The organism is Amycolatopsis arida (genome assembly GCF_900115565.1).
GTDB classification, from domain to species: Bacteria; Actinomycetota; Actinomycetes; order Mycobacteriales; family Pseudonocardiaceae; genus Yuhushiella; species Yuhushiella arida.
In genome coordinates this window covers 54,878-112,548 of record NZ_FOWW01000010.1, presented here as the reverse complement: position 1 = coordinate 112,548, position 57,671 = coordinate 54,878, and the positions used below count along the sequence as shown (strand labels likewise).

Here is a 57,671-nt window from a genome sequence, read left to right as displayed (position 1 = left end):
CGATCGCGACGGCGCTGGCCACCTCCCCATGTGGTTGGCCACCGATGCCGTCGGCGACGGCGAGCAGCCGGACGCTGCCGTAGGCGGAGTCCTCGTTGCGGGTCAGGCGCCGGCCGGGGTCGGCCAGCACGGCCGGGGAGAACCCCAGCGCGGGTGAAGGAAGGTCGTGTGTCATGCCAGCAGTAAACCAGCTGTTTATCGAGTTCACAATCAAGGCGGCTGTGATCGCGTGTGTTATTGCCTTATTGTGTTCCATATGGACGTCGACTCCGTCGAATCCACCGTCAGCGCGGGCGACATCGCCAGGCTGGTCGACGTCGGGCGCGCGGCGGTCAGCAACTGGCGGCGGCGCTACGCCGACTTCCCGCGCCCGGTCGGTGGCACCGCCTCGAGCCCGCTGTTCTCGCTGGCCGAGGTCGAGGAGTGGCTGCGCCGCAACGGCAAGCGCTACGAGCTGTCGGCGGCGGAGCGGGCCTGGCAGCGGCTCCGCGCCACCGGCGGTGACCTGCGGCTGGGCGAGCTCGTGCTGCGGGCGGGGGAGGCGCTGCTCGCCGGCGTCGGCACCGCGGACTGGCCCGACCCCGAGCTGCCGCGGCTGCTCGACGAGCTGGCCGCCGAGCGCGGACCCGCCGACGGCTTCGAGTTCCTCTACCAGCGCTACGCCGAGAGCCACCCGCGGCGGCTCGGCGCCACCGACCCGGCCGTCGCCGATATCATGGCCGGCCTGGTCTGCTCGCCCGGCGCCACCGTCCTCGACCCCGCGTGCGGCACCGGCACGCTGCTGCTGCGCGCCCCGGCAGGGCGGGTGCTGGGCCAGGAGGTGGACGGTGTCGCCGCCGGAATCGCCACGGTGCGGCTGCGGCTGCGCGAGCGGGACGCCGACATCGTCGCCGCCGACTCGCTGCGCGCCGACGCCTTCGCCGACGTCGAGGTCGACACCGTGGTGTGCGACCCGCCGTTCCACGAGCGGGGCTGGGGCTTCGCCGAGCTGACCTCCGACCCGCGGTGGGTCCACGGCGTGCCCCCGCGCGGTGAGCCGGAACTGGCGTGGGCGCAGCACTGCCTGGCGCACGTCCGCCCGGGTGGACTGGTCGCGATCCTGATGCCACCGGTGGCGGCGAGCCGCCGCTCCGGCCGGCGGATCCGCGGCAACCTGCTGCGGGCCGGCGCGCTGCGGGCCGTGGTGACCCTCGGCGCGGCGGGTCCCGACCTCTGGGTGCTGCGCCGGCCCGCACCCGGCGACCCGCCGCCAGCGCACCTGCTCCTGCTCGACGCCGCCGACGACCCGGCCGCGGTGCTCCCGGCCTGGCGAGCCCACCTGGCCGAGCCGGCGGCCGAGCCGGCGTTGCGCATCGTCGACCTGCTCGACGACCACATCGACGTGAGCCCGGCGCGGCACCGCCGGCGCGGCGGCCCCGCGGTGGCCGACGAGTACCACGCGGCGGCCCGCCGGCTGCGCGGCACCGCGCTGGTGGCACCGGACCTCGGGGTGGCCGAACCGGCCGGCGACGTCCCCGGCATCACGGTCGGGGAACTCGCCAAGGCGGGGCTGCTGACGATCCGGCACGCCCCGGCCCGGGTCGGCACCGGCGGGGGCCCGCACCCGGTGCTGACCGCCGACGACCTCGCCGCGGGGCGCCCGCCCGGCGAGCGCGCCGCGGACGCCACCGGGCTGGTCGAGGTGCGTCCCGGTGACGTGGTGGCGTCGCCGGCCGGGCTGGCCAGGGTGGCCACCGCGCCGGCGTTCCTCGGGCCGGGGCTGATCCGGGTGCGCGTCGACCCCGCCCGGCTCGACCCGGACTTCCTCGCCGGCGTGCTGCGCACCGCCCCGCGGCCGCACACCGCGTCCACCCGGATCGACGTGCGGCGCACCCGACTGCCCCGGCTCGGCCTTGCCGAGCAACGGCGGTACGGCAGGGCGTTCCGCGAGCTGGTCGTGCTGTCGGACGGCCTGCAGGAGGCGGCCGAGCTGGGCGAGCGGGTGGTGCGGCTAGGCTTCGACGGGCTGATCACCGGCGCCCTGCGGCCACGGTGAGACGTCCACGGTGGGGCACGGTGCGGAACGGTGGGGCCGGGCACGCACCCGGGGAGGGAGGCCGGATGCTCATCGCCGACCGGTACGAGCTCGAGGAGCTTCCCCTGGGACGGGGCGGGATGGGGGCGGTGCACCGCGGGCACGACCAGCACCTCGGCCGCCGGGTCGCGGTGAAGTTCCTCCAGCTGCCCGGCGGTCCCGACGACGAGTTGACCCGTCGGTTCGTGCGGGAGGCGCACATTCTCGCCAGGCTGGAGCATCCGGGCGCGCCGGTGCTGTACGACTTCGGCACCGTCGACCAGCGGCTGTTCCAGGTGATGCAGTTCATCGACGGGCTCACCGTGGCCGACCTGGTGAGCGAGCACGGGCCACTGCCGGTGCGTGGGCCGCCGCGATCACCGCGCAGGCGTGTGCCGTGCTCGCCGCGGCGCACCAGCTCGGGATCTGCCACCGCGACCTCAAGCCGACGAACCTGATGCTGTGCCCCGACGGCAGCGTGAAGGTGCTCGACTTCGGGCTGGCGATGCTGCGGGAGTCCGATGTCGCGCGGTTCACCAGGGCCGGGCAGATCCTGGGCACGCCGGCGTACATGGCGCCGGAGCAGATCCGGCGCGGCGTGGCCGAGCCGCGCAGCGACCTGTACGCGCTCGGCTGCGTGCTGCACGAGATGCTGACCGGGCGGCAGCTGTTCAGCGGCCCCACGGCGTACGCCATCTTCGAGCGGCAGGTGAACGAGGAGCCCCCGCCGGTGCCCGGGGTGTCGGCCGAGCTGGCCGAGCTGATCCGGGCGCTGCTCGCGAAGGACCCCGAGCGGCGGCCGGGCAGCGCCGCCGAGCTGTACGAGCGGTTGCGCCCGCTGGCGGTGGGGCTGCCGATGTTGCCCGGGTTCCTCGCGCCACCGTCGCCACCGAGCCCCGGCCTGATGTACGCGCACATGGCGGGCCGGCTGCTCGACGCGTGACCACGGTTGTCCCCGGCGGTCAGCGGCGGGCCAGCCGGCGGACCACGGCGCCCGCGGCGGTGATGACCACCAGGACGGTGAGTCCGTCGCCGGAGCCGTCCCGGTGCATCTCATCCACCGTCGCCGGCCGGGGTTTCGCCCCGCTCGACCAGGCGCTGACCGGCGAAGAGCTCGCGCATCGCGGCGAACAGCTGCTCGCCGTCGTCGTCCCGCGGATCGGTCAGCCGGAGCAGGCTGAAACCCAGGTGCAGGGCCACGAACGCGCGGGCGTGCCGGGGGTCGCCGCCGGCGTCGAGCGCGTCGAGCGCCGCCTGCGCCGCGTGCCGGTAGCTGTCCAGCGCGACCCGGCGGGACTCGGCGAGCTCCGGCGAGCGGGCCGATCGGACCACCATCTCGAAGAACGCCAACCGCTGCAGCTCGGGCACGTCCACGAAGCGGTCCCTGGCCCAGGCCGCCACCGCCTCCGGGCTCGCCGGGTCGTCCCCCTCGGCGCGGGCCGGTGGGGCGAGCTCCCGGGCCCGCTCCTCGGCGAACAGGCGCAGTGCCTCGGTGATCAGCTCGCCGATCGAGTCGAAGTAGTAGCTCGCGGTGGCCAGCGGCACGCCGGCGCGCTCGGTGACCGCGCGGTGGGTCGTGCCGGCGACCCCGTGCTCGGCGATCACCTCGACCGCGGCCCGCAGCAACGCGTCGCGTCGGGGCCGGGAGCGGGACCGGGGGGTGAGCGAACGTGACATGCCGCCCACCGTACCCGCCGACCGGCGTCAATACTGTACAAGTTCCCTGGAAGATCTTCTTGTAGGTACGTCTACCGACCAGTAGGTTGCGGGGCACCTCGGCCACGGTGGTGGCCGAACGACACGCCCCGGAGGCTTCCCATGCGTTTCCGTCTACGCGCAGTTCCGCTGGTGGTGGCGCTGTCCGCCACCCTGCTCACCGGTGCCGCGGCGGCCCCGCTGGCCACCGCCCAGACCGCCGGTCCGGCTCCGGTCGAGCCCGGCGCGGTCCGGGCCGACGAGGTGCCGCCGGCGATCGAGTCCCCGGCTCCACTGGGCGCCAACGACTGGCGGTGCAAGCCCACCACCCGGCACCCGCGGCCGGTGATCCTGCTGCACGGCTTCAGCGCGCCCTCCGCGGGGCACTGGAGCGCGTTCGCGCCCTACCTCAAGACACAGGGCTACTGCGTCTTCACCATCACCTACGGCGCCATCCGGCTGCCCGTGGTCGACCTCGTCGGCGGGTTCCAACCGATGGAGTACTCGGCACAGCAGCTGGCGATGTTCGTCGACAAGGTGCGGGCGGCCACCGGGGTCTCCCAGGTGGACCTCGTCGGGCACTCCGAGGGCGGCATCATGCCGCGCTACTACCTGAAGAACCTCGGCGGCGCGGCCAAGGTGCACAACTTCGTGGCCTGGGCGCCGCCGAACCACGGCACCTCGCTGTCCGGGTTGTACACCCTGGCCAAGCAGATCCCGGGCTTCGACGAGGTCCTGCTGCCGACCGTGTGCAAGGTGTGCACCCAGCTGGTCACCGACTCGCCGTTCATCAAGGAGCTGAACTCGCCGACCGAGACCGTGCCGGGCGTCCACTACACCGTGGTGACGTCGAAGAACGACGTGTTCGTGACGCCGATCGAGACCAGCTACCTGTCCGGACCGAACGTGGACAACATCTCCGTGCAGGACGTCAACCCGAAGGCCACCCCGGGCCACATCACGATGGCGTTCTCACCGACCGTGTACGAGATCACCACCAAGGCGCTGTCGCGCGACTGAACTGTTTCCGCACTGTTTCCGCGCTGTCCCGGTGGCCGCGGCGGTCACCGGGACAGTCGCTCGTTTAGGAACCGGCCGAGCACCTGCCGCGCGATCTGGCCACCAACGCCCCCGTAGGCGTAGTCGAAGCCGTGCTCGCCGAAGGGCACCACGACCGTCCGGTGTGGCACGCCGGCCGCGCGGAGCCGGTCGGCGATCGCGGTGACCCGGGGCAGCCGGACGAGGTGGTCGGCGGCGCCGGTGACGAGCAGCGTCGGCATGAGACCGGGCCGGATGCGGGTGATCGCGGACGCCTCCCGGTAGCGCTCCGGGTACTCCTCCGGGCTCCCGCCGAGGTAGCGCTGACTCACCTGGTACTGGTAGCCGTCCGGATCGTCGTCATCGCGCAGGATGCCGGTGAGGTCGGCGGCCGGGTAGACGCCCACCACGGCGGCCGGGACCGGTGGGGTGCCGCCGCAGCTGCTGTCCTGCTCACCCGCGGCCAGCGCGTAGGCGGTGTTGAGCGCGAGGCTTCCGCCGGCCGAGCCGCCGCCCACGGCGATCCGGCCGCTGTCCACTCCGTACTCGTCGGCGTGGGCGGCCACCCAGGACAGCGCGCAGGCGACGTCGGCGGAGGCGTCGTGCCAGCGGGGCGGCGGGGCGAGCCGGTAGTCGATGTCGAAGACGGGGTAGCCGCGGTCGGCGAGCCACCGGTCGACCCCGGGCCGCTCGTCGCGGTGGCCGGCGACGAAGCCGCCGCCGTGCACCCAGACCACTGCGGGGCGGGGTGCCCTGGCCGGTTCCGGTGGCAGCCAGACGCTGAGGTCGAGGTCGATGCCCTCGACGGTGGCGTACCGGACAGTGGCGTCGGGACGTTCCGCGGGCTGACCGGGTGCGGTGAGCAGCTCCCACCAGGACACCGACACGCCCTGGGTGGCGGCGTAGCCGAGCTGTCCGATCAGGACGACCAGCGCGGTGACCGCGCCGGTGCCACCGAGGGCGAGGCCCGCGCCCGCGACGCGTCGGGCGCCGAGCCGCCAGAGCGCCGCGGCGAGGACCAGCCCGCCGAGCGCGGCGAGCACGGCGTGCAGCGGGAGCGTGCCGACGAGGCCGGTGCCCAGCCGGCCGAGCAGCGGAAGGCCGGGCAGCAGCGCGCCGGCACCGAGCGCGGCCACGGCAACCGTCCAGGCCACGGCGAGCGCGCCCAGCAGGCCACGGGCCAGGGCGCGGCCACCGGACCTCGGGCGGCGTGCGTTCCGCCGCCCGTCCGACGTGTCCGAAACGGTCGGCACGTGCTTCCCGGTACGCGCGGATGGGCCGGGCCGGGCGCGCTCATCCGAGGCGCCCGTGCCCGGCGGAGTGGCGGAGCGATCCATTCGCCAACGCTATCCAGCTGGCGTCGACGACTCGTCGATCAGCGCGTGAAAAATGCGCGAATTCCACGACGTGGGAGCGGGTACGTCCCTTTCGTCCCGTGCGGACGATTCGCCGCCACCCGCTCCCACGTCGAGAAGCCGGCGGGGCTCGATGCCGAGTGGAGGGCGTGTCCGCTACCGCGGGCGCGGCGCGAAGATCCGGAAGGTGTTTCCCTCGATGTCGCGGAACACGACCCACCTGACGCCGTCCTGCTCGTTGTCGCTGACGCGTTCGGCCCCGAGCGCCTCGATGCGATCGGCCTGTTCGGCCCAGTCGTCCTCGCCACCGAGGTCGAGCAGGAGTCGGTTGTCGCCGGTGGCGAGCTCGCCCTCCGGTTGGTGGAACATCCAGGTCGGGCCGTCGTCGTCGAATCCGATCGTCGCGAACGCGGTGGTCGCCCCTTCGTCCACCGGCCGCATCAGCACCCCGGACCAGAAGGCGGCGAGGGCTGCCGCGTCGCGGCAGTCGAACGAGTACATCCCCACCTTCATGCTGCGCCTCGCGTCCACGTGATCCTCCTTCATCGGTTGCCGCTGACCACGATGAGACGGGATCCGGCAGGAGGACTCATCGGCCCGGGACGACGCGGGGTCCGGCACCGACGTTTCCTGACGCGGTCACTCCGCGTAGAGCTGGTCGATGACGTCGGCGTACTTCCGGGCGACGGGGGCACGGCGGAGCTTCATCGTCGGGGTGAGCTCGTCGCCGCCGGGCTCCCACAGGGTGGGCAGGATCGCGAACTTCTTGACCTGCTCGACGCGGGACAGCTTCTCGTTCGCGGCCCGGATCCCCTCCGCCACCCGCGTGCGGACACCCGGGTCGGCGGCGAGCGCGGCGGGGGAGCGGTCGACGAGCCCGTGCTCGGCGGCGTGGACGGCCGCCGCGTCCGGATCCAGGGTGACCAGCGCGACCACGTAGGGCCGGTCGTCCCCGATCGCGGCCACCGACCCGGCCAGCGGGCAGGCCACCTTCACCGCGTTCTCGATCGCGGTCGGCGACATGTTCTTGCCCGCCGCGTTGATGATGAGCTCCTTCTTGCGGTCGATGATCCGCACGTAGCCGTCGTCGTCGATGGTGGCGATGTCCCCGGTGTGCAGCCACCCTTCGGGGTCGATCGCCTCGGCGGTGCGCACCGGATCGTTGCGGTAGCCCTTCATCACCAGCGGCCCGCGGACCAGCAGCTCCCCGTCCTCGGCGAGGCGCAGCTCCACCCCGCGCACCGGCCGGCCCACGGTGCCGATCCGAATCGCGTCCGGCGGGTTCATCGTCGCCGCGGCCGACGTCTCCGACATCCCCCACAGCTCGCACACCGGGATCCCGAGCGCGAGCACGAACTCCAGCGCCTCCGGCGCGATCGGCGCCGCGCCCGACGCCGCCACCCGCACCTGGTCGAGCCCGAGCGTGGCGCGCACCTTCGCCAGCACCAACCGGTCGGCCAGCCGGTGCCGCTGTGGTTGCCGCAGGGCCGCCGGCACCGGTTGGCCCGCCGACCCGAGTCGTACCGTCCGCCCCCCGACGTCCACCGCCCACGCCGCCAGCCGCCGCTTGACCGGGCTCCGCTCCGCTGCCAACGCTCCCTCGATCGCCGCCTTCAGCTTGTACCAGACCTGCGGCACCGCCCCGAAGAAGGTGGGCCGGACATCCGGCAACGCCGCGATCATCGCCTTGGCGTCGGCCACCGTGGTGATCTGCATGCCGGTGTGCAGGCTGAGATAGTGCGCGCCCCAGCGGTTGGCCACGTGCGCGTCCGGCAGGTACGAGACCACGCGGTCCTCCTGCGTCACCGGCAGCACGTCCAGCGTCGCCGCCACCTCGGCCGCCATGTTGGCGTGCGTGAGCTCGACACCCTTCGGCGGGCCCGTGGTGCCGGAGGTGTAGATCACCGTGAGCACGTCGTCCGGGCGCACCGCGCGCCACGACTCCGTGAAGTCGAAGTCCGGGTCGGGCTCCAGGTCGGCCAGCTCGGTCATCCCCTCCGGTCGACCGTCCACACACACCAGATGCGCGACGTCGGTGCCCGGCGTCGCCGCGCGCAGGACGTCGGCGAATCTCCGCTCGCAGACCACCACCCTGGCACCGGAGTCGCGCAGCACGTACGCCAGCTGCTCGACGGCCAGCGTCTGGTACATCGAGAACGGGGTCGCCCCCGCGTGCAGCGCGGCCGTGTCGACCAGGTGGAACTCCGGACGGTTGGTCAGCATCAGCGCCACGGTGTCGCCGCGCCGCACCCCGAGCCCCGCCAGCCCTGCCGCGATCCGGCGCACCTCCTCGGCGTAGCGCTGCCATGTCACGGTCATCGTCGACCCGGGGGTGCGCAGCGCGACTCCGTCGGGGAACCGGGCGGCGGTGCGCTGGAACGCCGCGCACATCGTGTCGGCGATCGGAACGGACGTGCCCACGGCGGGCGAACTCGGGGCGCTCATGGCACGACTCCTCGGCGTCGGCGGCGGGACGACTGCCAAGCCTGCGACCACCCCGGCTTGTTGTCAAGGTGTCAACAGTGGTCACGCGACTCCGCCCAGCCGAGGGCGGTTACGCCAGCCGGCCGATCGAGCCGCTGCGCCGGCCGGCCGATGATCCCGATGTGGTCCCGCGGCACACCCGGTGTTCGCCGTGGCGTCGGCCGCCCGTCCCGCGCCGGAGCGGAAGCGGCCACCCGTGACGGGGACGGTCGGGACGTTCCGCAACCGACGCCGGGGAGGTTCCCGTGTCCCGATCCCGCCGATCCCGTCTCCGCTCCTGGTCCGCCTTCTCCCTCGCGACCTGCACCGCCGTCGCGGCCTGCGTCGCGGTCGCGCCGCCGGCGGTCGCGACCCCGCCGGGCATCCCGAGCAAGGCCACCGCACAAGCCGAGCTGAACGCGTTGCGGGTGGCCGGCGAGGGCTCGATGACCGGGTACTCGCGGGAGAAGTTCCCCCACTGGAGCACCGTCTCCGGCACCTGCAACACCCGGGAGACCGTGCTCCGCCGGGACGGCACCGGCGTGGAGGTGGACGGCTCCTGCGCCGCGACCTCCGGCCGGTGGTACAGCCCGTACGACGGCGCCACCTGGACGGCGGCGTCCGATGTGGACGTCGACCACGTGGTGGCGCTGGCCGAGGCGTGGCGCTCCGGGGCCAGCGGGTGGACGACGAGCCGCCGGGAGAGCTTCGCCAACGACCTCGACTCGCCGCAGCTGATCGCGGTGACCGACGACGTCAACCAGGCCAAGGGGGACAAGGACCCGACCGCATGGCAGCCGCCGCGGACGAGCTACCGGTGCACCTACGGCAAGATGTGGATTCGAGTGAAGCACCGCTGGGGGCTCACCGTGCAGTCGGCGGAGAAGACCGCGTTGCAGGGCATGCTGAACGCCTGCTGACCCGGTGGTGGCCGTGGCGGCTCAGCCCGCCTCGCTGGCGGTGAGTACCACCGGTGTGGTGACGCCGTGCCGGGCGAGACCCTCGGCGAGCAGGCCCGCGAGCCACCCCAACGCATCGAGTGACCACTCGGCCAGGGCGCCGGTGACGCTGGCCCGGTGGCGGGGCGGGCCGCTCCAGAACGTGTCGTCGAGCGGGGGCGCGGCGGCGAGCGGATCGTGGTCGGTCGACGGGTGGGAGTCGACGGCGAAGACCTCCTGGTCCAGTGACCGCAGCCAGGTGTGGATCGACGGCGCCGCGGCCGGGACGGAGGGAACCCGTCCGCTGTCCACCGTCACCCGCACCGGGGTGCGTGACCCCGGGTCCCGGTCGGCGAACCAGCCGGCCGTGTCGAGCGAGGGAACCGGGCCACGCTCGCGCGGCGCGAGGTTCTGAACGGGCAACAGCAACTGGACCGTGCGCAGCCGTGGGGTGCCGAACCGGGCCACCACGTCGCCGGCACAGCGCAGGAACGGCTGCGCCGGCAACGGCTGCTCGGGGGCCACCTCGTCGATCCCGACCTGGAACCACGCGAGCAGCGAGGACGGCGGCGCGGCCAGCGGATGGTCCCGTGAACGACTGCTGCCTGCGTCATCGGTGGGCTGTATGTCGACGCCGGCGGTCGCACGAGCTGGCCGCGCCGCTGACCGCCGGCCGCGACGGGCGGTGGCCGGCGCGCCGCGCGGCGGGGCCGCGGCCGATGTCGTTCACCATGCGTCGATGACGTCGCCCATCCGAGGTCGCCGACCGGCAGGGCCCGGCTCAGCGGCCGGCGGTGTGCACCAGGAGGTCGATCACGTCGGTGATGCGGTGCCGCTCGGCGAAGGCGGCGCGCTGCCGTTGCGCGCCGCCGCCGTGCCGGGCCAGCGCGGCCAGCCGGGTGCCGGCGAACTCCAGGTCCGCCGGTGGCAGCACCGGCCGCAGGTGCTCGACCACGAGCCCCGGCAGGTCCCGCCCGACCACGAGGCCGCCGGTCACCGGGTGCGGGCACTTTCCGCCGAGCCCGTCCCGCGCGGCCCGCCACAGCCGTGCCCGCAACACCTCCGGCGGCAGCGCCGGGACGGGCCGCCCGGCCTCCAGGTCCCGCAGCGCGACGGCGACCAGTCCGCGCACCACGATCGCGAGGGTCGCCGCCTCGGCCGCGGTCGCGGCGACGTCGCTCACCCGGAACTCCAGCGTCGGTCGCTTCGCCGACGGCCGGATGTCCCAGTACACCATCCCGTGGTCGAGGATGGCGCCCACGTCGAGCATGGCCCCGACGCTGTCGTCGTAGTGGTCCAGCGAGGTGAACAGCGGTGGTGGGCCCGCGGACGGCCAGCGGGACCACAGCACGTGCCGCCAGCTGGCGTACCCGGTGTCGGCGCCCTCGTTGTACGGCGAGTTCGCGGTGAGCGCGAGCAGCACCGGCAGCCATGGGCGCAGCCGGTTGCTGATCTCGACGCCGGTCGCCCGGTCGGAGATTCCGACGTGCACGTGGCAGCCGCACATCGTGCCGGTGTCGGCGATCGCGCCGAAGTGGCGGGCCATCCGCCGGTACCGGGGCCGCGGGGTGATCCCCGCCGGGCCCGACTCGGTGAGTAGCGGTGTTCCGCTGGGCAGCAGCCGCAGCCCGCGACTGGCCGCCTCCTCGATGAGGCTCGTGCGCAGCTTCCGCAGCTGCGCCAGCAGCTCCTCACCGCCGTGGCACACGGGGGTGGCCGACTCCACCTGGCTGCGGGTGAGCTCCTCCTGTAGCTCGCCGGCGGGGTCGGCGCTGTCGTGCACCACCTCGGGTCCCATGGCCGCGAGGTGGCCCGAGGAGTCGACCAGGAGGAACTCCTCCTCCACGCCCACCGTCAGTTGATCCGCCATCCCACGACCCATGGCACGGGAGTTGCCCCGGACGGCCGGCTGAAACCGGCCGAACCGGTCACGGCCGGCGGATCGGGTCAGGGATGGCTGGTGAGGTAGCCACCCATGGTGGTGAACCAGTCGGCCGCGGCGTACTCGGTGCCGTCGTCGGTGCGGACCCGCTCCAGCACCAGCCCGTGGTTGCGCCCGTAGCGCGCGTCGGCGCCGGCGACGATCACCACGCCGTCCCCCTCCCGGATGAAGATCCGCCCGGGAGTGCCGCCGTAGCGGCCCTCCGACACCCTGGCCCCGACCACCCGGAGCCGTTGTCCTCTGTGGAAGGTGAAGGCGTTGGGATAGGGGTCGGACTGGGCGCGGACCAGCCGGTCGAGGTCCTCGGCCGGCCAGGTCCAGTCGATCCGGCCGTCCTCGATCGAGCGCTTGTGGAAGAAGGTGGCCTTCGACCGGTCCTGTGGCCGCGGCTCGGCCCGGCCGGACGCGATCAGCTCCAGCGACTCGGACACGGCCGGCTCGATCAGCGCGACCGTCTTGTGGAAGAGGTCCGTGCTGGTGTCCCGCGGGCCGACCGGCACCGCGCGCTGCAGCACGATCGGCCCGGCGTCCAGCTCGTCGTCCATCAGGTGCGCGGTCACCCCGACCTCCCGCTCCCCGTTGATCAACGCCCAGATCAGCGGGGAGAAGCCGGCGTAGGCCGGCAGCAGCGAGTCGTGCACGTTGAGCGTGCCGTGCCGGGGCAGCCGGAAGATCTCCGGCGGGATCCACGTCCGCCAGTTGTTCGCCACGATCAGGTCCGGGTCGGCCTCCTTGAGCCGGGACATCAGCTCCTCGTCGTCCGGCCGGTTGCGCAGCAGCACCTCCACGCCGTGCTCCTCGGCCAGCTCGGCCACCGAGTCCGACCAGATGCGCTCGTAGACGTGGTCCGAAGGGGGGTGGGTGACCACGAGCGCCACCTCGTGCTCCGAGTCCAGCAACGCCCGCAAGGTCCGATGTCCCCACGTCTGGTACCCGAACATGACCACCCGCATGGGGTCCCTCCTCACTTCCCGACGTCGTGGTGGCCGCCGGTCCCGCTCGGGCGGTGCCGCCGGCAAACCGGCTCAGTGAAGCAAGCCTTGCCTAATTTCGCAACGCCTGCCGCCGGGGACGAACATCACCCCGAAAGAACCAACTGAGGTAGCACTAACTTAGGTTAGGGTTTCCTCCGTTGAAGGGTTGGCGCCCGGTCCCGGCCACCACCGGACAAGCGGCTCAGGCACGCGATAGGACAGGTATGGCACAGGCATTTGGCACGGACGAGACACCGGTCTACGACCTCGTCGGGGTGGGCTTCGGTCCCTCGAACCTCGCGCTGGCGATCGCGCTGACCGAGCACAACGGCGCCGGGAGCGAGACCGTCACCGCCCACTTCCTGGAGCGTCAGCCCAGGTTCGGCTGGCACCGCGGGATGCTCATCGAGGACGCCACCATGCAGGTGTCCTTCCTCAAGGACCTGGTCACCCTCCGCGACCCGGCCAGCCGGTTCAGCTTCCTGTCCTATCTGCACGCCAAGGGCCGGTTGATCGACTTCGTCAACCACAAGAACCTGTTCCCACTGCGGGTGGAGTTCCACGACTACTTCGAGTGGGCCGCCGCGCAGGTCGACGACCTGGTGTCCTACGGGCACGAGGTGGTGGCCGTCCGGCCGGTGACCGTCGACGGCGAGGTGGCCTACCTGGATGTCGAGGCGCGGGCCGCGGGCGAGCCGGTCACCCTCCGCGCCCGCAACCTGGTGGTGGCCACCGGGCTGCGGCCGCACCTTCCGGACGGCGTCACCCCCTCGGCGCGGGTCTGGCACAACAGCGAGCTGCTGCACCGCGTCGACGCCGTGGACGGCGACACCGCGCGCCGGTTCGTCGTCGTCGGCGCGGGGCAGAGCGCCGCCGAGGTCACCGCGTTCCTGCACGACCGCTTCCCGCGGGCGCAGGTCTGCTCGGTGTTCTCCCGGTTCGGCTACAGCCCTTCCGACGACAGCCCGTTCGCCAACCGCATCTTCGACCCCGCCGCGGTGGACGAGTTCTACGCCGCGCCGGAGGACGCCCGGCGGCGGCTGATGGACTACCACGGCAACACCAACTACTCCGTGGTGGACCTCGATCTTATCGACGACCTGTACCGACGGCTCTACCAGGAGAGGGTGCTCGGCAGGGAGCGGCTGCGGATGCTCCACGCCTCCCGCCCGGTCGCCGTCGACGAGACCGGCGACGGGGTGCGGGTCACGATCGAGTCGCTCACCTCCGGGGACCGAACGGTGCTCGACTCCGACGTGGTCGTCTACGCCACCGGATACCGGCCGGCCGACGCGCTGGCCCTGCTGGGGGACCTGGCCACGCACTGCCACCGCGACGACCGCGGCCGGCCGTGCGTCGAACGGGACTACCGGGTGCGAACCGCGCCCGGCCTGCGTCCCGGGATCTACCTGCAGGGCGGGGGCACCGAGCACACCCACGGCATCACCTCCTCCCTGCTGTCCAACAACGCCGTCCGCTCCGGCGAGATCCTCCGGTCGATCCTCGACCAGAGGGCCACGCCGGTCGAGACCGCCGAGCCGGCCGCGGCGGGCTACGCCGTCAGCGGCACGGCGGGCCGCTGACGGCGGTGGAAGGAAGCGCCGGCGGCACCGCCGCCGACCGTTGTCGACAGTGCACATCCCCCGAAAGGTCACGTTCCATGTCCCCGAACCCCCGAACCCTCATGCGACCACTGGTCGCGCTGCTCGGCCTCGTGCTGGCACTGGTGCTCGCCGGCTGCGGCGGCTCGGTCGAGCCGACCGCGCAGGACGAGCCGAAGACCCCCGCGACCGACACCTTTCCGGTGACGGTGGAGCACAAGTACGGGGTGACGACGATCGAGGCGGAGCCGACGCGGGTGGTGACGCTGGGGTTGTCGGATCAGGACGCGGTGCTGGCGTTGGGGGTGCGGCCGGTGGGGGCGGTGGACTGGTTCAAGGAGCGGCCGTTCGGGAAGTGGCCGTGGACGAAGGATGTGTGGGGGGATGCTCCGCCGGAGGTGGTGGGGGAGCGTGATGAGTTCAATGTGGAGCGGATCGCGGCGTTGGAGCCGGATCTGATCATCGCGCAGTACTCGGGGATGAAGAAGGAGCAGTACGACACGCTGAGCCAGCTGGCCCCGGTGGTGGCCCAACCCAAGGGCCACGACGACTACGCCGCACCCTGGCAGGACATGGCCAGGCCGATCGGGAGGGCACTGGGCCAGCGGGCCCGGATGGACGAGTTGATCGCCGAGATTGAGCGGCGGTTCGCGCGGGTGCGCGCGGAGCACCCGGAGTTCGCCGAGCGGACCGCGGTGGTGGCGGACAGCTTCGAGCCGGGTGCCTATGTCGCGTTCGCCCGCACCGATCTGAAGGCCCTCCTCCTGACCGAGCTCGGGTTCCGCTTCCCGCCCGCGGTCGACGCGCTGGTGCGGCCCGGCCAGAACGTGGCGGAGTTCTCCGCGGAGCGGCTGGACCTGCTGGACGTGGACCGCCTGGTGTGGCTGAACTCGAGCACCGAGGCCAACGAGCGGATTCGGGCGGAGCCGCTGTACCAGCGCCTGGACGTGGTGCGGGAAGGGCGTGACCTGTTCGTGCCCTACCAGGACCCGGACATCGGCGCGGCGATCTCGTTCAACACGGTGCTGTCCATCCCCTACGCCATCGACCAGCTCGTGCCGATGCTGACCGCGGCACGCTAAGCCGGAGGGCGCAGGAAGCACGATGGAGGGTGTCTCGCCGATGTCCGGTGTGGACGAACAGGGCAGGTTGGCGCTGCCGCTCACCGGCGCGCAGGAGGGAGTCTGGCACGCCCAGCGGCTCGACCCGGACGACCCGGTGTTCAACATCGCGCTGTCCGTCGAGCTGCGCGGGGACGTCGACCTCGACCGCATGGCGAGCGCCGTCCGCCAGGCGGTCGAGGAGGCCGAGTGCCTGCACGTCCGGTTCACCGGCGGGGCGGCGCCCCGGCAGGTGCCGTGCCGGAGCACGGTGCCCGTGCCGGTGCTCGACCTGCGCCACGAGCCCGACCCGGACACCGCGGCGCAGGACTGGATGGCCGCCGAGCGCTCCCGGCCGGTGCCGCTGACCGAAGGCCCGCTGTTCGCCCAGGCGCTGCTGCGGGTGGCCGCCGACCGGGTGCTCTGGTACCAGCGCTACCACCACGCCGTGATCGACGGACACGGCATCCGGCTCCTCGCCCGCAGGGCCGGCGCCCACTACTCCCACACGGCCGAACCCGCACCGGACTGGGCCCTCCGGCGCCTGGTCGAGGCCGACGTCGCCTACCGCGCCTCGGAACGGCACGAGCGGGACGGCGCGTACTGGGCCGACCGGCTGGCCGGCCGGCCCGAGCCCGCCCGGCTGGTTCCGCCCGCCGGCACCTCGGCCCGGACCTTGCGCCGCCGCTCGGTGACCCTGCCGGCCGAGCGGCTGGGCACCGCCGCCCGGCGGGCCGGCACGAACCTGCCCCGGCTGGTGATCTCCGCCGTCGCCACGTACGTGCACCGGCTCACCGGCGCCCGCGACGTGCTGCTCGCGCTGCCGGTCGGCGCCCGTGGCCCGGCGTCGCCGGACAGCGCCGGATCGGATACCGGATCGGATATCGGATCGGGTGCTGGATCCGATCCCGCGGCCCCGCGTGCCGTGCCCGGCATGGTCGCCAACGTCGTCCCGCTGCGCGTCCCGGTCCGTCCCTTCTGGACCGCCGACCAGGTGGTCGGCGCGGTCGCCACCGAGGTCGGCGCGGTCGTCGCGCACGGCCGGTACCGGGGCGAGGAACTGGCCCGGCGGCTGCGCGCGCCCGGTGGGGTCGCGGAGCTGACCGGGCCGACGGTGAACGTGCTGCCCCGGCACGACGACGTGCGCTTCGCCGATCTCGGTGTCGATGTCCGGTACCTGTGGCTCGGCCCGGTGGACGACCTGATGGTGACCGTCTACACCGATCCGCGTGGCGTGCGGATCGAGCTCGACGCCGACGCCGCGGTGTGCACCGACGGCGAGCTGGCCGCGCACGAGCGGCGACTGCTGGCCGTGCTCGCCGACATGGCCGGTCGTCCCGACCGTCCGATCGGGACTATCGATCTGCTCGGCGAAGGGGAGCGCACCCGGCTGGTCGAGGAGCTGGGTGGCGCGCCCCGGCCGGCCCCCGAGCTGACCTGGCCCGCGGCCTTCGCCGAGCAGGTGCGGCACCGGCCGGAGGCGGTGGCCGTGGTCTGCGAGGGCGAGCGGCTCACCTACGCCGAGCTCGACGCGGCCGCCAACCGGCTGGCCCGGCTGCTGGCCGATCGCGGCGTCGGCACGGAGGACGTCGTGGCGGTGGCCCTGCCGCGCTCGGCCGAGCTGGTCGTCGCCCTGCTGGCGGTGTTGAAGGCGGGCGCGGCCTACCTCCCGCTCGACGCCGACCACCCGCACGACCGGCTCGGCTTCATGCTCACCGACGCCGGCGCCCGGATCGTGCTCACCGACGCCGACACGGTGTCCGACCTGCCGGACACCGCCGGGGTGCGCCCGGTGGTGCTCGACGACCCGGCCATCCGCGCCGCGCTGGCCGCGCTGCCGGACACCGACCCCGCGGTGCCGATCACCCTCGCCAACGCCGCCTACGTCATCTACACCTCCGGGTCCACCGGCCGGCCGAAGGGCGTGGTGGTGACCCACGACGGCGTCGGCAGCCTCGTCGCCACCGCCGTCGACCGACTCGGCGTCGGCCCGGACAGCCGGGTGGTGCAGTTCGCCTCGGTCGGCTTCGACGTCGCCGTGTGGGACCTGGTGATGTCGCTGTGCGTGGGCGGCAGGGTCGTCGTCGTGCCCACCGAGCGCAGGGTGGCCGGCCCGGCGCTCACCGGCTACATCGCCGAGCACGCCGCCACGCACATGATCCTGCCGCCGTCGCTGGTCGCGGCGCTGCCACCGGAGTGCACCCTGCCGGAGGGCGCGGTGCTGGTCGTCGGCACCGAGGCCGTGCCGGCCGAGCTGGTCGCCCGCTGGTCCCGCCGGCTGCGGGTGGTCGTCGCCTACGGCCTCACCGAGGCGACGGTGAACTCCACGCTGTGGCTGGCCGAGCCGGGCCGGCCGGGGCCGGTGCCGATCGGCCGGCCGGACCCGAACACCCGGTGTTACGTGCTCGACGCGGCGCTGCGGCCGGTGCCGGTCGGCGTCGAGGGCGAGCTGTACGTCGCCGGTCGCGGGCTGGCGCGCGGCTACCGCGGCCGTCCCGGGTTGACCGCGGAGCGGTTCGTGGCCGACCCGCTGGGGCCTACCGGCAGCGTGATGTACCGGACGGGGGACCGGGTGCGCTGGGCCGCGGACGGGAACCTGGAGTTCCTCGGCCGGGTCGACGCGCAGCTGAAGATCCGCGGCCACCGCGTCGAGCCGGGTGAGGTGGAGAGCGTGCTGATGGCCGCCGAGGGGGTCGCCCAGGCCGCGGTGCTGGCCCGCGAGGACCACCGTGGCGTGCGGCGCCTGGTGGCCTACGTCGTCGGCGACGGGGAGGGTGTCGCGCCGGAGGCCGCGCGGGCACACGCCGCCGCCACCCTGCCGGAGTACCTGGTGCCGTCGGTGGTCGTGGTGCTCGACGGCCCGCTGCCGCTCACCCCGAACGGCAAGCTGGACACCGCCGCGCTGCCCGCGCCGGACTGGACCGGCCTCGCCGGGGACGCGGCGCCGCGCACCCCCGCCGAGCACACCCTCGCCGGGCTGGTCGCCGACGTGCTCGGCCTTCCTTCGGTGGGTGTGCACGACAGCTTCTTCGAGCTCGGCGGCGACAGCATCGTCGCCGTGCGGCTGGTCGCCGCCGCCCGGCGGGCCGGCCTGGCCATCACCCCGCGCCAGGTGTTCCGGCTGCGCACCGTCGCCGCGCTGGCCGCCGCGGCCGAGCCGCTGGCGGCGCCGGACGGGCCGGACGGCGCCGCCGCCCCCGAGCCGTTCGCGCTGGTCGAGCTGACCGACGCGGAGCGCACCGAGCTCACCGCCGCGGTGCCCGGCCTGGCCGACGTGCTCCCGGCGACTCCGCTGCAGGAAGGGCTGTACTTCCATGCCCGCCTCGACGAGGAGGCCGCTGACACCTACGTCGTGCGGCAGTCGCTGGAGCTGGCCGGCGACGTCGACGCCGAGCGGCTACGCGGGGCGTTGCACGCGCTGCTCGACCGGCACCCGCTGCTGCGCGCCGGGTTCCACCAGCGCGCCGGCGGGCGGGTCGTGCAGCTCGTGCCGGCGCGGGCCGCGCTGCCCTGGCGGTACGTCGACCTCACCGGGAAGGCCGAGCCCGACGCCGCGGCCCGGCGGGAGGAGGAGCGGGACCGCGCGGCCGGCTTCGACCTCGGCCGCCCACCGCTGCTGCGGGCCAGCCTGCTGCGCCTCGGCCCGGACCGGCACCGGCTGGTGCTGACCCTGCACCACATCGTCGCCGATGGCTGGTCCATGGCACTGCTGCGCCGGGAGCTGCTCGCCGAGTACGCCGGCACGGCCAGTACCGCCGCCGCGCCGACCAGCGCTGTGCCGACCAGCGCTGTGCCGACCAGCGCTGTGCCGACCAGCGCCGAGGTGAACGGTGCCGCCGCTCGGCGCTACCTGGCCTGGCTCACCCGGCGGGACACGGCGGCCGCGCGGGAGGCGTGGCGCACCGCACTGGCCGGCTTGGCCGGGCCCACGCTGCTGCCCGCGGCCGAGGGGCCGGCCCGGAGCCGGCGCGAGCGGGTGGTGCTGCCCGCCGGGGCCACCGCCGCGCTGGCCGCCACGCTGCGCGCCAGGGGGCTGACCCTCGGCACCGCCGTGCAGGGCGCGTTCGGGCTGCTGCTCGGTCGGCTGCTCGGCACCCGTGACGTCGTGTTCGGCAGCACGGTCTCCGGCCGGCAGGCGCCGGTCGCCGGGGTGGAGTCGCTGGTCGGGTTGCTGATCAACACCGTGCCGGCCCGGCTGCGCTGGCGGCCGGAGCAGCGCGTGGCCGAGCTGCTGGCCGACTTCCAGGACGCGCAGAGCCGGTTGCTGGACCACCAGCACCTGGGCCTTCCGGAGATCCAGCGCGCGGTGGACGGGGGCGGCCGAGAGCTGTTCGACGCGCTGGTCGTGGTGGAGAACCTGCCCGCCGGTGCGCCGGCCGTGCCGGGCGCGCCGCGGATCGTCGGCGAGTCCGTCGACGACGCCGTGCACTACCCGCTGGCGCTCACCGTGCTGCCCGGCGAGCGGCTCGAGCTGAGCCTGGACTACGACGCCAGCCGGGTGGACGGCGCGTGGCTGGCCAACCGGCTGCGCCGGGTGCTCGACGCGCTCGCCGCCGATCCCGACCGTCGGGTCGGCGCGCTCGACCTCGGGCAGGAGGCCGAGCACGGCCCCGTCGCCGGCGACGTGCGCGAGGTGCCGGCCACCACGCTGCCCGCGGAGTTCGCCCGCCAGGTCGTCCGCGCCCCGGACGCCGTCGCGGCGGTGTGCGCCGGCACCACGGTGAGCTACGCCGAGCTGGACCGGCGGGCCGAGGACCTCGCCGGCCGGCTCCGCGCCGCCGGCGCCGGCCCGGAGCGCGTCGTCGCCGTCGCCGTGCCCCGGTCGGTCGAGCTGCTGGTGGCGCTGCTCGGCGTGCTGAAGTCCGGCGCGGCGATCCTGCCGCTCGATCCGGACCACCCGGCGGAGCGGGTGCGGTTCGTGCTCCGCGACTCCGGCGCCCGGCTCGTGGTCGGCACGGAGGCCGGGACCACTCGGTTGCCGGAGGCCGAAGGGGTCGGGCGTCTTGTCCTGGACGCGGATTCCGTCAATGCTGAGGGCGGGGTGTCCGGCCCGGCCGACGGGGCGCCGGCCGGGCCGGACCACCCCGCCTACCTGATGTACACGTCCGGGTCCACCGGCCGGCCCAAGGGCGTCCTGGTCACCCACCGCGCCATCACCGCACAGCTCGCGTGGCTGCGGGACCGGTTCGGGCTCGGCCCAGGCGAGCGCGTGCTGCACCAGTACACCGCCGGCTTCGACCCCGCGCTGCAGGAGATCTTCGGCCCCCTGCTCAGCGGCGGCACCGTGGTGATCGCCGAGCCGGACGGGCACCGCGACCCGGCCTACCTGGCCGAGCTGGTCCGCCGCGAGCGGGTGACCACCGTCGACCTGGTGCCGTCGATGTACGCCGCGCTGCTGGCCGCCGACCTGCCGGACGGGTGGTGGCGCTCGCTGCGCAGGGCGTTCAGCGGTGGCGAGGCGCTGCCCGCCGACCTCGCGGCCCGCTGGTCCGCCCGCACCGGTGTGCCGCTGTACAACGTGTACGGTCCGACCGAGACGGCCGTCCAGGTCACCTGCTGGGAGTACGACGGGCGCGCCGGGGGGCCGCTGCCGATCGGGTCGCCGGTGTGGAACACCCGGCTGTACGTCCTGGACGAGTTCCTCCGCCCGGTGCCGGCGGGCCAGCCCGGCGAGCTCCACGTCGCCGGCATCCAGCTGGCCCGCGGCTACGCCGGCCGGCCGGGGCTCACCGCGGAGCGGTTCGTCGCCGACCCGCTGGGACCGGCCGGCAGCGTCATGTACCGGACCGGCGATCTGGTGCGGTGTGACGGTGCCGGGCTGGTCACCTACCTGGGCCGCGCCGACCACCAGGTGAAGATCCGCGGCAACCGGGTCGAGCTGGGCGAGGTCGAGGTTCGGCTGCGCGAGCAACCCGGGGTGCGGGAGGCGGCCGTGCTGGCCCGGCCGGACGAGCGTGGCACGCCCCGCCTGGTCGGCTACGTGGTGCCCGAGCCCGGCGCCGACCCGCGGCCGGAGAACCTGCGCGCGGCGCTCGCCGCGGCCCTGCCCGACCCCATGGTGCCGGCCGCGGTGGTGCCGCTCGACGCGTTGCCCCGCACCCCGGCCGGCAAGCTCGACCCGCACGCCCTGCCCGAGCCCACCGTGGAGCGGGCCGAGGAGCGGGCGCCGGCCACCGCGGCGGAGCGGCGGCTCTGCGCGGTCGTCGCCGAGGTGCTGCGGCTGGACCGGGTCGGCCCGGACGAGGACTTCTTCGCGCTCGGCGGGGACAGCATCCTGTCCATCGCGGTGGCCACCCGGGCCCGCAAGGCCGGGTTGCGGATCAGCCCGCGGGACGTGTTCGACCACCGCACCCCGGCCGCCCTCGCCTCGGTGCTCGCTGGATCCTCGGTGGCCGGCGGCGAGACCACGACGGCGGGGCCCGGGCCGGACGGGGACGATTCCGACCGCGTCGGGACCGTGCCGTTGCTGCCGATCGTCCACCAGCTGCGCGAGGACGGTGGGTCGATCGGCCGGTTCACCCTGTCAATGCTGGTGCGGACACCGGCCGGCGCCGACCTCGACCGGCTGGCCGCCGTGCTCCGGGCGGTCGTCGACCGGCACGACGCGCTGCGGCTGCGGCTCACCCGCGTCACCGGCACGGTATGGTCGCTGGCCGTCCGGCCGGCCGGCGAGGTGACTGTCGCCGACCTGCTGCGCCGGGTCGACGCCGCCGGGCTGGGCGGCGCGGCGCTGCGGGACCTGGTCGCGGCCGAGTCCGGCACCGTGGCCGGGCAGCTCGACCCCGACACCGGCACGATGCTGCGCGCCGTCTGGTTCGACCGGGGCGCCGAACCGGGCCGGCTGCTGCTGGTCGTGCACCACCTCGCCGTCGACGGGGTGTCCTGGCGCATCCTGTTCGACGACCTCGCCGCCGCGTGGGCCGCCGTTGCCCGCGGCGAGCCGGTGGTGCTCGATCCGGTGCCCACCTCGCTGCGCCGGTTCGCCCGGCTGGCCACCGAGCAGGCGCACGAGCCGCACCGGCTCGCCGAGCTGCCGCACTGGAGCGCCACCCTCGCGCCCGGCGCCGACCTCGTGCCCGGGGTCAACCGGGAGGCCGGGGAGAGCACCGCCGCCGACGCGCGGGAGCACGTCGTGCGGCTGCCCACCACCGACACCGCTCCGCTGCTCACCGCCGTCCCCGCGGTCGCCCGCGCCGACGTCACCGAGGTGCTGCTGGCCGCGCTGCGGCTCGCGGTCACCCGCTGGCGGACCGGCAGTGCCAACGGCGCCAACGGCGCCCACGGCGCCGGTGCCGCCGAGGACGGGGACCTGCTGGTGGACGTGGAGCGGCACGGCAGGGCACAGCTCACCCCGGACGTGGACCTCTCCCGCACCGTCGGCTGGTTCACCAGCCTCCACCCGGTTCGGCTCGCCCCGGGCGACGACCCGCGCGGCACGCTGCGGCGGGTGCGGTCGGCGGTGCGCGCGGCTCCCGACGCGGGCATCGGCTACGGGCTGCTGCGCCACCTCAACCCGCAAACCGCCCCGATCCTCGCCGGCACCGCCGAGGCCCAGGTGTTGTTCCACTACTTCGGCCGGCTCGACGCCGCGCGCGAGGTCGACTGGACGCCGGCGCCCGAGGCCGCCGCGGTGCGCGACGACCCGGACCCCGACCTCGCCCTGCCGTACGTGCTGCAGGTCAACGCGCTGTGCGCGGACACCCCCGCCGGCCCCGAGTTGACCGCCACCTGGACCTGGCCGGACGGGGTGCTGGCCGAGGCGGACGTGGCCGCGCTGGCCGAGCACTGGACGGCCGCGCTGCGCGAGCTGACCGCGGTCGTGCTGGACGGTCCGCCCGGCCCACCCGCGGCGGCCGACCTCGACCTGGTGCGGCTGACCGACGCCGACGTCGAGCGGATCGCCGGCACCAGCCCGGCGCCGGTGGAGGACGTCTGGCCGCTGTCGCCGCTGCAGGAGGGCCTGTACTTCCACGCCAGCTACGACGCCGGCGGCGTGGACGTCTACACGGCCCAGGACACCGTCGACTTCGCCCACCGGCTGGACCTCGACCGGCTGCGCGCCGCGTGCGCCGCGCTGCTGGACCGGCACCCAGGCCTGCGGGCCGGGTTCACCAGCGAGGGCCTGCCCCGGCCGGTGCAGTTCGTCACCGCGCGGCCGGAGGTTCCGGTGCGCGAGGTGGACCTGTCGGAGCTGCCCGAGGCCGAGCGGCGGGACCGGATGGCCCGGCTGCTGGCCGAGGACCGCGCGCGGCGGTTCGACCTGGACCACCCGCCGCTGTTCCGGCTGGTGCTGGTCCGGCTCGGCGAGCACGACCGGCTGGTGCTGAGCCACCACCTGGTGCTGTGGGACGGCTGGTCGCAGGGGATCTTCCTGGCCGAGCTGCTCGCGTTGTACGACGCGGCCGGCGATCCGAGCGGGCTGCCGCCGGCCGGCTCGTACCGCGACTACCTGGCCTGGCTGGCCGAGCAGGACGTCGAAGCGGCGCGCGCGGCGTGGCGGCGGGCGCTGTCCGGGCTGGCCGAGCCGACGCTGGTCGCCCTGGCCGACCCCGGCCGGCCGGTCATCCCTCGGCGGCGACACGCCGAGCTGCCGGCCGAGCTGGGTGAGCGGCTGCGCGCGGTGGCCAGGGCGCACGGGCTGACGCTCAACGCCCTGCTGAGCACGGCATGGGCGCTGGTGCTGTCGGCCACCGTGGGCCGCGGCGACGTCGTGTTCGGCGCCACCGTCGCCGGCCGCCCCGCCGACGTGCCGGGGGCCGCCGGCGCGATCGGGATGTTCCTCAACACGGTGCCGGTGCGGGTGCGGCTCGACCCGGCCGAGTCGGTCGCCGACCTGCTGCGCCGGGTGCAGGCCGAGCGGGCCGCGCTGATGGACGCCGAGTACCTCGGCCTCGGCGAGCTGCAGCGGGAGAGCGGGCACGGCACCCTGTTCGACACGCTGTACGTGCTGCAGAACTTCGCCGACGAGGACGGCTTCGCCGCGCTCACCGAGCGGCACGGCATCACCGATGTCGGCAGTGTCGACGCCACGCACTACCCGCTGACGCTGGTGGTCACCCCGGCGACCCCGATCAGGGTGGCGCTGGACTTCCGCCCCGACCTGGTCGCCGAGGAGTGGGCAGCGAACGTGCTCGCCCGGTTCACCACGGTGCTGGACCGGCTCACGGCCGACGCCGGCGCCCGCGTCGGCGCGCTCGACCTGCTGCTGCCCGCGGAGCGGCGGGCGCTGACCGACCAGTGGGCCGCCGCGGACGAGACCGTGCCGACCGAGACCGTCGTGGACCTGCTGGCCGAGCAGGCCGCCCGCACCCCGGACGCGGTGGCGCTGGTGTTCGGCCCGCGGCGGCTGACCTACGCCGAGCTGGACGCGCGGATCAACCGGATGGCCCGACTGCTGCTGGCCCGCGGTGCCGGGCCGGAGCGGGTGGTGGCGCTGGCGCTGCCGCGGTCGGTGGAGATGGTGGTCGCGCTGTTCGCGGTGCTCCGCACCGGCGCGGCCTACCTGCCGCTGGACCTTGACCACCCGGCCGACCGGCTGCGGATGATGATCGCCGACAGCGCGCCGCTGTGCGTGCTGTCGACCACCGCCGTGGGGCTGGTCGAGGACGCGGTGAACCTGGACGACCCGGCGGTGCGGGCCGAGTTGGCCGCACTGCCCGGCGACGAGATCACCGACACCGAGCGGCCCGCGTTCGCCCGCGACCTGCCGCACCGGCTGGAGTTCCCGGCCTACGTCATCTACACCTCCGGCTCCACCGGCCGGCCCAAGGGCGTGGTCACGCCGTACCGCGGCCTGACCAACATGCAGCTCAACCACCGGGACGAGATCTTCCGGCCGGCGGTGGCGTCGGCCGGCGGGCGCCGGCTGCGGATCGCGCACACCGTGTCGTTCGCCTTCGACATGTCCTGGGAGGAGCTGCTCTGGCTGGTCGAGGGGCACGAGGTGCACGTGTGCGACGAGCAGCTGCGCCGCGACGCGGAGGCGCTGGTGGCCTACTGCGCCGCGCACCGGATCGACGTGGTGAACGTGACCCCGACCTACGCCCAGCTGCTGATCGAGGAGGGGCTGCTCGACGGGCACGTGCCGCCGCTGGTGCTGCTCGGCGGGGAGGCGGTGCCGGACACGCTGTGGCGCCGGCTGGCCGACACCCCGGGCACCTACGGGTACAACCTGTACGGGCCGACGGAGTACACCATCAACGCCCTCGGCGGCTCCACTGAGGACAGTCCTACGCCGACGGTCGGCACGCCGATCCGGGGCACCAGGGCCTACGTGCTGGACGGCCGGCTGCGCCCGGTGCCGCCGGGCTGCCCCGGCGAGCTGTACCTCGCCGGCGTCGGGCTGGCCCGCGGCTACGCCGGCCGGCCGGGGCTGACCGCCGAGCGGTTCGTGGCCGACCCGTTCGGCCCGCCCGGCTCCCGGGCCTACCGCACCGGTGACCTCGTTCGCCAACGGTTGGAATCAGATCCGGACGCGAAGCGTCTCCGCTTGGGTGGCGGGGGGAGACGGGCGGGCGGCAATCTCGACTTCCTCGGCCGCACCGACGACCAGGTGAAGATCCGCGGCCACCGGGTCGAGCTGGGCGAGGTCACCGCGGCGCTGTGCCGGGTGCCCGGCGTGGCGCACGCCGCGGTGGTCGTCGACAGCGGTGCCGGTCTCGCCGGCCCGGGGAAGCGGCTCGTGGGTTACCTGGTGTGCCCCGAGGAGCGGCTGCCGGCGGTGCGGGAGGAGCTCAAGGCCACGCTGCCCGACTACATGGTCCCGGCCGCGCTGGTCGCCGTGGACACGCTGCCACTCACCGTCAACGGCAAGCTCGACGTCGCCGCGCTGCCGAAGCCAGTGGTGGACGCCGGCGCCGGCCGCGCGCCGCGGGACGCCGACGAGGAGGCGCTGTGCCGGCTGTTCGCCGACGTCCTCGGCGTGCCCGAGGTGAGTGTCGACGACAACTTCTTCGACCTCGGCGGCCACTCGCTGCTCGCCACCCGGCTGGTCAGCAGGGCCCGCGCGGCGCTGGGCGCCGAACTGGCGATCCGCGATCTGTTCGAGGCGCCCACGGTCGCCGACCTGGTCGCCAGGGCACGGGCGGCGGCCGGCCCGGCCCGCCCGCCGCTGGTGCCGGCGGAGCGGCCGGCCGCGTTGCCGCTGTCGCACGCGCAGCGCCGGCTGTGGCTGCTGCAGGAGATGGACTCCGCGTCCGCGGCGTACAACTTCCCGCTGGTGCTGCGGCTGCGCGGCACGCTGGACGTGGCGGCGTGGCGGGCCGCGCTCGGCGACGTGCTGGCCCGGCACGAGGCGCTGCGCACCGTGTTCGCCACCTCGGAGGGCGTGCCGGAGCAGCGGGTGGTACCGACCGGGGCGGCCGAGCCGGTGGTGGAGCTGGTCGAGGTGCCGGCCGGCACCGACCTGGCCGAGTTCGTGCGCGCCGTGGCGGCCCGGCCGTTCGACCTGGCGGCCGAGCTGCCGCTGCGGGTGACCGTGGCCAGGGTGGCGCCGGACGACCACGTCGTCGTGCTGCTGCTGCACCACATCACCACCGACGAGTGGTCCGACCGGCCGTTCCTGCGCGACCTGGCCGACGCCTACGCCGCCCGGCTGGCCGGCCGCGCGCCGGAATGGACCCCGCTGCCGGTGCAGTACGCCGACTACGCGCTCTGGCAGCAACGGCTGCTCGGCGACCCGGCCGACCCGGCCAGCCTCGCCGCCCGCCAGCTCGGCTACTGGCGGCGCGCCCTGGCCGGGGTGCCGGAGGAGATCCCGCTGCCGGCCGACCGGTCCCGGCCGGCGCGGCCGAGCTTCCGCGGCGGGGAGGTGGAGCTGGATCTGGATCCGGCCACGTGTGTCCGGCTGCGGCGGTTGGCCCAGGACAGTGGGGCGAGCATGTTCATGGTGCTGCACGCCGCGGTCGCCGCGCTGCTGCACCGGGTGGGCGCCGGCACGGACATCCCGCTCGGCGCGCCGATCGCCGGCCGCACCGACGCCGCGCTGGACGAGCTGGTCGGGTTCTTCGTCAACACCCTCGTGCTGCGCACCGACCTCTCCGGCGACCCGAGCTTCGCCGAGCTGGTGGCCAGGGTGCGGGAGATCGACCTCGCCGCGTTCTCGCACGCCGACGTGCCGTTCGAGGCGGTGGTCGAGGCGCTGAGCCCGGCCCGGTCGCTGGCCCGCAACCCGCTGTTCCAGGTCATGGTCGGCTACCACAGCCGCGGCGCCGACCCGGTCGAGTTGCCCGGGCTGCGGGTCGAGGACGTGCCGTTCGACCCCGGCACCGCGAAGTTCGACCTGGTGTTCAGCTTCACCGAGACGGTGCCGACCGGTCGGGTGAGCTGCCGGCTCGAGTACGCCGCCGACCTGTTCGACGCCGGCACCGTCGCCCGGCTCGGCGCTCGGCTGACCCGGCTGGTCGACGCGGTGGCGGCCGATCCGGAGCGGGCACTGCGCGACGTCGACCTGCTCGCCGACGACGAGCGGCGGCTGGTGCTCGAGGAGCTCACCGCGACCGGGCGGGAGGTGCCCGAGGCGTCGCTGCCGGAGCTGGTCGCCCGGCAGGTCGCGGCGCGACCCGGCGCGGTCGCCGTGGTGGACGGCGCGTCCTCGCTGACCTACGCCGAGCTGGACGCGCGGGCCAACCGGATCGCCCGGCTGCTCGCCGCTCGCGGGATCGGGCCGGAGCGGGTGGTCGGGATCGCCGTGCCCCGCTCGGCTGACATGGTCGCCACCGTGCTGGGCGTGCTCAGGCTGGGCGCGGCGTACCTGCCGTTGGACCTCACCCACCCTGCCGACCGGCTGGCGTACATGATCGAGGACTCGGCGGCGCCGATCGTCGTCGGCACCGAGGCCGTGTCCGGCAAGATCCCGGCCGTGCCCGGGACCACCGTGCTCGCGCTCGACGAGCCCGCGGTCGCCGCCGAGCTGTCCACACTGGACTCCTCGGCGTCGGGGCGCGGGGTGACCGACCTGGCGCAGGCGGCGTACGTGATCTACACGTCCGGGTCCACCGGGCGGCCCAAGGGCGTGGTGGTGCCGCACGACGGGATCGCCAGCCTGGTGGCCACCGCCGAGGACCGGATGGGACTCACCGCGCACGCGCACGTCCTGCAGTTCGCCTCGGTCGGCTTCGACGTGGCGGTGTTCGAGCTGGCGATGGCGCTGTGCGCCGGCGGGCGGCTGGTGCTGATCCCGGAGGAGGCGCGGGTCGCCGGCCCCGCGCTCACCGACTTCCTGCACGAGCAGCGGATCACCCACATGATCCTGCCGCCGTCGCTGGTGTCGGCGCTGCCTTCGGAGTGCGACCTCCCGGCCGGGTCGACGATCCTCGTCGGGACCGAGACCGTGCCGCCGGACCTCATCGACCGCTGGGCGGAGCGGGTCGACCTGATCGCCGCGTACGGGCTGACCGAGGCGACGGTGAACTCCACCCTGTGGGCGGCCGAGCCCGGCTGGCGCGGCCCGGTGCCGATCGGCCGGCCGGACCCGAACACCGTCTGCTACGTGCTCGACGCGGCGCTGCGCCCGGTGCCGCCCGGCGTGGTCGGCGAGCTGTACGTCGGCGGGCGCGGCCTGGCTCGCGGCTACCTCGGCCGGCCGGGGCTGACCGCGGAACGGTTCGTGGCCAACCCGTTCGGGCCGCCCGGCGGTGTCCTGTACCGGACGGGCGACCGGGCCCGGTGGCGGCGGGACCGGCCCGGCGTGCTGGACTTCCTCGGTCGGGTGGACGGGCAGGTGAAGATCCGTGGCTTCCGGGTGGAGCTGGGCGAGATCGAGGCCGCGCTAACCGCGCACCCGGCCGTGGCGCAGGCCGCGGTGGTGCCCGACCGCACCGGCGACATCGTCCGGCTCGCCGGCTACGTCGTGCCCGCCGATACGGCGCCGGTCGACCCGGCGGCGCTGCGCGACCACGTGGCTGGCCTGGTGCCCGACTACATGGTGCCGGCCGCCGTGCTGGTGCTGGACGGCCCGCTGCCGCTCACCCCGAACGGCAAGCTCGACCGCCGGGCGCTGCCCGCGCCCGACTGGGCCGCGTTGGCCGGTGCGGCGCGGCCGACCACGCCCGAGCAGGCCACGCTGGCCCGGCTGTTCGGGGAGATCCTCCAGCTGCCCGAGGTCGGCGTGCACGACGACTTCTTCGCGCTGGGCGGGCACTCGATGGCCGCCATGCGGCTGCTCGGCCGGATCCGCTCGGCGCTCGGGGCGCAGCTGAGCGTGCGGGACGTCTTCGACACCCCGACGGTGGCCGGGCTGGCCACCAAGCTGGCCGCGGCCGGGGTCGCCCGGCCGGCGCTGGTGGCGGGGGAGCGGCCGGACCGGGTGCCGCTGGCCCCGGTGCAGCGTTGGCCGTGGACGCGGCGCCGGTTCGGGTACGACCACGCGCTGGTGCTGCGCTGGCCGGGAGAGCCGGACGCGCCGGCGCTCGCCGCGGCGCTGTCCGATGTGGTCACCCGGCACGAGCCGCTGCGCACCCTGTTCACCGAGCGGGACGGTGCCGCCTGGCAGGAGCCGGGAGAGCCGCCGGCGCTGGCGACCGTACGATGCGCGTCGGCGGAGGAGGTCGAGCGCCGGGTGACCGAGCTGGCCGTGGAACCGGCGGACCCGGACGGGTGCGCCCCGCTGCGGGCCCGGCTGCTCACCGGTGGTGGGGTGGGTGCGCTCGTGCTGTCCGCGCACCACCTGGCCGTGGACGAGTGGTCGGTGGTGCCGTTGCTGCGCGACCTGCGCACCGCCTACGCCGCTCGGCGCGCGGGCGAGGAACCCCGCTGGGACCCGCTCCCGGTGTCCTACGTGGACTACACGCGGTGGGCGGTGGAGCTGCTGGGCGATCCCGCGGACCCGGAGAGCCTCGCCGGCCGGCAGCTGGCGTACTGGCGAGAGGAGCTGCGCGGGGTGCCGGACGCACTGGCCCTGCCGGCCGACCGGCCGCGACCGGCGGCGCCGAGTGGGCGGGGCGGGCTGGTGCGGTTCGACCTCGACGCGGACCTGCACGCGCGGATCGACGCGCTGGCGAGGAGCACGGGGACGAGCCTGTTCATGGTGCTGCAGGCGGCGTTCGCGGCGCTGCTCACGGCGCGCGGGGCCGGGGCGGACCTGCCGATCGGCACGCTGGTGGCGGGGCGGTCCGAGGAGGTGCTGGCCGACCTCGTCGGGTGCTTCGCGAACGTCGTGGTGCTGCGCACCGACACCGGCGGCGACCCGGCGTTCACCGAGCTACTGGCGCGGGTGCGGGAAACCGACCTGCGGGCGCTGGACCGGGCGGACGCGCCGTTCGCCACGGTGGCGACCGAGGCCGGGTTGCCGCACGGGCCGCGGGTGATGGTGGTGCACCACGAGCAGGCCGACCTGGCCGAGCTCGGCGGGGAGGCGGTGTTCGAGTCGGTGCCGACCGGCGTGGTGCCGGCGGAGCTGGCGCTGAGCTGCTACGAGCCGCGCGGTGCCGGCGCGGTGCACTGCGAGCTGCTGTACGCGGCGGAGTTGTTCGACGCCGGGACCGCGCGCCGGCTGGCCGGCGAGCTGCGAGCCGTGCTGGCCGCGGCGGTGGCCGACCCGGCGCGGCGGGTCAGTGACATCACGGGTGAGATCACGAGGAGGATGTGATGACCAATCCGTTCGAGGACCCCGAGGGCCGGTACTACGTGCTGGTCAACGACGAGGAGCAGCACTCGCTGTGGCCGTCGTTCGTGGACGTGCCGGCCGGCTGGCGCGTCGTCTTCGGCGAGGACAGCCGGGAGGCGTGCCTGGCCTACGTCGAGGAGCACTGGACCGACCTCCGCCCGAAGAGCATCCGCTAGCCCCGCGCGCCGGCCCGGTGGCCGGGTTCGTCCGCCCCCGTGCCGACCCTTCGGCGGAGCGCCACCCGGAACAGTCCGTGAATCCAGCCACCAACGGATCTCGCCGGACGTGGATCTCCGAGGAATCGTCCGCGCTGGCGCCGTTGACCTCCAGCACGGTCGAGCGGCGAACACGGCGGTAGCTGTCGTGTCCGCGCGTTGTGACCGCGTGCCGGCGCCGCACGGCGCGGGCACGTGTGCACAGGGCGCTGACACACCCGGTGCGGGGGTGTCAGCGGGTGGCGGACCAGGCGGACCACAGGGTGGCGTAGCGGCCGCCGGCGGCGACCAGCTCGTCGTGGGTGCCGGTCTCCACGACGCGGCCCGCGTCGAGCACCACGACGCGGTCCGCGGTGGCGGCCTGGGTGAGGCGGTGGGCCACCACCAGCGCGGTCCGCCCGGCGAGCGCCCGGTCCGCGGCGGCCTCGAGCTCGCGGGCGCCCGCGCTGCCGGCCTCCGCGGTCGCCTCGTCCAGGATCGCGATCGGTGGATCGGCCAGCACCAGCCGCACCAGCGCCAGCTGCTGCGCCTGCGTCACGGTCAGCCGGTGCCCACCCTCACCGACCACCGTGAACAGCCCGTCCGGTAGGGCGTCCACCCAGGACAGTGCGCCGACCCTGCCCAGCGCGTCGCGCAACTCGGCGTCGGTCGCCTCCGGCCGGGCCAGCCGGAGGTCGTCGGCCAACGGGCCGGCGAACACGTGCACCTCCTGGCTGACCAGCGCCACGGTCCGGCGCGTCGCCGCCGGCCCGAGGTCGGTCAGGTCCACCCCGCCGAGGGAGATCGACCCCGCCGCCGGCCGGTGGATCCCGGCGATCAGCTTGGCCAGTGTCGTCTTGCCGGCACCGCTGGCGCCGACCAGCGCGATCCGCTCCCCGGCGCCGATGTCCAGGTCCACCTCGCGCAGCACCTCGTGCCCCGGCGTGTACGCGTGCCCCACACCGGCCGCCTTCACCGTGGCCGCCGCCGGACGCGCGCCGTCCGACTCCACGACGCCGCCCGACTCCACGGCCCCTCCCGAAACCACGGCGGTGCCCGAATCCGTGCCGCCGCCCGCCCCGGCGGTGTCGTGCGCCCCGCCCGCCCCGGTGGTGTTGTACGCGCCGCCCGCCCCGGTGGTGTCGTGCGCCCCGCCCGCCCCGGCCACCGACTCCGTGGGGAGGTCGGCGACGCCGACCAGGCGGGCCAGGCTCGCCCCGGCCGCCTGGGCGTCGTCCACCAGCGCCAGCACGAGGTTGATCGGGTTGAACAGGTTGTGGAAGTACAGCGCCGCCGCGGTGGCCGTGCCGATCGACACCGCGTCCGCCCCGACCAGGACGAAACCGGTGGCCAGCACCGCGGACAGTCCGACGAACTCGGCGAGGTTCAGCCGCGCGAAGAAGCGGGTCACCAGCCGGATTCCGCGCAGCGCCAGGTCCACCGCCGCCTCCGACCGGCGCACCACCCGGTGCACGTGGTCGCCCCGCAGCCGGAACGCGCGCACCGTCCGCGCTCCGCCCACGGTGTCCAGCAGTTGCTGCTGCTGCGCGCCCACCGCCACCCGCTGCGCGGCGTACAGCGCCGGCGCCCGCCGGAGGTACCAGCGCACGGTGTACAGCTGGATCGGCGCCGCCAGCAGCGCGGCCAGCAGGAACCGCCAGTCCAGCACGGTCAGCCCGACCAGGGTCAGCCCGATGGTCAGCGCCGAGCGGCCCAGCTCGGGCAGCGCCTCCCGCACCGACTTCGCGATCACCGACACGTCGTTGGTCACCCGCGCGGTGAGGTCCCCCGACCCGGCCCGCTCCACCCGCTCCAGCGGCAGCCCCAGCACCCGCTCCACGAACCGTTCCCGCAGCGCGGCCAGCATGCCCTCGCCGAGCCGGGCGACCAGGCCGAGGCCCAGCGCCGTCGCCAGCCCGCCGGTCACGGCGACGAGCGCCAGCAGCACCACCGGCCAGGTCAGCGCGCCGGCGGCACGGCCCTGCACCACGACGTCGACGATGTGCCCGAGCAGCGGGGCGGTGAGCAGCCCGACGCCGGTGGCGCAGACCATCGTGCCCAGCGCGGCCACCGCGAGCCACCGGCGCGGGCGCAGCAGCTCGCGCACCACCGCCCAGGTCCGCGCCCCGGTCGCGGTCGGCAGCAGGTCCCGCCCGGCGCCGCTCTCCACGGTCACGACAGCGGTCACGACAGCACCACCTCACGGTAGTCCGTACGGGTGGCGACCAGGTCCGTGTGCGGCCCCTCCGCCGCGACCGTCCCGCCGGCGAGCAGCACCACCCGGTCGGTGGCGGCGAGCAGCGCCGGGCTGGTCGCCACGACGACCGTCGTGCGCCCGCGGCGCAGCTCCCGCAGCGCGCCGGCGATCCGCGCCTCGGTCACCGCGTCCACCGCCGTGGTCGGGTCGTGCACGACGAGCACCGGCGGGTCCGCGGCGAGCGCCCTCGCCAGCGCCACCCGCTGCCGCTGCCCGCCGGACAGTGACCGGGCCCGCTCGGCCAGCACGGTCCGCGGTCCGTCGGGCAGGCTCGCCGCCACCTCGTCGGCCGCGGCCGCCGCGAGCGCGCGCCGCACCCGCTCACCACCGCCGCCCTCCCCGGAACGGGTCGCGGGAAGGACGTTGTCGAGGAGCGTGCCCTCGAACAGGTCCGCGTCGTGGGCCGCGACCACCACCGCCGCGCGCAGCGCCTCGGGGTCCAGCTCGGTCAGCGGCACCCCGTCGAGCTCGACCGTGCCCGCGGCGGGGTCCACCTCCCGGCCGAGGCACTCCAGCAACGCCGTCGCCCCCGCGGGGTCGGGCGCCACCACCCCCACCAGCTCGCCGGGCTCCACCTCGAAGGTCACGTCCCGCAGGGCGCCGTGCCCGACGCCGCGCAGCCGCAGCCCACCGGACACCGGCTCCGGCACCGGCGCACCGGACCCCGTGGCGTACGGCGCGGCCAGCACCGACGCGATCCGGTCCGCCGACGCGCGGCCCTGCGCGAGCTGGCCGTTGACCCACGAGAAGATCTGGAACGGCGTCAGCAGGAACTGCGCCAGCCCGACCGCGGCCACGAGCTGGCCCACGCTGATCGCGCCGGCCATCGCCAGCCACCCGCCGACCAGCGCCACGATCGCGATGAAGATCCCGGTGAGGGCGAGCACTGCGCCGTCGTGCCAGGCCCGTGCCCGTGCCGCGCGCAGGGTCGCGGCCAGTGACGCCCGGCTGGTTCTCCGGTACCGCGCCACCGCCGCCGGCTCGGCGCCGATGCCCTTGAGCACCCGCAGCCCGGCCACCAGGTCGGCGGCGATGCCGGACGCCTGCGCCGCGCGTTCCTGCTCCACCCCGCTGCGGCGCTCCAGCGGGCGGCCGACCAGGTGCGCCAGCCACAGCAGCGGAGGTGTGCCGAGCAGCACCAGCAGCCCGAGCGGCACCGACATCCGCAGCAACGCCACCGCGGCGACCAGCAGCCCGGCGACCGCCGCCACCCCGAACGGCAGCACCCCGTTCACCGTGCCGACCCGCTTCGCGTCACCGGTGGCGATCGACACCAGCGCCCCCGGCAGCCGGCCGCGCTCGGCGCCGCCGCGGGGGTCGAGCACTCGCTCGGTGAGCGCGACCCGCAGCTCGTGGCCGGCCTGCTCGGCGGCCCGTTCCGCGGTCCTGGCGGCGAACCGGTACCCGGTGGACAGCGCGAGGAACAGCGCGGCCAGCACCGCCAGCCAGCGCAGCAGCGCGGGCACCGAGCCGGTGGCCACCGCCTGGTCGACGACCACCCCGATGACGACCGGCACCAGCGCCTCCCCGGCCTGGTGCGTGGCGGCGAGGGCGGTGGCGGCGAGCACGAGGCGTCGCTGGCCGAGGACCGCGCGGCGCAGGACGGACCGGCCGGTCGGCTGCGTGGGCACTCCGCCTCCTGACGGGGTCGGAAACCATGGTCGGCGAGTTGGTAGGTAAGGCTACTCTAACTTCCGGTCCGGGAGTCGAACTGTGGGAGCGGGAACGCGATGCTCGACGTGCGGCTGGTCAACGCCACGATCCTCACGATGGACCCGGCCCACCCGGTGGCCCGCCAGGTGGGGTGGTGGCGGGGCCGGGTCGTGGGGCTCGACGACGCGGTGGCGGGGTTGCCCACGCGGGCCGAGGTGGACCTGGGCGGCGCCACCGTGCTGCCCGGGTTCGTCGACGCGCACGTCCATCTCGTCTGGGCCGGATTGCGGGCACGCGGCGCGTCCGTGGCGCCGTGCGCGCGGGTGCCCGACGTGCTCGCGACCATCGGCGCGGCGGCCGCGCGGGTCCCGCCCGGCGAGTGGGTCGACGTCGTCGGGTACGACCAGCGCCCGCTGGGGCGGCACCTCACCGCCGCGGAGCTCGACTCGGTCGCCCGTGGGCGGAAGGTGTTCGTCGTGCACGACTCGGGGCACGCGTGCGTGGTGAGCAGCGCGGTGCTGGCCGAGCTGCCCGCGGGGGTGTCGCACCGGGACGGGATGCTCGTCGAGGACGGGATGGCCCAGGTGCGGCGGCTGCGGCAGCCGTACCCGGTGGACGACCTGGTGGCCGCGATCGAGCACGCCGGCAGGACGTGCCTGGCGGAGGGGGTCACCTCGGTGGCGGAGGCGGGCATCGGCGGCGGGCTGATCAGTCACAGCCCGGTGGAGCTCGCGGCCTACCAGGAGGCGGCCGACGTCGGGCGGTTGCCGGTGCGGGTGCAGCTCATGGTGGCCGGCGACGCGCTGCGTCCCGCGGCGGCGCATCCCGCGGACGGGATCCCCCGGGCGCTCGACCTGGGGCTGCGCACCGGGTTCGGCGGGGACCGGCTGGGAATCGGGGCGCTGAAGGTGTTCACCGACGGCGGGATGATGCCGCGCACCGCGGCGCTGACGGAGCCGTACCGCGGGCTGGACCACGCCGGCGAGCTGTACGCCGACCCGGAGGTGCTGACCGAGACGATCGTGGCCGGGCACCGGGCGGGGTGGCAGTTGGCCGTGCACGCGATCGGGGACAGGGCGGTGGACGTGGCGCTCGCCGGGCTGGAGCGCGCGCAGCGCGAGCACCCGCGGCCAGCGGCGCGGCACCGGGTGGAGCACGCCGGGCTGGTGCGCCCCGACCAGCTCGCCCGGTTCGCCCGGATTCCCGCGATCGCCGTGGTGCAGCCGAACTTCCTGTGGTACCTCGGCGACGACTACGCCGAGATCATGGGCGAGGAGCGGGCGCCGTGGCTGTACCGGGGGCGGGCGTTCCTGGAGCACGGGGTGGTGCTGGCCGGCAGCTCGGACCGACCGGTCACGCCGGGGGCGCCGCTGCGGGCGATCCAGTTCATGGTGGAGCGGCGGACCGCGGGCGGACGGGCACTCGGGTCGGGGGAGGGTCTCACGGTGGAGGAGGCGGTGCGGGCCTACACCCGCACCGCCGCGCACGCCTGCCACTGGGAGGACTCCCGCGGCACGCTCGCGCCGGGGACGCTCGCCGACCTGGCCGTGCTCGGTGCCGACCCGCGGCGCGTCGACGTGTCCCGGATCGGCGACATCGAGGTCGTCGCCACGGTCATCGGCGGCGAGGTCGCCCACGGCGAGCACTCTGGGAGCCCGCGTGACCGGATGGACACCGGGGCGCGTTGATCCTTCGCCGAATATTCAGTTAGCCTCACCTTAATTCTCGGAGGTCGGGGAACGTCGAGTGACGCGGGCGTACGCCCGCGCGGGAGGAATACCGGTGCCGGTCGCTGCCTGCTCGCCGCCCGGGGCGGATCCGTCCGAGGCGGACGAGCGCGCCGCCGGCACCGACCCCACGAGCCGTCGCCGGTCCGCCGCCGTGCGCGGGCTGGGGCTGCTGGTCGCGCTCGGGGTGCTGACGGCCGTCGCGCTGGTGAGCGTGTGGCTGGGCACCCGCGACATCCCGCTCACCGCCACCTGGTCGGTGCTGTGGCACCCCGACGGCTCCGAGGCGGCCGTGATCATCCACGAGTATCGCATCCCCCGCACCCTGCTCGGCATCGTCGTCGGCGCCGCGCTCGGCCTGGCCGGCGCGCTCATGCAGGGCCTGACCCGCAACCCGCTCGCCGACCCCGGGCTGCTCGGCGTCAGCCTCGGCGCGGCCAGCGGCGTGGTGGTCGCCATCGCCTTCTTCGGCGTGGCCACCGCCCTCGGCTACGTCTGGTTCGCCTTCCTCGGCGCGGCACTCGCCGCCGCGGTGGTGTACCTCCTCGGCGCCGCCGGCGGAGGAATGGCTACCCCGGAACGCCTCGTCCTCGCCGGCTCCGCGCTCACCGCCGTGCTCTTCGCCGGCAACACCGCGGTCTTGCTGCTCGACCCGAGGGCGTTCGACGACTTCCGGTTCTGGAACGTCGGCTCGCTGGCCGGCCGCGGCTACCCCGTGCTGCTGGCCGTGCTGCCGTTCGTCGTGCTGGGCGTCGTCCTCGCGGCGCTGCTGGTCCGGCCGCTCAACGCGCTCGCCCTCGGCGAGCAGGTCGGCCGCGCGCTCGGCGCTCACCCTACCCGCACCCGGGTGCTCGGCGCCGTCGCCGTCACCCTGCTCTGCGGCGCCGCCACCGCCGCGGCCGGACCGCTGTGGTTCGTCGGGCTCGCGGTCCCACACATGGCCCGCCAGCTCGTCGGCCCCGACCAGCGTTGGGTGCTGCCCTACTCCCTGGTCCTGGCGCCGGCGCTGCTGCTCGGCGCCGACGTCCTCGGCCGGGTGCTCAGCGCGCCGCACGAGCTGCAGGTGGGCATCGTCACCGCGTTCCTCGGCGCGCCCGTCTTCATCGCGCTGTGCCGCCGCCGAAAGCTGGCCGCGCTGTGAACGCGCCGGTCACCGGGCGGGTGCTGCGCAGCGGGCGCGACCGGGTGTCGTTCCGCGTCGACGGGCGCAGCGTCGGCGTCGGCGCCGTGCTGGCCACCGCGCTGGCCGCGGTGGTGCTCACCAGCCTCACCACCGGCGAGTTCCCGTTGTCCGTCGGTGACGCGCTGCGCGCACTGGTCGGCGCCGGCGAGCCCGGCCACGAGTTCATCGTCACCACGGTGCGGCTGCCTCGGGTGCTCACCGCGGTGTTCGTCGGCGCGGCGCTCGCGGTCGGCGGCGCGATCCTGCAGAGCCTCACCGGCAACCCGCTCGGCAGTCCGGACATCATCGGCATCACCTTCGGCTCGGCCTCCGGCGCGCTGATCGTCATCGTCCTGGTCAACGAGACGATGCTGCAGATCTCGCTCGGTGCGCTCGCCGGCGGCCTCGGCACGGCGGTGCTGATCTACCTGCTCGCCTACGTCTCCGGCGTGCAGGGGTTCCGGTTCGTGCTGGTCGGCATCGGCGTCGGGGCGATGGCGCTCGCGCTGAACTCCTACCTCATCACCCGGGCCAGCCTGCCCGACGCGCTGGCCGCCCAGGGCTGGCTCATCGGCAGCGTCAACGGGCGTGGCTGGACGCACGCCACCCCGGTCGGGATCGCGCTGGCCGTGCTGGTGCCGCTGGCCCTGTACCACGGCCGCCGGCTGGCCATGCTGGAGCTCGGCGACGACGCCGCCAGGGCGCTCGGTATCGGCGTGGAGCGCAGCCGCCTTGTGCTCATCGTGGTGAGCGTCGCGCTCGCCGCGGTCGCCACCGCCGCGGCGGGGCCGATTGCGTTCGTCGCGCTCGCCGCGCCGCAGCTGGCCCGCCGGCTCACCCGTGCCCCCGGACCCGGGCTGGTGCCAGCGGCGCTGCTGGGCGGGCTGCTGCTGGCCGCGAGCGACCTGCTGGTGCAGCGGCTGTTCCCGACCGGCCAGCTCCCGGTCGGCACCGCGACCGGAACCATCGGCGGGCTCTACCTGATGTGGCTGCTGGCCACCGAGTGGCGAAAGGGACGACCGTGACCCCACGGCTGCATGCCGAGAACCTCACCCTGGCCTACGACCAGCGCACCGTGGCCACCGACCTCGGGGTGCGCATTCCCGACGGCTCGTTCACCGTCATCGTGGGTCCCAACGCGTGTGGGAAGTCGACCCTGCTCAAGGCGCTGGCCCGGATGCTCAAGCCGAGGACCGGCGCGGTGTACCTGGACGGTGCGGTGATCTCGACCTACCGGTCCCGCGAGGTGGCCCGCCGGCTCGGCCTGCTGCCGCAGTCGTCGATCGCGCCGACCGGGATCACCGTCGGGGACCTGGTCGCCCGCGGCCGCTACCCGCACCAGCGGCTGCTGCGGCAGTGGTCCCGCGAGGACGAGGCGGTGGTCACCGAGGCGATGCGGCGCACCGGCGTGCTCGAGCTGTCCGACCGGCTGGTCGACGAGCTCTCCGGCGGCCAGCGGCAACGGGTGTGGCTGGCGATGGTGCTGGCCCAGCAGACGTCGATCCTGCTACTGGACGAGCCCACCACGTTCCTCGACATCGCGCACCAGATCGAGGTGCTCGACCTGTGCGCCGACCTGCACGACCAGGGCAACACCCTGGTGGCCGTGCTGCACGACCTCAACCAGGCGTGCCGGTACGCCAGTCACCTGATCGTGATGCGGCCGGGCGGCACGATCGCCGCCGAGGGCGACCCCGGCGCGATCGTCACCGCGGAGCTGGTGGCCGACGTGTTCGGGTTGCCCTGCCGGGTGATCGCCGACCCGGAGACCGCCACCCCGCTGATCGTGCCGCTGCGCCGCCGCGCGGACCAGCCCGCCACGGTCGGGGCGGCTGTGGTCTCTCGGGCCGCGGCGGGCGGGTGAGCCGCGTCAGACGTTGGTGATCTCGTCGATCAGCGAGTCGACGTCGAAGTACTCGTGCTCGGCGCCCAGCGCCACGAGGTCGGTCGACGCGGCCAGGAACCGCTCGACGTCCTCGCGCTGCATCTCCACCACGGCGTAGCCGTCCGGCGACTCGAGCTCGAGCACCAGTACGTCCTCGTCCACCGAGAGGTCGGGGCGGACCCGCACGTCGCCGATCCCGGCCGGCTTGGTCAGCCCGTCGACGAGCAGGTCGCGGGCGAACGTCCACTCGATCCACCGGCCCTTCTCGGCCTGGAACGCGATCGCCACGGCATAGGGCTCGTGCGCCACGTAGGCGCAGCGGGAGAGCACGGGGGCGGCGCAACCGTTGAGTGCGACGAACTGGTGCTGGTGAACGGCGTCGGTGATCACGTCTCGCCCCTTCTGTTCCGTGTTCGCGGCGCGAACGGGGTGTCGCAGAAGGGATGGCCGCCACGACGCGTCGTGACGCGCGGCCCGCTGGTATTCACGTGATCGGGTGTATGTCGGCCGATTCCGGTAACGCAGGTCACACCGCTGGTCGCGGCTCAGACGCCCCAGTCCGGCCGCAGCGGCATCGCGGCGTCGCCGTCCGGGCCGACCTTGACCCCGAGCGCCTGGTGCAACTCGAGCTGGTGCCGTTCGAACCCCAGCTGCGACGCGGCCATGTACAGCGCCCACACCCTGGCCCTGCGGATCCCGGCCTCGGCCACCGCCTCGTCCCAGTGGGCGTCGAGGTTGGCGCACCACGCGGCCAGCGTGCGGCCGTAGTGCTCGCGCAGGTTCTCCTCGTGCCGGATCTCGAAGCCGTTGTCCTGCATCACCGCGAGGATCTCGCCGATGCCCTCCAACTCCCCGTCGGGGAAGACGTAGCGGTCGATGAACGGACCGGCCCGGTGCGGGGCGCGGGTGGTGGACCGGGTGCTGCAGTGGTTGAGCAGCCGGCCCCGCGGGCGCAGCCGGCTGGCGAGGAACCGGAAGTACGCGGGCAGGTTGCGGGCGCCGATGTGCTCGGTGAGCCCGATCGACGACACCGCGTCGAAGCCGGTCTCGGTGACGTCGCGGTAGTCCAGGTGGCGCACCTCGGCCCGGTCGGCCAGCCCCTGCGCCACGATCTCCTTCTGTGCCCACTGCGCCTGCTCCCGGGACAGCGTGACCCCCAGCGCCGTCACCCCGTAGTGCCGGACGGCGTGGATCACCATCGAGCCCCAGCCGCAGCCGACGTCGAGCAGCCGCATCCCCGGGCGCAGCCCGAGCTTGCGGCACACCAGGTCGAACTTGTGCCACTGGGCCTGCTCCAGCGGCGCGTCCGGCTCCGGGTAGCAGGCGCAGGTGTAGGCCATGGACGGGCCGAGCACGAGCTCGTAGAACCGGTTGGACACGTCGTAGTGGCGGGAGATGGCGACGCTGTCCCGCCGCTTGGAGTGCCGAAGGCCGAGCAGGCCGCGGCGGACCCGGCCGGGCAGCTCCTCCGGCGGCACCGGCACCCGGCGCAGGTGCCCCGGCGCCAGCTCGCGCAGCAGGCGCAGGGCGTCCCGCCAGTTCAGCGCGTCCAGCACCGGCAGCAACGCGCCCAGCAGGGTGTGCAGGTCGCCGTCGACCCGCAGGTGTCCGGTGACGTACGCGCGGGCGAGACCGAGCTCGCCGGGCGCGGACAGCAGGTAGCTCAGTGCGGTGGGGGTGCTGATGTCGAGACGAACGGGTGCCTCCGGTGCCCCGCCGACGCTGCCGTCGTAGGCGGTCAGCGCCAGCGGCAGGTCCGGTGGCAAGAGGCGGTCGAGGGCCTGGGCGATGCCGCCCGTGGTCCGGCTCATGGGGTACCTCCTCGCATGTCAGGTGATGTCACTGCCCGCGGACGCACTTGTCGTACAGGTCGAGCAGCCGCTCCTCCGGGTCGTACCGGCGCTTCAACTCCCGGTAGGCCGGCCCGTTGTACAGCCGCCAGAACTCGTCCTCCGGGTAGTAGCTCGCCGAATACAGCGACTTGCGGCCGCCCAGGTCGGCCACGACCCGCTCGATGCGCCGGTTGGTGGTGCCCTCTTCCGCGCCGTCCGGCAGGGGCACCGACGACCAGAACCCGAAGTTGACGTAGCAGGTGTCCGGGTCCAGCTCGTAGAGCGGCCACCGGACGTCGGCGCGCTGCCGCAGCGGGCACACCCACACCGGGCTGATCGGCACCTCGCGGTGGAAGAAGTCGAGGAACTCCGCCGCGCGCTCGACCGGCACCTCGATGTCCTGCACCACGGGTTCCCGCGGGGTACCGCCGCGGAGCCGGGTGACGCGGTCCAGCACCCGGTGCCGGCGGTCGAACGCCACGACCTTCCAGTACACGTCCGAGCGCAGCAGCCGCCGGCCCAGCAGCAGCCGCACCGGGCGGTGTTGCACGCCCAGCGCCTCCGAACACCAGAACCAGTCGGTGTCCCAGCGCCAGAGGTAGTCGCGCACGGTGAGGTAGTCCTCGGCGCGCCGGCGGATCGACCGGTAGTAGATGTCCAGCCAGGTGTAGTCGCTGGTGTAGGGCGCCTCGTCGGTGAAGGTGCCCAGTGTCAGGTAGAGCTCGTCCGGGCCGAACACGGTGCCGTCGACGAAGTCCACGCCCAGGCCGGCGTGCCGCCGGGTCCGGCACACCTCGGCCAGCGCGGCGAAGTAGTCCTCGGCCCTGGTGTGCCGCACGTGGCGGAGGCGGACGTAGGGCCGCACCGGCTCGAGCTCGATCCGCAGCCGCAGGGCGTAGCCGAGCGTGCCGTAGGAGTTGGGGAAGCCGGAGAACAGGTCGCGGTGCTCGCCCTCCGGCCGCGCCACCACGATCCGGCCGTCCCCGGTGAGCAGCTCCAGCTCCAGCACCGACTCGTGCGGCATGCCGTTGCGGAACGACGACGACTCGATGCCCAACCCGGTCACCGCGCCGCCGAGCGTGATCGTCTTCAGCTGGGGCACCACCAGCGGCATGAGACCGTGCGGCAGGGTGGCGTCCACCAGCTGCTCGTAGGTGACCATGCCCTCGACGTCGGCGGTGCGGGCGACCGGGTCCACGTCCAGCACGTGCCGGAAGCCACTGACGTCGAGGCCGGGCGCCGCCGGGTTGGACCGGCCGCGGAAGAGGTTGGAGGTGCGCTTGGCCAGCCGCACCGGCGCGCCCGGCGGGAGCGCCGCGAGCTGCGCGCGCAGCCGGTCGACCCGGTCGTCGTGAGACTCGCGCGCCGCCCGACCCGGCGCGCCGACCCCGTTCCCGACACCTCCGCCCGCGCTGCCCCGCATGGGCCCATCCTCGCCCGCCGCGCGCTTCCGCGCCACTCACTTCCCCCCGGCGTGCCGGAGGAAGGCCACCGGCACCGCGTCGCGCGGTACCGGTGGCCTTCTCGGCGTTCGCCCGGTCAGGTGCAGGCCGGGGCGACCGGGTCGTTGCTCCCGGTGTCGAGGAAGCCGTCGCTGATCCAGCGGCCGGTGTCCAGCTTGTTCCACAGGTCGGTGCGGCCCCAGACACCGTCCACGGCGTCACCGCGGGCGGTGCAGGCGATCCGCACGACGGTCCCGTGGCTCACCGTCCCGACGACGTCGTAGCTCAGGCCGGGGCCGGAGCGGAGGTTGACGCTGCTGTAGTTGCCGCTGTTCACCGTGCCGGTGGGCAGCGCCGGCTCGCCGTCGCTCGGCCCGTAGTTGGTCAGTCGGCCGCCGCGGCCCACCCGGGTGCTGCCGCGCTGGGCGTAGCCGCCGTAGGCCGAGGCGCCCTCGAAGAACGTCCAGCCACCGATGGTCATGTTGTTGACGCTGATGTGGGTGTTGCCGCGCAGCAGCGACAGGTGGACGTGCGCACCGGAGCTGGAGCCGCCGCAGGGCAGCTCGTTGCCGATGTGGCCGAGGTAGGTGCCGGTCTGCACCGCGCTGCCGTCGGGCAGGGTGGTCAGGTTGTACATGTGGTAGTAGGTCGTGCTGTAACCGTTGGGGTGCACCACCTTCACCAGCGCGCTGCGGCCGCGGATGCAGCTCTTGTACACCCGGCCGGGTCCTGCCGAGAGCACCCGCCCGTCGCCGCCGTTGAAGTCGATCGAGCTGAACGGCCGGCTGTTGCCGCTGTTGCCGTGCGGGCCGCCGCCCATCCACCAGGCCACGCCCTTCGCCCAGGGCAGGCCGAGCCCGGTGTCGGCCATCGGTGCGGCCTGCTGCGCGGTGAAGTTGTCGGTGAACAACTCCTTCTCCGGCTCGCTGACCACCGCGGCCGGCGCCCGCCGGGCGAGGTCGACGAACTCGGCCGTGCCGTCCAGCGCGACCCGCCACCCCGCCGCCTCGCGGTGCGCGACGAACAGGGCCGACTCGGGCGCGGCGTGGGCGTGCTCCGGCAGCGGGATCGTGGTGCTGCCGAACGCCCACTCGGCCGCACTCCTGCTGGGCTCGACCAGCGGATCGGGCAGGGTGGTGGTCTCGTACTCGTGCTGGGCGGCCGCGCCGCGCTGGGCGAGCATCGTCGCCCGCACCGACTCGGTGAGGTCGGCCGGGGCGGTCGAGGGTTGGCCGGGGGTGCCCGCCGCGGGTGGGGTGAGCACGGCCACGGCCGTGATGAGGCCCGCCGCCGAGGCGAGGAGCCGTCGTGTCAATGCCGACATTGTGTGTCCTCCGGGGATGGAGCACGTGCAGGGAAGCCGCCGCCGGGCGCAGCGTGGTCGGCGGGTGCCGACCGCCGGTGGGGTTCGGGCCTCGACTGCGCCCGGACGGCCGCCGAAGCAGGAAATCGGGGTACCTACCGGCGCGTCAAGACCCGCTACTAACGGCGCTTGTGCGGGCTGAAACCGCCGCCGAATACTGTTGACCCGCGCTGCCGGAAACGTCCCTGTTCCACCGCCCGCTTCCAGGTGAACGGGGAGCGGGGACCGGGGGACGTCGGCCGGAAAACTGTGGTCTTCCACAGTTTTCGCCAGAGCGGGCCAGGTTGGTCACGGACGGGATTGGGAGGTGCGGACGTGTCGTCGCAGACGGTGCCGGCGCGGGGCGGGCAGCGCTCGCCCGATGTGGACCTGCTGCTGCACGCCGGACCGTTCCACGCCGCCCTGCGCGCCGCGATCGAGGACAGCGGGCTCACCCTGGAGGGGGTGCGGCACCGGCTGGCCCAGCGCGGGATCAGGGTCAGCCTGGCCAGCCTCAGCTACTGGCAGCAGGGCCGCAGCCGCCCCGAGCGGGCCGACTCGCTGCGCGCGGTGCGCGCGATCGAGCACATCCTCGGCCTGCCCGCGCACTCGCTGGCGGCGCTGCTCGGACCACCACGGCCGCGCGGCCGGTGGACCCGGCGGAACACCCCGGACCAGCACTACGACGGGCTGCTGGAGCCGGCCGCCGCGCTGGCCCAGACGGTGCGGCCGGTGCTCGGCCCCTCCGATCACAAGCTGCGGGTGTTCAGCCAGGAGGACCGGGTGCGGGTGGGCGCGGACCGGGCGATCCGCGTGGTGCGGACGAGCGTGGTGGTGCGGGCGCTGGAGGACGACCCGGACCGCTTCCTGGCGGTCTACTGTGCCGAGCCCGGCAGCCGTGCCGGCGACATCCTGCCCTCCGCGGGGGAGAACTGCCGGCTCGGCCGGGTGCGCCGCCACCCGCACGCCCCGGTGATCGCGATCGAGTTGCTGTTCGACCGCCGGTTGCGGGCCGGCGAGACGCACCTGTTCGACTACCAGTTCACCATCGACTCAGCGGTGCCCAGCGTCGACTACCGCCGCGGGTTCCGGTACCCGGGCGACAGCTACGTCCTCGGTATCCGGTTCGCCGAGGAGTCCATTCCGGTGCGGTGCTTCGCGTTCACCCAGCACGAACCGCACGGCGGATCCAACGTGGACGGTGAGCTGCCGGTCACCCCCGGCCGGTGGGTGCACCGGGTGGCCAGGGACCTCCGGCCCGGCGTGCTCGGCGTCCGCTGGGAGTGGGAGTAGCAGCCCCGCCGTGTTCGCCGCCGGCGTCGCCGTGTTCGCCGTTCGGGCTTGCGCACGGGGCGAGCGTGGACGAATTCGGAGCGGGTCACCCGGCCCGCTGCGGTCCCGGCCCTTCGGCCTCCCGCAGCAGCGCGACCGCCCGGTCGGCGACCTCGGCGTCCACCAGGACGTCGTGCGACTGCGCCCGGAAGCTGGGCACCGAGCTGAAGTCGCGCCGGCCGCCGGACAGCGCGTGGGCCACCAGGGCCACCACGGCACCGATGATCGCGCCGAACACCGCGCCGTACAGGGCCAGCAGCAGGCTCGCGATCAGCGGGGCCACCCAGTCGAACAGGCCGAACAGCCAGCCGATCAGTGCGCCGACGACGGCGCCGGACACCGCGCCGCGACCGGCCGCGCTGAGGTAGGTGGTCCGGCCGGTGATCTGCTCCACCATCTCCAGGCCCCTGCCGACGATCATCGCGCGCTCCACCGGGAAGTCGTGGTCGGACAGGTGGTCCACCGCGCGCTCGGCGTCGGCGTAGTCGCCGTAGCTGGCGATCACCTGCCGGGGCGGCGTCGGGGTCGTGGTGGGCCGTGGCGTACTCATCGGACTCTCCTTCTCGGACGGTCTGGAACGGTTGTGGTGGTGCGGACGTCAGGTCGGCTCGGTCTCCGGCTCGCGGAGCACGGCGACCGGACAGGGGGCGGAGTAGAGCACCGCGTGGCTGACCGAGCCGAGCAGCGCGCGGCGCAGCGGGCCACGGCCGTGGCTGCCGACCACGAGCAGCGCCGCCCCCTCGGCCCGGTCCAGCAGGGCGTGCGCCGGCCGGTCGGTCACGCTCGTCCAGTCCACCCGCACGTCGGGATGGTCGGGCTGGTGGGCGAACACGTGCCGCCGGGCCAGCTCGTCGGTCTCCGCGCGCAGCTCCTCCGGGCCTGGTTGCTCGATCCTGGCCGGCTCCAGCAGGTCCAGCGGCCGGTCGGACCAGGCGTGCACGGCGTGCAGCGGCAGGTGGTGCCGGGCGGCGAAGGCGAACGCGAAGCCGACGGCCCTGGCGCTGGTGGTCGAGCCGTCCACGCCGACGACCACCGGCCGGTCCGTGCGCCGATCCGTCCGCGCACCGTCACCGCGGACCACGACGACCGGCTGGCGCACGGTGCGGACCAGCTCGTCGGCGGTGCTGCCCAGCACGAGGCGGGACACCGCGCCGTGGCCGGACGCGCCGAGCACGAGCAGTTCGGCGTCGACGTCGTCGAGCACGCGGGGCACGGTCTCCTCAGGACGCCCTTCCGGGAGCTCACCGTGGACGTCCAGGTCCGGCCATTCCCGCCGGATCTCGGCCACCACGCCGTCGAGCTGCTCGTTCGCGAACAGCTTCAGCCGGTCCTCGCCGAGTCGCCAGCTCGCGGAGGTGGCGCCCTGCGCCGCCTCCGGCACGCCCCACTCGAACGACTCGACCACCACGAGCGGTCGGCCGCGGGCCCCGGCCTCGTGGGCCGCCCAGCGCACCGCGGCGCGGGCACCGTCGGAGCCGTCGAATCCCACCACCACCGCACGGTCCGTACGGTCCCTGCCGGGTGCCGTCACTCCTCGCCTCCCTCGGGTCGCCCGGCGCGAACCGGGTACTCGGTCAGGGCACGTGCACTGCATGCCCGGTCGGTGGGTGCCTTACACCTCCGCGCCGGGATCGGGGGGCGCCGACAGCAACGTCAGTGATGCCGACGAGAGGAGCGAAGGACGTGTCGACGACCACGACCCGAGCCAGGGCGCGACGCTGGTGGGACGCGGGGAAGCGGGTGCTGCGCGAGGTGCGGCAGGACCAGATCCCGCTGGCCTCGGCGGGGGTGGCGTTCTTCGGCATGCTCGCGCTGGTGCCCGCGTTGATCGGGGTGTTCACCGTGTTCGCGCTGGTCGCCGACCCCGGCCACGTCCGGGCGCAGATCACGCCGCTGCTGAACGCGCTGCCGGGCGCGGCGGCCGACGCGATGGCCGACCAGCTCAGCTCGGCGGCGAACCTCGGCGCGCAGGGGCTGACGTTCGGCCTGCTGGCCAGCGTGGTGGCCGTGCTGTGGAGCACGTCCACGGCGGTACGGGCGCTGATGACCGCCACCAACCGCGCGTTCGACCGCGGTGAGACCCGGGGCTTCCTGCGGCTGCGGGGGCTGGCCGTGCTGTTCAGCCTCGGCGGGCTCGTGGTGGCGGCGGTCGTCGTCGGCGCGGTCGCGGCGCTCCCGCTCATCCTGAACGTGCTGGGCGTGTCGGAGCACACCCGGTGGTTGGTCGGGCTGGTCCGCTGGGTCGCCGTGGTGGTGCTGGTCGGCGGCGTGCTCGCCGTGCTCTACCGGTACGGACCGGACCGCGACCCCGGCGACCGCCGCTGGCTCAGCTGGGGCATCCTCGTCGCGCTGGTCGTGTGGCTGGGCGGCTCGGTGGGCATGTCGCTGTACGTCGACAACTTCGGTACCTACCACGGCACCTACGGCGCGCTGGCCGGGATCGTGGTGTTCCTGCTCTGGCTGTACCTGTCGTCGTTCGCGGTCCTGCTCGGCGCCGAGGTCGACGCCGAGCTGGACCGCCGGCGCCGCGAGGGTCAGGCGTCCTCGGCGCGAGCGTCGGGTTGAGCGTTGGTCCGCGCCCGGCGGCCCCACAGCGAGGTCAGCACCCCGACCGCGGTGAGCACCGCGATCAGCGCGCCCATCACGATGTCGTTGACCGTCACCGGCCGGGACTCGGCGGCGAAACCGAGCACGTACGGCGCGGCCACCAGCCAGATCCCGAGCACGATCGGCACCCAGCTCCACGGCAGAGTCGCGTACGGCGACACCGCCCGCGCTCCGGCGACCAGGAAGACCAGGACGCCCACCAGGATGTCGTTCCACGCGGCGTTGAACCCGGCGGCGGTGCCCGGGTGGTCGAGCAGCCAGGGGGAGACGACCAGCCAGACGCCGGCGAGCATGGCCAGCGCGTTCGGGAAGCCGGCCAGCACCTCCCGGAACGAGTAGGACCGGGCGGGCCGCGCGTAGCGATCGGCCGGCACCGCCGACGGGCTCGCGTACGGCGGGCGCATGCCCTTCCACGGCCCGTACTGCTCCTGCGGTACCAGGGGAGTGGCCCGGTCGTCGTCTCGCCTGTCGTGCGTGTTCACTGCGGCCTCCTCTCGTCGGGTTCGGGGTACCCGGCCGGCCGGGGTTATGCCCCTGGCGGGTCACCCGCGCCACTGTGGCGAGTGACGCGGCGATTGGACACCGGCGACGGGGGTATCCCGCCGCCGGTAAGGAGGTGCGTCAGATGACCGAGAAGAGCAGCCTGCACAAGGGCGAGGGCAGCTCGCGCTCCCTGGAGTACGCGCAGGAGATCACCTCGCCCGAGGACCAGCCGGAGCGGGCCGGGCGCAGCCTGGCGACCACCAATCACGACGTCATCCGGCAGTGGGCCGAGGCGCGCGACGCCAAGCCCGCCACCGTGCCGGGTACCGAGCACGGTGACCGGCTCGGTGTGCTGCGCTTCGACTTCCCCGGCTACGGCGGGGATGACCTGAAGCACGTCAGCTGGGACGAGTGGTTCACGACCTTCGATCAGCGCCGGTTGAACTTCATCTACCAGGAGGAGCGCTCGGACGGCACGCAGAGCAACTTCTTCCGGCTGGAGAACCCGGACCGCGAGGACGCCTGACCCGCCGGACGCCCGGCCGGGAGCCCGCCGGGCGCCGTTCAGGTGGGCCGGACGTCGGTCACGGCCAGCGGAACGCCCTGCTGGCAGGTGGTCAGCGTGTCCGGCTCGACCCGGCCGGTGACCACCACCTCCGCGCCCGGCTTGGCCATCGCGCCACCGGCCCCGAGCAGCAGGTACTGCTCAGTGCCGGTGGCCAGGATCAGGCACCCTGGCTCCACCCCGTCCTGCACCACTCCGCGCACCGTCACCTCCGCACCAGGCGGATGGGTGCCCGGCGGCGGGGGCGGACTCGTGGGTGGACGTGGGCTGTCGGGCGAGTGGGGTGGGGAGGCGGGCGCCGACGTCTCGGTCGGCTCGCCGCCCGGCTCCCCGGGCGGCGTGGCCGCGTCGCAGGCGGCGACGAGGCAGAGCAGGAGCAGTCCGGGCAGCAGCAGTCGGCCGACGTACCGCGGTCGGGCGGGTGCGGTCACGGTTGGTCCTCTCGGGTGGGTGAGGCGGTGGGTGAGGCGGTGGTGCCCTCCATCCTGCGGCAGGAACGGGTTTTCCGCCGCTACCCCCGGGTAATCGAGAGCTGCCCGAACCGAATGCCGAACACGCGATGGGAATGCCATGACGACGACCGAACGTCACGATCTGATCAGCGTGATCACCGACGACCACCGCCAGGTCGAGGCGGTGTTCAGTGAGCTGGAGAAGAGGACCGGAAGCCCGCAGCACCGCCGGGACCTCGCCGACCACGTGATCGCCGAGCTGGTCCGGCACTCCGTCGCCGAGGAGCAGTACATGTACCCGGCGGCGCGCAAGCACCTGCCCAACGGCGACCAGATCGCCGACCACGAGATCGCCGAGCACGCCGAGGCCGAGCAGGTGATGAAGCAGCTGGAGAACGTGGAACCGACCGACCCGAGGTTCGACCAGCTGCTCGGCCAGCTCATCGCCGACATCCGGCACCACGTCGAGGACGAGGAGAACGACCTGCTGCCCAAGCTCCAGCAGGCCTGCTCGGAGGAGGAGCTGCGGGAGCTGGGGGAGAAGGTGCTGCGGGCCAAGGAGATCGCACCGACCCGCCCGCACCCCTCGGCCCCGGACAAGCCGCCGGCCAACCGGATCCTCGACCCGGGCGCCGGGCTGATCGACAAGATCCGCGACGGGCTCAGCGGCCGCAGCAAGAACACCTGATCGCGGACGTGGAAAGCCCCTGGAGGTCACCGGGCCCGAGTTCGGTGACCTCCAGGGGCCGCTCGTGTTCGCGTGACCGGTGCGCCCGGCTCAGTGCGCCGTGGCGCGCTCGGCGCCCGCGCCGGTCAGCGACCGCACCTCCATCTCGACGTACTTGTCCTCCAGGTGCTCCGTGGACAGCACGGTGCCCAGCCAGCCGAGGAAGAACGACAGCGGGATGGACACCAGGCCCGGGTTGGACAGCGGGAACCACGCGAAGTCCACGTTCTTGAGCATCGACGTGGAGGTCCCGGACACCGCCGGCGAGAAGACGATGAGCAGGATGGTCACCGCGAGACCGCCGTAGATGCTCCACAGCGCGCCGGAGGTGTTGAACCGCTTCCAGAACAGCGAGTACAGGATGGTCGGCAGGTTCGCCGAGGCGGCCACCGCGAAGGCCAGCGCCACCAGGAACGCCACGTTCTGGTCCTTGGCGAGGATGCCGCCGACGATGGCGACCGCGCCGATCACCAGTGCGGTGATCCGCGCGACCCGCACCTCGGCGTTCTTGCTGTCCACCTTGCCCTTCTTGATGACGTTGGCGTAGACGTCGTGGGCGAAGGAGGCGCTGGCGGTGATGGTCAGTCCGGCCACCACCGCGAGGATGGTGGCGAAGGCGACCGCGGCGATGAACCCGAGCAGGATCGGCCCGCCGAGCTCCAGCGCGAGCAGCGGGGCGGCCGCGTTGGCCCCGCCCGGCGCGGCCTTGATCGCGTCCGGACCGACGATCGCCCCGGCTCCGTAGCCGAGCACGAGGCTGAACAGGTAGAACAGGCCGATCAGCCCGATCGCCCACACCACCGAGCGGCGGGCGTCCTTGGCCGTGGGCACCGTGTAGAAGCGCATCAGCACGTGCGGCAGTCCCGCGGTGCCCAGCACCAGGGCCAGGCCCAGCGACAGGAAGTCGATCTTCGTCTCGGTCGAGACGCCGTACTTGGCGCCCGGGTTGAGCAGCGCCTCTCCGCCGGCGCCGGCGCGCTCCACGGCGCCGCCGAGCAGACTGGACAGGTTCAGCCCGTACTTGCCGAGCACCCAGATCGTCATCGCGCCGGCGCCGGTGATCAGCAGGGCGGCCTTGATGATCTGCACCCAGGTGGTGCCCTTCATTCCGCCGACCAGCACGTAGATGATCATGACGACGCCGACGACCGAGATCACCACGGCCTGTCCCGCGTCGCTGGAGATGCCCAGCAGCAGCGACACCAGGATGCCGGCGCCGGCCATCTGCGCCAGCAGGTAGAAGAACGACACGGCCAGCGTGGAGCTCGCCGCCGCGGCGCGCACCGGGCGCTGGCGCATCCGGAACGCGAGCACGTCGCCCATGGTGAACTTGCCGGTGTTGCGCATCAGCTCGGCCACCAGCAGCAGGGCGACCAGCCAGGCCACCAGGAACCCGATCGAGTAGAGGAACCCGTCGTAGCCGTTGAGCGCGATCGCGCCGGTGATGCCGAGGAACGACGCGGCCGACAGGTAGTCACCGGCGATGGCGGTGCCGTTCTGCGGGCCGGAGAACGCCCGGCCGGCGGCGTAGTAGTCGGAGGCGGTCTTCGTGTTGCGCGAGGCCCGGAACACCACCACCAGGGTCACCGCGACGAACGCGGCGAAGATCGTCATGTTCAGTGCCGGGCTGCCGCCCTCCACGCCCTGGGCGAGGGTCATCGCCGGTCACCCCCTTCGGCGTCCTCGATGCCTTCCAGGTCGGCCCGGATCCTGTCGGCGATCGGGTCGAGCTTGCGGTTGGCGTAGCGCACGTACAGCCCGGTGATCACGAAGGTCGACACGAACTGCAGCAAACCGAAGATCAGCCCGATGTTGATGTTGCCGACGACCTTGGTGGACATGAACCCGTGCGCGTAGTCGGCCAGCAGCACGTACAGCAGGTACCAGCCGAGGAACACCGCGGTCATCGGGAACACGAAGCCGCGCAGCCGGGCCCGCAGCTGCCGGAACTCGGGACTGTTGTGCGCCTCCTCCCACCGATGCTGCCCCGGTGGGCTGGTGAGGTGTTCGCTCGTCGTCACCACGTCCTCCTCGTCACACGTTCGTGTTCCGCGCCACGGTAGGAAGGCGTAAGAAATGTCGGAATCGTCAGCGGACCAACCGGCGCGTGACGCGACGAACGGCCGACGAGCGGCGGGCCGACCACGACGAGTGGCCCAGGTCCCGCACCACCGACGCGCGGTCGAGGAAGGAAGAGCGTTCCTCCTCGGGCAGGTGCAGTCGCAGCATGGCGGCGGCCGCCCAGGTCGGCGGCCGGCCCAGCAGGGACGCCCCGATCATGGTGAGGAACGCCAGCGGCACCGACCACGGCGCCGGCTGGACGAGCAGGATGGCCGACCAGCCGGTGACCGGGGGGTCGAACAGCGTGGCGGTGAACGCGCCGGTCGAGACGGCCAGGCCCACGGTCACCCCGGCGAGCGCGCCCGTGGCGGTGAGCCGCGACCACCAGATGCCCAGCACGAGCAGCGGGCAGAAGGTGGACGCGGCGACGGTGAACCCCCAGGTGACCAGGGTGCCGGCGTCGAACCGGGCGGCCGGCAGCGCGAGCAGCACCACCGCGCCGGCGACGGCGAACACGGTGCCGCGCAGCTGACGCAGCCCGCCCGGCACCAGGTCGTGCGAGATGGCGCCGGAGACCACCAGCACCAGGCCCAGCGAGGTGGCCAGGAACGCGGCGAACGCCCCCGCGGTGAGCAGCGCGGTGAAGAACGAGCCCCACGGTCCGGTGTCCACCTGCGCCGGCAGGGCCACCACCGCGGTGTCGGTGGTCCCGGACAGGTACAGCTGCGGGACCAGCACCCTGCCCAGCAGGCCGTAGACACCGGGGAACAGGTAGAACACGCTCAGCAGGACGACGGTGAGCGCCGCGGTGCGCCGGGCCGCGCGGCCGTTCGGGTTGGTGTGGAAGCGCATGAGCACGTGCGGCAGGCCCATCGTGCCGAGCATCGTCGCCACCAGCACGGCCAGCGTGCTCAACATCGGGTACCCGGTCTCGGCGAGGTCCAGCAGCGGCCACTGCCAGCCGGGCCCGCCGGGCGCGGTCTCTCCGGGCAGCGCCGGCACGGCCGAGCCGGCCGGGAACTCCACGGTCCGCCCGCCGGGCACCGACCACTCACCCCGTGGCAGCGGCCGCACCGACCCGTCCGGCTCGCGCAGCGCGGCGCCCTCGGGCACGTCGAGCGTGACCGGCACCCGGAACACCACCGAGGTGTCCCGCTCGAAGTGGGTGAACTCCACCGGGTGCAGCGCCTCGTGCCGCACGTCGGCGCCCGCGCGTAGCAGCAGCCAGATCGCCGGCACGATGAACAGCACCAGCTTGAAGCAGAACTGGAACGCCTGCACGTAGGTCGCCGCGCGCATTCCGCCGAGTGCCAGCGTCACGCTGACCGACACCCCGGCGATCACCACGCCCACCCAGTACGGAGTGCCGCTCACCACGCTCAGCACCAGCCCGGCCGTGCGGAACTGCGGCACCAGGTACAGCCCGCCGATCACCAGCACCACCACCGCGGCCAGCCGGTGCAGCGCCGGCGACGCGAGGCGGGCCTCGGCGAAGTCCGGGACCGTCAGGGCGCCCGACCGGCGCATTGGCGCGGCGACCAGCGCCAGCATCGCGATGTAGCCGGCGGTGAACCCCACCGGGTACCACAGCGCGCCCACGCCGTCCTTGACCACGAGCCCGGCCACGCCGAGGAACGACGCCGCGGAGAGGTACTCGCCGGACACCGCCGCGGAGTTCAGCAGCGGCGAGACCCGGCGGGAGGCGACCAGGAAGTCCGACGTGGTGCGCATGGCCGCGACGCCGCGCAGCCCGATCAGCAGGGTGACCAGCAGCACCGGCGCGACCGCGAGCGCGAAGACGGTCACGGCGCGCTCTCGGTGTCGCTGGTGCCGTCGCCGGCCGAGGTGTGCTCGGCGCGCCCGTCCTGGCGCTTCGGGCGGTCGCGGGAACCCCCGGCGCGGTCGGCCCGTTCGGCTCGCTCGGTGCGTTCCGCTCCGCGCAGCTGCCACACGGCCAGCGCCACCATCGCCGGGAACGGCACGGCCACCAGCGCCAGCCAGGACACCGGCACGTCCAGCACCCGCACCTCGTCCAGCTCCGGCCGCAGGTGCAGCACCAGCGGCAGCCCGCCGACCAGCGCGAACAGCAGCAGCACCGCGAGCACCGCGCGGCGCAGCTGCGCCCGGTACAGCGCGGCGGCCCGTGCGGCGTCGGCGGGATCGAGGGTGGTGGCCCGCCAGCGGCCGCGGTGCCGGCGGCGAGCGCGCGCGAGCCGGGTCTGCGGGCTGGTCACCGCGACCCGGCGGTGCCCGCTCATCGCTGCCTCACCCGCGCTCGGGCCGGCTCAGCTCGCCGCGCTGCGCGGCCCGCAGCAGCCGCTCGCGCAGCTCCCTGGCGTGCCGCCGGCTGACCGGGACGTCGCCGAGGTCGGTGTGCGCGAGCAGCCCGCCGACGCTGTCGCTGCGCAGCTCGCGCACCGCGGCCAGCGCGACGAGGTACCCGCGATGGGTCCTGGCGAACCCGGCGCTCTCCCAGTACTCCTCGAGTCGGGAGATCGGCATCCGCACCAGGTGCACCCCGGAGGGGGCGTGCAGCCGCACGTAGTCGCCGTGGGCCTCGACGAACCGCACCTCGTCGCGGCGCACGTACCGGGTGCGCCCGCCGGACTCGACCGGCAGGGCGGCCATGGCGTCCGGCCGGGGCGGAGCCTCCTCGGCCGGGGCGATCCTGGTGACCCTGGCCAGCGCGTCGGCCAGCCGCTCCGCGCGGACCGGCTTGAGCAGGTAGTCCACCGCGCCGATGCCGAACGCGGCCACGGCGTGCTCGTCGTAGGCGGTGACGAACACGATCACCGGCGGCTCGGCGAGCTTGCTCAGCAGCGCGGCCAGCTCGAGCCCGTCCAGCCCGGGCATGGCGATGTCCAGGAACACCGCGTCGAACCGGTTCTGCCGGATGAGCTTCAGCGCGTCGATCGGGTCGCCGGCCGAGGTCACCTCGGCCACCTCGGGGGCCGCGCGCAGGAGCCGGCACAGGTCGGCCAGCGCCGCCGGCACGTCGTCGACGGCCAGGACCCGCAGCCCCGACTTCATGGCATCACTATGGCATCACTCCCGGCTGGAACCTGGGCACCCGGACGATCACCCTGGTGCCGTCGTCCTCGGCCGTCTCCACGACCAAGCCGAACCACGGCCCGTACACGTTACGCAGCCGGCGGTCGACGTTGGCCAGCCCCATGCTCCCGCCGGAGCTGGACCCGGCGAGGATCGCCTCGGCCAGCCCCGGGTCCATTCCCACGCCGTCGTCCTCGACGGTGATCACGCAGTCCGCGCCCTCCGCCTCCCCGGTGACCTGGACGAGGCCGCCGTCGGCACGCGGCTCGATCCCGTGCCGGACGGCGTTCTCCACCAGCGGCTGCAGCACCAGGTAGGGGATGGCCACCGCGAGCACCTCGGGCGCCACCCGCACCTGCACCCGGAGCCGGTCGCCGAGCACCGCGCGCTGCAGGGCCAGGTAGGTCTCGATGGCGTGGAACTCGTCGGCGACGGTGGTGTACTCGCCGTGCCGGGCCAGGCTGTAGCGGATGTAGTCGGCGAAGTCGAGCAGCAGCTCCCGGGACCGGTCCGGCTCGGAGCGGACCAGCGAGGCGATCACGGTGAGCGCGTTGTACACGAAGTGCGGGGAGATCTCGGCCCGCAGCGCCCGCAGCTCGGCCTGGGCGGCGTGCTCGGCCGAGGCCTCCAGGTGCGCCCGCTCCAGCGCGGCGACGACCACACCGGCGACCTCGCGCACCGCGGACAGGCCGACTCCGCCGGCCACCACCAGCACGCCGGCGAGCTCGTCGTGCACCAGCAGCGGCAGCGCCACCACCGCGCCCCGGCCCGCGCGGCTCTCGGTGTGCAGCACCTTCTCCACCAGCGTCGCGGCGTCGGGCAGCCGGCCCACCGTGACCAGCCGGCCGGACACGTCGGCGAGGCCGGCGCCGTCGGCACCCAGCAGCCGGCGTACGCCGCGCGCCGCTGCCCGCGCCCGCGGGCCGGCCAGCCCGTCGGCCAGGTCGTCGGCGAGGTGCCGGGCGGTCGCCAGCACGGCGGCGGGGTCCGCGAGGGAGCGGGCCCGGCGGCTCCGACGATTCCGACGACTCCGACGACTCCGACGACTCCACTGCCCTCCCCACCGACCCGGCCACGGCCACGACCGGGGCGGCGCCGGGTGCGGGGGCGATTCGGCTGGTCCTGGCATCGTCACCTCAGATCTGGCGTCCCGCCAGCCGCGGCGCCGGCCTCGCTGCCGGCCGTCGCGCGGCGTCACGGGGTAGCCCGTGATCCTAGGCGGCGGGGCCGGGTGGCGGGGTGGTCCGCTTCGACGAGGGCTCAGTCCGCCACCGGGTCGCCGGCGGGCACCGAGCCATCTGACTCGCCGAGGCGGCGGATGATGGTGAGCAGTCGCTCCCGGAACGCCGCGTCGTCGCCGATCGCGTTGGTGACGACGGGGTCGGTGCGTTCGGTGTCCGCGGCGCGGGTGTAGACGGCGCGGCCGGCGGGGGTGGGCCGGACGAGCTGCCGGCGCCGGTCGGCCGGGTCCGCGGTGCGCTCGGCGAAGCCGGATCGGACCAGCCGGTCCACGGTCCGGCTGATCGTCTGGTCGGTCACCCGACAGCGGCGGGCGAGGGCGCGCTGGGCGAGGGCGTCCTCGCCGAGGTGGTGCAGGGCGACCAGCCCGGCGTGGGTCAGGCCCAGTGTCTCCAGGAGCATCGCCCAGCGGGCCTCCACCACGCGGGCGGCGACCGAGAGCAGTCGGCTGGTCGGCCAGGTCTCCGGGTCCTCGGTGGGATCGACCGGCCGGGTGGTGTCCACTCTCACACACCTCCGTGCTGCGAATAATCAGCCTGCTGAATAAATTGGGCCGCAAGTCGGATACCAGCGGGGCGAGGTGCCAATGATCGCGGACGAGGGGCGGCGGCGAACACGGCGGTGGCTGGTGCCCGCGCTGCTGATCGTCGGGTGGCTGGCGGTCGGCGGGGTGGGCGGCCCGTTCGCCGGCAAGCTCAGTGGCGTCGCGGAGAACGACGACGCCGCGTTCCTGCCGGCCTCGGCCGAGGCCACCGAGGTGGCCGACCTGCAGAAGCGGTTCCACGACAGCGGCGCGGTGCCGGCCGTCGTGGTCGCCGAGCGGTCCGGCGGAATCACCCCGGCCGACCAGGAGTTCCTCGAGTCCGCGGCGGATCGGATCGTCGGTGTGCCCGGGGT

The 57,671-nt window shown here is 74.4% G+C and carries 41 protein-coding genes and 1 pseudogene (2 of these 42 running past the window's edge); 17 read left to right on the top strand and 25 right to left on the bottom strand.

Going from position 1 to position 57,671, the window contains the following annotated elements; all coding sequences use genetic code 11:
* Nucleotides 1–175, bottom strand: partial view of a PP2C family protein-serine/threonine phosphatase gene (locus tag BM051_RS23975; RefSeq protein ID WP_092534809.1) — the 5' end (the start) only. It extends 629 nt beyond the left edge of the window; only the first 175 of its 804 coding nucleotides appear in the window; its start codon is at nucleotides 173–175; the stop codon falls past the left edge of the window.
* A gap of 81 nt (nucleotides 176–256) precedes the next feature.
* On the opposite strand from BM051_RS23975, the gene BM051_RS23970 reads away from it, so the two are divergent.
* Nucleotides 257–2,035, top strand: a complete 1,779-nt coding sequence (locus BM051_RS23970; protein WP_092534806.1) for an N-6 DNA methylase — start codon at nucleotides 257–259, stop codon at nucleotides 2,033–2,035.
* Nucleotides 2,036–2,100: 65 nt separating this feature from the next.
* A pseudogene (locus tag BM051_RS23965) lies at nucleotides 2,101–2,996 on the top strand (serine/threonine-protein kinase).
* A 110-nt stretch (nucleotides 2,997–3,106) separates the two neighbouring features.
* Here BM051_RS23965 and BM051_RS23960 read toward each other — a convergent pair.
* Nucleotides 3,107–3,730, bottom strand: coding sequence for a TetR/AcrR family transcriptional regulator (locus BM051_RS23960; protein ID WP_092534804.1), 624 nt, complete (start codon nucleotides 3,728–3,730; stop codon nucleotides 3,107–3,109).
* 141 nt (nucleotides 3,731–3,871) lie between these two features.
* On the opposite strand from BM051_RS23960, the gene BM051_RS23955 reads away from it, so the two are divergent.
* Complete coding sequence (locus BM051_RS23955; RefSeq protein WP_092534801.1) at nucleotides 3,872–4,768, top strand: esterase/lipase family protein; 897 nt, start codon at nucleotides 3,872–3,874, stop codon at nucleotides 4,766–4,768.
* Nucleotides 4,769–4,812: 44 nt separating this feature from the next.
* Here the strand turns inward: BM051_RS23955 and BM051_RS23950 are convergent, their stop codons facing one another.
* The 3 genes from BM051_RS23950 to BM051_RS23940 form a co-directional block, all read right to left on the bottom strand.
* A complete protein-coding gene (locus tag BM051_RS23950) occupies nucleotides 4,813–6,039 on the bottom strand; it encodes an alpha/beta hydrolase (RefSeq protein ID WP_134046345.1) in 1,227 nt (408 codons plus the stop codon).
* A gap of 258 nt (nucleotides 6,040–6,297) precedes the next feature.
* On the bottom strand, nucleotides 6,298–6,672 hold the full coding sequence (locus tag BM051_RS23945) for a VOC family protein (protein ID WP_092534795.1): 375 nt from the start codon (nucleotides 6,670–6,672) through the stop codon (nucleotides 6,298–6,300).
* Nucleotides 6,673–6,780: 108 nt separating this feature from the next.
* Entirely contained in the window at nucleotides 6,781–8,586 is a 1,806-nt protein-coding gene (locus BM051_RS23940; protein WP_092534792.1) for an AMP-dependent synthetase/ligase, read from the bottom strand.
* 284 nt (nucleotides 8,587–8,870) lie between these two features.
* Between BM051_RS23940 and BM051_RS23935 the strand changes: the two genes are divergently transcribed.
* Entirely contained in the window at nucleotides 8,871–9,524 is a 654-nt protein-coding gene (locus BM051_RS23935) for an HNH endonuclease family protein (RefSeq protein WP_092534788.1), read from the top strand.
* A gap of 21 nt (nucleotides 9,525–9,545) precedes the next feature.
* On the opposite strand, the gene BM051_RS23930 is transcribed toward BM051_RS23935, so the two are convergent.
* From BM051_RS23930 to BM051_RS23920, 3 genes are all read right to left on the bottom strand, one after another.
* A complete protein-coding gene (locus tag BM051_RS23930; RefSeq protein WP_092534785.1) occupies nucleotides 9,546–10,067 on the bottom strand; it encodes a hypothetical protein in 522 nt (173 codons plus the stop codon).
* Between the two features lie 256 nt (nucleotides 10,068–10,323).
* Nucleotides 10,324–11,412, bottom strand: a complete 1,089-nt coding sequence (locus BM051_RS23925) for a carboxylate-amine ligase (RefSeq protein WP_243859773.1) — start codon at nucleotides 11,410–11,412, stop codon at nucleotides 10,324–10,326.
* A 77-nt stretch (nucleotides 11,413–11,489) separates the two neighbouring features.
* Complete coding sequence (locus BM051_RS23920) at nucleotides 11,490–12,437, bottom strand: methionyl-tRNA formyltransferase (RefSeq protein WP_092534779.1); 948 nt, start codon at nucleotides 12,435–12,437, stop codon at nucleotides 11,490–11,492.
* 245 nt (nucleotides 12,438–12,682) lie between these two features.
* Here BM051_RS23920 and BM051_RS23915 point away from each other — a divergent pair, with 245 nt between their 5' ends.
* From BM051_RS23915 to BM051_RS23900, 4 genes are all read left to right on the top strand, one after another.
* Entirely contained in the window at nucleotides 12,683–14,041 is a 1,359-nt protein-coding gene (locus BM051_RS23915; protein ID WP_092534776.1) for a lysine N(6)-hydroxylase/L-ornithine N(5)-oxygenase family protein, read from the top strand.
* A 77-nt stretch (nucleotides 14,042–14,118) separates the two neighbouring features.
* Nucleotides 14,119–15,141, top strand: coding sequence for an iron-siderophore ABC transporter substrate-binding protein (locus BM051_RS23910; protein WP_244894513.1), 1,023 nt, complete (start codon nucleotides 14,119–14,121; stop codon nucleotides 15,139–15,141).
* 40 nt (nucleotides 15,142–15,181) lie between these two features.
* Complete coding sequence (locus BM051_RS23905) at nucleotides 15,182–30,745, top strand: non-ribosomal peptide synthetase (RefSeq protein ID WP_092535120.1); 15,564 nt, start codon at nucleotides 15,182–15,184, stop codon at nucleotides 30,743–30,745.
* The gene (locus BM051_RS23900) at nucleotides 30,745–30,939 is read left to right on the top strand and encodes an MbtH family protein (RefSeq protein ID WP_092534771.1); all 195 of its coding nucleotides are present in this window, start codon (nucleotides 30,745–30,747) and stop codon (nucleotides 30,937–30,939) included. The genes BM051_RS23905 and BM051_RS23900 overlap by 1 nt, the downstream gene beginning before the upstream one ends.
* A gap of 271 nt (nucleotides 30,940–31,210) precedes the next feature.
* Here BM051_RS23900 and BM051_RS23895 read toward each other — a convergent pair whose 3' ends face one another.
* Nucleotides 31,211–33,145, bottom strand: a complete 1,935-nt coding sequence (locus tag BM051_RS23895) for an ABC transporter ATP-binding protein (protein ID WP_243859769.1) — start codon at nucleotides 33,143–33,145, stop codon at nucleotides 31,211–31,213.
* A complete protein-coding gene (locus tag BM051_RS23890) occupies nucleotides 33,142–34,845 on the bottom strand; it encodes an ABC transporter transmembrane domain-containing protein (protein ID WP_092534768.1) in 1,704 nt (567 codons plus the stop codon). The genes BM051_RS23895 and BM051_RS23890 overlap by 4 nt, the downstream gene beginning before the upstream one ends.
* Before the next feature lie 99 nt (nucleotides 34,846–34,944).
* Here BM051_RS23890 and BM051_RS23885 point away from each other — a divergent pair, with 99 nt between their 5' ends.
* From BM051_RS23885 to BM051_RS23870, 4 genes are all read left to right on the top strand, one after another.
* Nucleotides 34,945–36,555 (top strand): amidohydrolase, encoded by a 1,611-nt coding sequence (locus BM051_RS23885; protein ID WP_092534765.1) that lies wholly within the window; start codon nucleotides 34,945–34,947, stop codon nucleotides 36,553–36,555.
* Nucleotides 36,556–36,649: 94 nt separating this feature from the next.
* The gene (locus tag BM051_RS23880) at nucleotides 36,650–37,735 is read left to right on the top strand and encodes a FecCD family ABC transporter permease (RefSeq protein WP_092534762.1); all 1,086 of its coding nucleotides are present in this window, start codon (nucleotides 36,650–36,652) and stop codon (nucleotides 37,733–37,735) included.
* Nucleotides 37,732–38,781, top strand: a complete 1,050-nt coding sequence (locus BM051_RS23875; protein WP_243859767.1) for a FecCD family ABC transporter permease — start codon at nucleotides 37,732–37,734, stop codon at nucleotides 38,779–38,781. The genes BM051_RS23880 and BM051_RS23875 overlap by 4 nt, the downstream gene beginning before the upstream one ends.
* Nucleotides 38,778–39,620, top strand: coding sequence for an ABC transporter ATP-binding protein (locus BM051_RS23870; RefSeq protein WP_177216995.1), 843 nt, complete (start codon nucleotides 38,778–38,780; stop codon nucleotides 39,618–39,620). The genes BM051_RS23875 and BM051_RS23870 overlap by 4 nt, the downstream gene beginning before the upstream one ends.
* Nucleotides 39,621–39,626: 6 nt before the next feature.
* Here BM051_RS23870 and BM051_RS23865 read toward each other — a convergent pair whose 3' ends face one another.
* From BM051_RS23865 to BM051_RS23850, 4 genes are all read right to left on the bottom strand, one after another.
* Entirely contained in the window at nucleotides 39,627–40,031 is a 405-nt protein-coding gene (locus BM051_RS23865; protein ID WP_092534756.1) for an SsgA family sporulation/cell division regulator, read from the bottom strand.
* A gap of 155 nt (nucleotides 40,032–40,186) precedes the next feature.
* Complete coding sequence (locus BM051_RS23860) at nucleotides 40,187–41,452, bottom strand: SAM-dependent methyltransferase (RefSeq protein WP_092534753.1); 1,266 nt, start codon at nucleotides 41,450–41,452, stop codon at nucleotides 40,187–40,189.
* 28 nt (nucleotides 41,453–41,480) lie between these two features.
* The gene (locus BM051_RS23855) at nucleotides 41,481–42,896 is read right to left on the bottom strand and encodes an FAD-binding oxidoreductase (RefSeq protein WP_092534750.1); all 1,416 of its coding nucleotides are present in this window, start codon (nucleotides 42,894–42,896) and stop codon (nucleotides 41,481–41,483) included.
* Between the two features lie 116 nt (nucleotides 42,897–43,012).
* Complete coding sequence (locus BM051_RS23850; protein ID WP_166677832.1) at nucleotides 43,013–44,230, bottom strand: M23 family metallopeptidase; 1,218 nt, start codon at nucleotides 44,228–44,230, stop codon at nucleotides 43,013–43,015.
* 363 nt (nucleotides 44,231–44,593) lie between these two features.
* Here BM051_RS23850 and BM051_RS23845 point away from each other — a divergent pair, with 363 nt between their 5' ends.
* Nucleotides 44,594–45,550 (top strand): helix-turn-helix domain-containing protein, encoded by a 957-nt coding sequence (locus BM051_RS23845; protein ID WP_092534744.1) that lies wholly within the window; start codon nucleotides 44,594–44,596, stop codon nucleotides 45,548–45,550.
* Nucleotides 45,551–45,635: 85 nt separating this feature from the next.
* Here BM051_RS23845 and BM051_RS23840 read toward each other — a convergent pair whose 3' ends face one another.
* Both BM051_RS23840 and BM051_RS23835 read right to left on the bottom strand, forming a co-directional pair.
* Nucleotides 45,636–46,139: a YflT domain-containing protein gene (locus tag BM051_RS23840; RefSeq protein WP_092534741.1), complete on the bottom strand. Its 504-nt coding sequence runs from the start codon at nucleotides 46,137–46,139 to the stop codon at nucleotides 45,636–45,638.
* Nucleotides 46,140–46,187: 48 nt separating this feature from the next.
* On the bottom strand, nucleotides 46,188–47,120 hold the full coding sequence (locus BM051_RS23835) for a universal stress protein (RefSeq protein ID WP_243859765.1): 933 nt from the start codon (nucleotides 47,118–47,120) through the stop codon (nucleotides 46,188–46,190).
* Nucleotides 47,121–47,272: 152 nt separating this feature from the next.
* Between BM051_RS23835 and BM051_RS23830 the strand changes: the two genes are divergently transcribed.
* Complete coding sequence (locus BM051_RS23830; RefSeq protein ID WP_166677831.1) at nucleotides 47,273–48,154, top strand: YihY/virulence factor BrkB family protein; 882 nt, start codon at nucleotides 47,273–47,275, stop codon at nucleotides 48,152–48,154.
* Here BM051_RS23830 and BM051_RS23825 read toward each other — a convergent pair.
* Nucleotides 48,124–48,678 (bottom strand): SPW repeat protein, encoded by a 555-nt coding sequence (locus BM051_RS23825; RefSeq protein ID WP_243859764.1) that lies wholly within the window; start codon nucleotides 48,676–48,678, stop codon nucleotides 48,124–48,126. The two genes, BM051_RS23830 and BM051_RS23825, sit on opposite strands and share 31 nt — an antisense overlap.
* A gap of 143 nt (nucleotides 48,679–48,821) precedes the next feature.
* On the opposite strand from BM051_RS23825, the gene BM051_RS23820 reads away from it, so the two are divergent.
* Complete coding sequence (locus tag BM051_RS23820; protein ID WP_092534732.1) at nucleotides 48,822–49,205, top strand: hypothetical protein; 384 nt, start codon at nucleotides 48,822–48,824, stop codon at nucleotides 49,203–49,205.
* A 38-nt stretch (nucleotides 49,206–49,243) separates the two neighbouring features.
* On the opposite strand, the gene BM051_RS23815 is transcribed toward BM051_RS23820, so the two are convergent.
* Nucleotides 49,244–49,675, bottom strand: a complete 432-nt coding sequence (locus BM051_RS23815) for a hypothetical protein (RefSeq protein WP_208326015.1) — start codon at nucleotides 49,673–49,675, stop codon at nucleotides 49,244–49,246.
* 139 nt (nucleotides 49,676–49,814) lie between these two features.
* On the opposite strand from BM051_RS23815, the gene BM051_RS23810 reads away from it, so the two are divergent.
* A complete protein-coding gene (locus BM051_RS23810; RefSeq protein ID WP_092534729.1) occupies nucleotides 49,815–50,384 on the top strand; it encodes a hemerythrin domain-containing protein in 570 nt (189 codons plus the stop codon).
* 90 nt (nucleotides 50,385–50,474) lie between these two features.
* Here the strand turns inward: BM051_RS23810 and BM051_RS23805 are convergent, their stop codons facing one another.
* From BM051_RS23805 to BM051_RS23775, 7 genes are all read right to left on the bottom strand, one after another.
* Nucleotides 50,475–52,082, bottom strand: coding sequence for a solute symporter family protein (locus tag BM051_RS23805; RefSeq protein ID WP_092534726.1), 1,608 nt, complete (start codon nucleotides 52,080–52,082; stop codon nucleotides 50,475–50,477).
* Nucleotides 52,079–52,444 carry a DUF485 domain-containing protein gene (locus BM051_RS23800; protein ID WP_092535105.1) on the bottom strand — a complete coding sequence of 122 codons (366 nt, stop codon included), beginning with the start codon at nucleotides 52,442–52,444 and terminating at the stop codon, nucleotides 52,079–52,081. Before BM051_RS23800 ends, BM051_RS23805 begins: the two co-directional genes overlap by 4 nt.
* Nucleotides 52,445–52,511: 67 nt before the next feature.
* Nucleotides 52,512–54,290: a sodium/solute symporter gene (locus tag BM051_RS23795; protein ID WP_092534723.1), complete on the bottom strand. Its 1,779-nt coding sequence runs from the start codon at nucleotides 54,288–54,290 to the stop codon at nucleotides 52,512–52,514.
* The gene (locus BM051_RS23790; RefSeq protein WP_243859762.1) at nucleotides 54,287–54,742 is read right to left on the bottom strand and encodes a hypothetical protein; all 456 of its coding nucleotides are present in this window, start codon (nucleotides 54,740–54,742) and stop codon (nucleotides 54,287–54,289) included. The genes BM051_RS23795 and BM051_RS23790 overlap by 4 nt, the downstream gene beginning before the upstream one ends.
* 7 nt (nucleotides 54,743–54,749) lie before the next feature.
* The gene (locus BM051_RS23785) at nucleotides 54,750–55,514 is read right to left on the bottom strand and encodes a LytR/AlgR family response regulator transcription factor (RefSeq protein ID WP_092534720.1); all 765 of its coding nucleotides are present in this window, start codon (nucleotides 55,512–55,514) and stop codon (nucleotides 54,750–54,752) included.
* Between the two features lie 7 nt (nucleotides 55,515–55,521).
* The gene (locus BM051_RS23780; protein WP_092534717.1) at nucleotides 55,522–56,664 is read right to left on the bottom strand and encodes a sensor histidine kinase; all 1,143 of its coding nucleotides are present in this window, start codon (nucleotides 56,662–56,664) and stop codon (nucleotides 55,522–55,524) included.
* Nucleotides 56,665–56,795: 131 nt separating this feature from the next.
* The gene (locus BM051_RS23775; RefSeq protein WP_243859760.1) at nucleotides 56,796–57,278 is read right to left on the bottom strand and encodes a MarR family winged helix-turn-helix transcriptional regulator; all 483 of its coding nucleotides are present in this window, start codon (nucleotides 57,276–57,278) and stop codon (nucleotides 56,796–56,798) included.
* Between the two features lie 82 nt (nucleotides 57,279–57,360).
* Here BM051_RS23775 and BM051_RS23770 point away from each other — a divergent pair, with 82 nt between their 5' ends.
* Nucleotides 57,361–57,671, top strand: partial view of an MMPL family transporter gene (locus BM051_RS23770; protein ID WP_092534714.1) — the 5' portion only. 1,816 nt of this gene lie beyond the right edge of the window; only the first 311 of its 2,127 coding nucleotides appear in the window; the start codon lies at nucleotides 57,361–57,363; its stop codon lies beyond the right edge, outside the window.

Excerpts from the sequence above, each read along its gene's own strand:
- BM051_RS23970 (WP_092534806.1), top strand. The coding sequence starts at position 257 with ATGGACGTCGACTCCGTCGAATCCACCGTCAGCGCGGGCGACATCGCC.
- BM051_RS23960 (WP_092534804.1), bottom strand. The coding sequence starts at position 3,730 with ATGTCACGTTCGCTCACCCCCCGGTCCCGCTCCCGGCCCCGACGCGAC.
- BM051_RS23955 (WP_092534801.1), top strand. The coding sequence starts at position 3,872 with ATGCGTTTCCGTCTACGCGCAGTTCCGCTGGTGGTGGCGCTGTCCGCC.
- BM051_RS23940 (WP_092534792.1), bottom strand. The coding sequence starts at position 8,586 with ATGAGCGCCCCGAGTTCGCCCGCCGTGGGCACGTCCGTTCCGATCGCC.
- BM051_RS23925 (WP_243859773.1), bottom strand. The coding sequence starts at position 11,412 with ATGGCGGATCAACTGACGGTGGGCGTGGAGGAGGAGTTCCTCCTGGTC.
- BM051_RS23920 (WP_092534779.1), bottom strand. The coding sequence starts at position 12,437 with ATGCGGGTGGTCATGTTCGGGTACCAGACGTGGGGACATCGGACCTTG.
- BM051_RS23915 (WP_092534776.1), top strand. The coding sequence starts at position 12,683 with ATGGCACAGGCATTTGGCACGGACGAGACACCGGTCTACGACCTCGTC.
- BM051_RS23910 (WP_244894513.1), top strand. The coding sequence starts at position 14,119 with ATGTCCCCGAACCCCCGAACCCTCATGCGACCACTGGTCGCGCTGCTC.
- BM051_RS23905 (WP_092535120.1), top strand. The coding sequence starts at position 15,182 with ATGTCCGGTGTGGACGAACAGGGCAGGTTGGCGCTGCCGCTCACCGGC.
- BM051_RS23900 (WP_092534771.1), top strand. The coding sequence starts at position 30,745 with ATGACCAATCCGTTCGAGGACCCCGAGGGCCGGTACTACGTGCTGGTC.
- BM051_RS23885 (WP_092534765.1), top strand. The coding sequence starts at position 34,945 with ATGCTCGACGTGCGGCTGGTCAACGCCACGATCCTCACGATGGACCCG.
- BM051_RS23860 (WP_092534753.1), bottom strand. The coding sequence starts at position 41,452 with ATGAGCCGGACCACGGGCGGCATCGCCCAGGCCCTCGACCGCCTCTTG.
- BM051_RS23855 (WP_092534750.1), bottom strand. The coding sequence starts at position 42,896 with ATGCGGGGCAGCGCGGGCGGAGGTGTCGGGAACGGGGTCGGCGCGCCG.
- BM051_RS23840 (WP_092534741.1), bottom strand. The coding sequence starts at position 46,139 with ATGAGTACGCCACGGCCCACCACGACCCCGACGCCGCCCCGGCAGGTG.
- BM051_RS23820 (WP_092534732.1), top strand. The coding sequence starts at position 48,822 with ATGACCGAGAAGAGCAGCCTGCACAAGGGCGAGGGCAGCTCGCGCTCC.
- BM051_RS23810 (WP_092534729.1), top strand. The coding sequence starts at position 49,815 with ATGACGACGACCGAACGTCACGATCTGATCAGCGTGATCACCGACGAC.
- BM051_RS23805 (WP_092534726.1), bottom strand. The coding sequence starts at position 52,082 with ATGACCCTCGCCCAGGGCGTGGAGGGCGGCAGCCCGGCACTGAACATG.
- BM051_RS23790 (WP_243859762.1), bottom strand. The coding sequence starts at position 54,742 with ATGAGCGGGCACCGCCGGGTCGCGGTGACCAGCCCGCAGACCCGGCTC.
- BM051_RS23785 (WP_092534720.1), bottom strand. The coding sequence starts at position 55,514 with ATGAAGTCGGGGCTGCGGGTCCTGGCCGTCGACGACGTGCCGGCGGCG.
- BM051_RS23780 (WP_092534717.1), bottom strand. The coding sequence starts at position 56,664 with ATGCCAGGACCAGCCGAATCGCCCCCGCACCCGGCGCCGCCCCGGTCG.